The organism is Thioclava sp. JE_KL1 (genome assembly GCF_009296265.1).
Classification (GTDB): Bacteria; Pseudomonadota; Alphaproteobacteria; order Rhodobacterales; family Rhodobacteraceae; genus Thioclava.
This window is the reverse complement of record NZ_WBJS01000006.1, coordinates 1-55,728: the sequence shown is the minus strand read 5'-3', so window position 1 is coordinate 55,728 and position 55,728 is coordinate 1. Positions and strand designations below refer to the sequence as shown.

Genomic DNA, 55,728 nt, shown 5'->3' with positions numbered 1-55,728 from the left:
GAAGGCGAGAAACTCCGACGTCATCACCGCGCAGACCGTATGCGAGCCGCTATCCTCCCAGCAGGTATTGCAGCTGCCATCGCGGAAGAACCCGGTGCGGGGCTTGAGCGAACAGGGCTGCAAGGTGCCGCCCAGCACATTGATCGCCTCATACATCTGCATCGCGCGGCCCTCCCTTTCAGGAAACCTCTGCGATGCGGCGCAGCATGGCAAGGTTTTCCTCCTCGACGCCCTCCTCCTTGAAACGCCAGTCGGCGGCGTTGAGCGCGATCACCGTGTCGGTCGCGGGGCTGACATAGATGTGCTGGCCGTAGATGCCGCGTGCGAAATAGTCGCCGCCGTGCTCCGCCGTGTCGACGGGCACCCACCACTGATAGCCGTAGCCCTCGCCCTTCGGCGCCTGCAGTGCGGTCGATTTCGCAACCCAGTCCTCGGGCACGATCTGGCGCCCGTTCCAGAAGCCCTTTTGAAGGAACATCTGGCCGAACCGCGCATAGTCCCGCGTCCGCAGGTTCAGTCCGCCAAGGACGAAGCTGACGCCCAGCCCGTCGGTCAGCATCACCGGCGCGGCCTCCAGACCCATCGGCGCGATCAGCAATTCGCGCATCACCTCTGCCGGATCGGCCCCGGTCGCCCCCGCGATCACCATGCCCAGCACATGCGTGTCGATCGAGACATAGAGCATCCGCGCGCCCGGCTCCGCCTCGCGGATCTTCAGCGAGGCGGCGAAGGCGTCCATGGACCGCCCCATCGCGAGAACACGGCCCATCTTGTTGATATCCGAATGGAAATCCAGATAGTCCTCGTTGAAGGCCACGCCCGAGGACATCACCAGCGCATCGCGGATCGTCACGCCCTCATAGCCCGAGCCCTTCAGCTGCGGCGCAAAGCGGGTCAGCGGCGCATCGAGATCGGGGATCACGCCCTGATGGTGCAGGATGCCCAGCGTGGCCGAGAGGAAGCTCTTCGCCATCGACCAGGAGATGCGCAGATCTTCCGGCGCGGTCCCGCGGAAATAGCGTTCATGGGTGATCTGACCATGGCGCAGCTTCACCAGCGCGGTGACCCAGCGCCGCTCGATCCAATCCTCGACTCCCTCGGGCAGCGGATCCTCCGCACCGCGGGCCAAGTCCGATACCGGCCCGTCGCCACGCGCGATCTCGCGCGAATGAAACAGCGCGGGCATGTTGGAGAAATTGCCGACGATCCGGTCGGGCTCGAACAGCCGGTTCACCGCGCGCAGCCGCGCGATCTCGTCACGCTTCCACCATGCAAGCCCCGCGATTGGCAGCGCCGCTGCCATTCCGACCCGGATCGCCCCCCGCATCGCCTTTTGTCCAAGCTGTTTCATCGCGCGTCCCTCGCCGCATATCGTCACGGCAAGGAAGCACGCCCCACGCCGTTGCGGCAAGGAGAACCGGGCGTCATCGCGCAAACGCGACCTGCGCAAGGGTCAGTAGATATAGCGGATCTGGTCGGTCCAGTAGCGCTCCATCCGGCGCAGCGTGTGGTTCATCTCCTCCATCGCGTCGAAGGTGATGACGCCGCGCGTCTCCATCCCGCAGGCGTGCCGCTCGAACAGGGTCGCCACGTTCTCGCGCAGCTCGCGCCCCTTCGCGGTCAGGCGCACCCGCACCGAGCGGCGGTCGATCTCGCAGCGCTGATGGTGCATGTAGCCTGCCTCCACGAGCTTCTTGAGATTATAGGAGACGTTCGAGCCCTGATAATAGCCGCGGGTTTTCAGCTCCCCCGCGGTCACCTCGTTCTCGCCCACGTTGAACAGCAAAAGCGCCTGCACCGGGTTGATCTCGAGGATGCCCAGCCGCTCGAACTCGTCCTTGATGACGTCGAGCAGCAAGCGATGCAACCGCTCCAGCAGCGAGAGGCTGTCCAAGTATCCCGCCACCAGCCCCGGCGTCGCCGGGACGGGCGTCATGTCGCTTGCAGATTTCTGCACGGTCATAGCATTCTCCGCCAGTTTCGCTGCCCCTGACGCAAGACAGTGGCGGGAAATGGCAAAGATACCGTTAAGCGGCCCGAATTCTCCGAAAATTCGCGCAAAACCCTATGAAATCCGGGGCTTCCGCGCCGTTTTCAGGTTTTCGTAATGTGCCGTTCCCGGGCGAACTGGCCGATTACGGAGAGCAATTCGAGGTATTTCGGCGGGCAAGGCTGTGCGCCAGACACCCACGGATACAGGTCCTGATCGTTCTCTTCGAGAAGCTGGTCATAGAGATCGAGAGTGGCGGCATCCAGTTCCGGCAGGCACGCATCGGCGTAAGGCCCGAGGATCAGGTCCATTTCCTTGATCCCGCGCCGCCAGCTGCGCATCTTCATCCGTTTCAGCCGCGCCTCTCGCGTCTCTGTCATCAACTCTCTCCTGCCACCAAGCGCTTCTCCAGCCGTGCCAGCCGCACGTCGAGATCTTCGAGCCCGGACCGCACTTCCCGGATTTCGCGCACCAGGGCGCGTTCCGCCTTTGCGTCTTCTCCCTGTTCGGGCGGGCCGTCAAGCCCCTCGCCCGATCCGGTCAGCAGCCACATCAGCGTCACGTTGAGCATTCCCGACAGCATCTGCAGCCGGTTCGCGCGCGGCTCCAGTACGTCCTCTTCCCAGGCCTGCAGCGTCTCGAGCCGAACGCCCAGCTGCGTTGCCAGATCCTCCTGGCTCAACCCTGCCGCTTCGCGCGCGCCCGCAAGCCGGTCGCCGAACGTTGCGCTCGCCTCGCCATACCAATCGTCGACCATGTCTCTCTCCCGCTTTCGCTTGAACGCTTCTGGTGCCGAGCCTAGAAGTTTGCCGAACGAGTTACAAATCAAGGGCGACGCGATGGCATTCCTTTCCGACACGCTTGCACGGGTGAAACCTTCGCCGACGGTCGCAATGACCGGGAAGGTGGCCGAATTGCGCGCCGAAGGCCGCGATGTGATCGGCCTTTCGGCGGGCGAGCCCGATTTCGACACGCCCGAGTCGATCAAGGACGCCGCCAAAGCCGCGATCGACGCAGGCAAGACCAAATACACCGCCGTCGACGGCATCGCCGAGCTGAAACAGGCGATCTGTGCCAAGTTCGCCCGCGAGAACGGCCTCAACTACACACCCGAGCAGGTCTCCGTCTCTTCGGGCGGCAAGCAGGTGCTGTTCAACGCGCTGATGGCGACGCTCAATCCCGGCGACGAGGTGGTGATCCCGACCCCCTACTGGGTCAGCTATCCGGATATGGTGCTGATCGGGGGCGGCACGCCTGTCTTCGTTCAGGGCGATCCCGCGATGGGCTACAAGATCAGCCCCGAGGCGTTGGAGGCAGCGATTACGCCGAACACCAAGTGGTTCCTCTTCAACTCGCCCTCGAACCCCTCGGGGGCTGCCTATTCGCGCGAAGAGCTGACGGCGCTGACCGACGTGCTGATGCGCCATCCGCATGTCTGGGTGATGACCGACGACATGTACGAACACCTCACCTTCGACGGGTTCGAATTCACCACGCCCGCGCAGGTCGAACCCGCGCTCTATGACCGCACTCTGACGGTCAACGGCGTCTCCAAGGCCTATGCGATGACCGGCTGGCGGATCGGCTATGCGGCGGGCCCGAAAGAGCTGATCGCGGCGATGCGCAAGGTGCAGAGCCAGTCCACCTCGAACCCCTGCTCGATCTCGCAATGGGCTGCCGTCGAGGCACTCAACGGGCCGCAGGATTTCATCGACACCTTCCGCACCGCCTTCAAGCGGCGGCGCGATCTGGTGGTCGCGGGGCTCAACGCCTGCCCCGGCATCTCCTGCCCGACGCCCGAGGGCGCGTTCTACGTCTACCCCTCGATCAAGGACTGCATCGGCAAGACCTCCGCAGGTGGGCGCAAGATCGAGAGCGACGAGGATTTCGCCAATGCGCTGCTGGAGGAAAACAACGTCGCGGTGGTCTTCGGCGCGGCCTTCGGGCTTTCACCGAATTTCCGCATCAGCTACGCTACATCGGACGCGGCCCTGACCGAGGCCTGCACCCGGATCAAGGCCTTCTGCGAAGGGCTGTCATAAGGCGGAACGGCCGAGGGAGACTGGCGAATGACTGACTTGCCCGAGTATTACTTCCGGGTGAAGGAAAACGGCGCGACGGTGTTTCGCGTCGACACCGAGAACCGTCAGCGCCGGATCGAGATGGACCCGATCGCCAATATCAACATCCGCAACGGCGAGATCAAACCGCAGGGCGACCGGGTTCTGACCGAGGAAGACCGCGCCGAGATCGAGGCGTGGATGGCGCATCGCCGCGAGGTGCTCGCCCAGCGCGATGTCGACGACATCCTGCGCGCGGTCGATCACCTCAATCTCGTCGCGCAATGGGCGCAGTCGAAGGCGACCGACGCGCAGCTCGAAGAGATCACGGATACGCTGTTGCTGACGATGCACGACCTGCGCAGCGTTCTGGTGCGCAAGAAGGCCGAACGGCTGACCAGCGAGGGCTGAGCCCTCGTTTCAGCCCCCTTCGGCCTCAGCCTTTCGAGATGAACCCGGTGATCGGATAGACACGGCCCAGCGCGCCGGGATTGCTCATGACGCGCACGCGGCTCCAGTCGTTCTTCTCGGAGACATCCACCACGACCATGTCGAGCGACACCTTGTTACGCTCCCAATTCGCGTGATCGACGCGAATCTGACGCGGCGAGTCGACGCCCGACACCACCGCAATATGACCCAGCGGATTACGACCGGTCGCCGAGAACGCCATCACCGCACCGACCTTCGGCTGATGACCGCGCGCATAGAGCCCCTTGGCCTGCGACCACCACGTCTTGGCATTGCCGCGAATGTCGATCCCCGAGGCATTGCGCGCAAACGGCACGCACCAGACGCGCTGGCGCTTGGCGCGCATCTGCTTGGCGACTTCGACCGCATAGGCGCGGCGTTCGAGGTTGACGGCACCCGCCTGATCCCGCGCGCTGGCAAAGCCCATCCGGTCGCCGCTGGTCGGGGTGCATGCCGAGACGGTCAGCGCCGCGATCAAAACAAGCGAGAGGGGGGCCGCGCGGCCCGCAAGGTCAGAGATAGAGAGCATGGGCGATCACTGTCGATGTCGAATTGTTGCGTCTTCGTTACCACCTCCATAGCCTCGAATACCCCCTTCGCCGAAGGAGAATTTCGCCGCGCATCAGCGGGTTGGCAACAATCCGCTTACAGGAATGTAATCTTGGGAACCTTTTGCGATCTCGCGATGCGTGCCCTACGGGTGACGGTCCGAGGGACAGCGCGCATGCAGGTAAATCTCGACCCATTCAAAGCCCGGATCGATTCCCCGCTCGGCCAGCCACGCCTCCTGCAGACGGTAGGCCTCTGGCTCGGCCGCCGCCGGACAGGGCCAGTCGCGCGCATGAAACTGAGCGCGGTGGATCAACTCATGCAGGAGCGAGGAAAGCTGCATCGGATCGTCTTCGGACCAAGGCCCGACAAGGAAGATTCGATCCTCCACCAGATCATAGGCTGCGCGCAGATCGGAATCGACCAGAAGATCGTGTCCCTCATAGGTGATGACCTCCCCGCTCTGGCACATGAAGATCGCAGGCGCGCCCTGCGGCACCGTGTAGTCGCTATGCGCCTCGATCCATTCGGCGAGCGCTTCCGTCACCGCATCGGGCACGGACATAGGCAGCGGCGCGGGACAGGCCCCGGCCGCTGCCGGACATAACAGTGCAAGCCCTATGACGATGGCTCGGATCATCACGCCTCCTCTCCTGACAGGATAGCAGCTGCGTGCGGATCTCGGAATTGATGCCGATCATTCGGGCCGATGGCGCAAACCGCGCCGCCCTAGTTCGGCATCATCGGCGGCGCCATCACGATATAGGGCGTCGTAGGAGCCTCCCCCGGCGGCAAGACCTCGGGCATCGGCTCCCCCGGTTCCCCGAGCGATTTGATGTACTGGTAGAGCGAGCGCAGATCGCTCTCGGGCATCGCATGCACGTTGTAGAACGGCATCGGCGGCTTAGCGTCGAAGGTCTTCGCGTATTCCACGAAACCGTCCTCGTCCATGTCCTTGATCTCAAGGCGCAAATTGACCGCGTAGGTCGTGCCCCACGGCCCCTGCCAGCCAAGCGGCACGCCTTTGAGCGCCGCCTCCGGGTCGATCTTGCCGCCGGACTCGTTGTAACCGGCCGTGTGGCAGTCGTGGCAACCTGAGGTGATCGAGACCAGTTTGCCCCGCTCCACCGAGACCTCCTGAGCCACAACAGCCGAAGAGCTGGCCAGCGCGCCAAGCGCGGCCAGAATAAGAACGCGTTTCATGGGTTTCTCCCTCCCTAACAGACGCGCCCCTCCCGGCGCGCCTCTCCCTGAGGTCCGGCCTTACGTCCAAACAGACCTGACCTTGCGGAAAGGATGCGCCCAAAGGGGCGAGTCGGGCAATTAGATAAAAGATAGGCTCTCGCAGCCGCGCTCAGGCAACGGACAGCGATGAGGCACAAACCTCGCGAAGGCGCGAAGCGGGCTGCGCCGTCTGCCTCAGACGCTGACCACCTCGCGCAATGCCTCGCGCGTCAGGGTCTCTTTCGTCCCCTCCATCGCGACCGCGCCGCGCTTGAGCACGTAGAAGCTATCGCCCAGATCATGCGCGAAGTCGAAATACTGCTCGACCAGCACAATCGCCATATCGCCCTTCTCGCGCAGATAGGAAATCACCCGCCCGATCTGCTGGATGATATTGGGCTGGATGCCCTCGGTGGGCTCGTCCAACAGCAGCAGCTTCGGCTTCATCAGCATCGCGCGGGCAATGGCGAGCTGCTGTTGCTGCCCGCCCGAGAGGTCCCCACCCCGGCGATTGAGAAAGTCCTTCAGGATCGGGAAGAGCTCGTAAATCTCATCCGGAATGACGTGCTCGGATTTCGGCAGGCAGGCGAAGGCCGTCTCCATATTCTCGCGCACGGTCAGCAGCGGGAAGATCATCCGGCCCTGCGGCACATAGCCCAGCCCCGCCTTCGCCATTGCCTGCGGCGGCACCCGGCCCATCTCGGCGCCATCGAGCGTGACAGACCCGCCCGAGCGCAGATGCGTCCCCGAGATCGCCTTCAGCAACGAGGTCTTGCCCACGCCGTTCGTGCCCATGATGCAGGTCACCTCGCCCGCGCGGGCCACCATGTCGATCCCGTGCAGGATCTGGCTGCCGCCGTAATGGAGCGTCAGCCCCTCGGTCTTCAGCATCGCGGGTTTTGTCAGATCAGCGGCCAAGATACACCTCGATCACGCGTTTGTCGGCGGTCACATGGTCGAGCGAGCCTTCCGCCAGAACCGACCCCTCATGCAGCACCGTCACCTTGCAGTTCAGACGGCGCACGAATTCCATGTCATGCTCGACCACGACCACGGCATGATCGCGCGCCAGATCGACCAGCAGCGCAGTCGTCTGCTCGCGCTCGGCCAAGGTCATCCCCGCCGCGGGTTCATCGACCAGCAGCAGCTTCGGCTCCTGCGCCAAGAGCATCCCGATCTCCAGCCATTGCTTCTGCCCGTGGCTCAGCTCGCCCGATTTGCGCGGCAGTTGATCGGCGAGGCCCACCTGCGCCGCGATCTCTTCGACGCGCGCACGATCGGCATCGCCGGCCTTCCAGCCCAGCACCGCGAAGGGGCTGCGATTGGCCTTGAGCGCCATCATCAGGTTCTCGGTGACGGTCTGATCCTCGAACACGGTGGGCTTCTGGAATTTCCGCCCGATCCCGATCCGCGCGATCTTCGCCTCGTTCAAACGCAGCAGGTTGGTCGAGCTTTCCCCCCACAACACCGAGCCCTCGTCGGGCCGGGTCTTGCCGGTGACGATATCCATGAAGGTCGTCTTGCCCGCCCCGTTCGGCCCAATCACCGCGCGCAGCTCGGTCGGGCCGATATTGAAGCTGAGATTGTTGATCGCCTTGAACCCGTCGAAGCTGACGGAGATGCCCGAGACCTCCAACAGGGTCTGCGATCCTGCCCCCGGTTTGATCGCAACATTCATTCCTGCGCCTCCTCTTCCCGGAAGGAGCCCTTATCCGGCCCGAGCGGCGCGCCATGGCGGTTCGGGCGGCGGATGCCCTCGAACAGATCGATCAGCCCCGACAGCCCTTTCGGGGCGAACAAGGTCACCAGCACGAAGGCGAGCCCCAGCAGCACCTGCCACCAGTCGACCCAGTCGATAGTGTAGAAACCCAGCGGCAGATCGGGCACGCGCCCCCCGGTGAACCAGCTCGAGACGATGAAAACGAAGGCCGCCCCCATCACCGCACCATAGAGCCTCCCGCGCCCGCCAATCGCGACCCAGACCGCGAGGTAGATCGACGCGATGGGCGCCATCTCGCCCGGGTTGATGATCCCCGCCTGCGGGTAATAGAGCGCCCCCGCAATGGCCGCGATCACCGCTGTCAGGGTGAAGACGAACAGCTTGTAGCCCTCGACCGAATAACCGAGGAAGCGCACCCGCGCCTCGTCATCGCGGATGCCGCGAATGACCGAGCCGAACTTGCCCGACACGATCAGCGACGCCGCGATATAGCCCAGCCCCAGCGCCAGAGCCGAGGCCCAGAGGAACCAGATCGACAGATGGTCCTGCCCCGCGCTTACGCCCGGAATGTTCTGCAGCCCCGAAAGACCATTATTGCCGCGCAGCCCGCTCTCGTTCTGGAAGAGGTAGAGCGACAGCGCGAGCGTCATCGCCTGCGTCAGGATCGACAGATACACGCCCGTGACGCGTGACCGAAACGCGAGCCAGCCGAAAATCAGCGCCAAGAGCCCCGGCACCAGCACCACGAACAAAAGCTGCATCGGCAGGTTGCCCGCGAAGGTCCAGATCGCGGGCAAGTCCGATCCACCCACCACGCCGAATATCTGCGTGCCGATTGCGTCATTGACCTCCTGCGGGGTCATCGGGAACTCACCCGCGGATTTCAGCACGATGTCGCGGGTGCGCTCATACATCAGCCACATGCCGATCATGTAGCCGCCCAGACCGAAGAAGGCGAAATGGCCGAGCGAGAGAATGCCCGTATAGCCCCAGACCAGATCCATCGCGATGGCGATCAGGCACAGGCACAGCGTCTTGCCCAGCGTCTTGACCATCGAGGTCGAGATCGCCCCCGGCCCGTAGGCGTGAGAGAGGAACGTGACGCCCAGCGTGAAGACCGCAAGGAGCAGCAGGAACCACAAGACGGAGGGGTTCTTGGCGAGAAATCCGGATTTCATGCGCGGACCTCCGAGGTTGCGGCGGGGGTTTCGCACCCCCGCACCCCCGCGGGATATTTGGACCAAGAGGAAGGGAAAAGGGTGTGTGCCATGCTCAATCCCCCGCGGCCCGGCCCTTGAGCGCGATGATGCCGCGCGGGCGGAACTGGATGAAGATGATGATGAAGAGGATCATGTAGGTCTGCGCCGCGAGCGTGTTCGACGGGTTCAGCCATTCGATCCCCTTTTGCAGCACGCCGATCAGGGTCGCGCCCGCCAGCGTGCCGAAGATCGAGCCGACGCCGCCGACCACGACCGTCATGAAGCTCTGCACGATATAGTCCTGCCCCATCTCGGAGGTGACTTTCGCGAAAAGCCCGATGGCGACGCCCGCGATCCCGGCGATGCCTGATCCAAACCCGAAGGCGAGCATGTTGATGCGATCCGGGTTGATGCCCATAGACGCCGCCATCGACGGGTTCTGCGTGACCGCGCGGACCTCGAGCCCGAGGCGGGTCTTGCGCATCACCCAGAGATAGAGGGCAAGGAACACCAGCGCCAAGACGAAGATCGCGATCCGGATATAGCTGATCGACACCACGTCGTTGAGCGTCCACGCCCCTTCCAGCCACGGCGGCGAGGTCAGCGGACGCGCCTGCGTGCCGAAGATATTCTTGAACAGCTGCTGCAGCGCGATCGAAATGCCGAAGGTCGCCAGCAGCGTCTCCAGCGGGCGTTTGTAGAGGTACCGGATAACCAGCCGCTCCATCGCGACGCCCGCGCCGAAAGTGATCGCGAATGCCAGCGGCAGGGCGATCAGGATCGACAGCGTGTAGTCGGGCACGAAAAGCTGCACGACATAGCCGGTATAGGCGCCCATCGTGATGAACTCGCCATGGGCCATGTTGATCACGCCCATCACCCCGAAGGTGATCGCAAGCCCGATAGCCGCGAGGAAATAGATCGAGGCGAGCGAGAGCGCATCGAGGCCGAGATCGACCGTCTGCATCCCGGCCACCGTGCGGCTCACCCGGGTCAGCGCAGCCTCGGCGGCGGTGGTCACTTCCGGGTCGGGCTCGGCATAGATATCGGCGAATTGGTGATCTGCGACGAGTTTCTCAGCCTCTGCATCGGTCAGACGTGTTGGCACCTCGCCGGCAGCAGCCAGCGTCGCATAGGCCTCCTCGCGCTTGACCGGATCGGCCATTGCAGCCAGCGGCAGCCCGCCCACCTGACCGTTCTCGACATGCGCCGCCAATGCCTGCTGCATCTCGGAGGCCGAAATCCGCGCGGGCGCCATATTGGCCGACACCAGCATCGCATAGGCCTCATCTTCGGGGATATCGCGACCCGGCTTGAGCGTCTCCGCGACATTGCCCTCGGGCGCGCCCTCGAACAACTTGCGGGTCGTCGCCACCAGCGGGTTCAGCGTCGCCCGGAAATCCAGCCCCAGATCGGCCCCGAAACTGTCGATCGCCGCGACGCGCTCTGCGGCACCCTTGCCGAAGCGGATCGTCAGCAGGCGTTCCAGCCGCTGTTTCTGCGCCTTGATCGCGGGATCGGGCTCGTCGGGGATCGACGCGCGCAGCGGCTCCAGATGCGAGGCCTCGCCATTGCGGTCGATCGCGGTCAGCGCCTCGCGGCGTTTCTTCGGATCGGGGTCGCTGAGCAGAAACCGCACCAGCGCCACACCGATCTCGGCCCGCACGCCGGAATTCGGCTTCACTTCCTTGATGTCGGATTTCGGCGCGGTGCCGGCAGGCTTCCCGGTGACCGGATCGCTCAGCTCGTATTCGCTGCCGGATTTCTTCACGATGAAGAAGGCGCCGTCGCTTTCGCGCAGCCCCACGCGCTTGTCGGACCAGGCCTGCAGGAAGCGCGAGGCCCCCTCGCCCGAACCGGCGACCGCCTCGATGACCGGGCCGATCGTGCGGCGCGACGGCTTGGCGATCTGCTTGGCATAGTCCTGAAGGACGGCGCGCAGCCCCGTGGCTTCGCTTTGCGTGGCCTCCGCCTGCGGCGCGTCGCCCGCATCCTGCGCCAGCCCCGGCAGAGCCAATGCCAGAACAATCCCGAGCGCGATCAAAAACTTGCGCATCCCGTCCCCTTAGGATGAAACGGCCGGGAGAGGCGCACCCCTCCCGGCCAAGACACGATCAGTAGTTCGATTTCTTCTGAACGCAGGTTTCGGTCTCGGTGTTGTACATGCCGCAATCGAGACCCGGCCAATCCGACTTGAGCACCGCCGATTCCGGCAGGAAGTCGGTCCAGGCGTCGCCCGGCACGGGATCGGTCTGCGAGATGATGTCGAACTGACCGTCTTCCATGATCTCGCCGATGAGGACCGGCTTGGTCAGGTGGTGGTTCGGCAGCATCTTCGCGGTGGAGCCGGTGAGGTTCGGGAATTCCTGCCCCGGCATCGCGGCGATGACTTCGTCGACATTGGTGGAGCCGACCTGCTCGACCGCCTGCACCCACATGTTGAAGCCGATATAGGTGGCTTCCATCGGGTCGTTGGTCACGCGGCTGTCGTCGCCGGTGAAGGCGTGCCACTGCTTGATGAAGGCCGCGTTCTCGGGCGTGTCGGCGCTCTCGAAGTAGTTCCACGCGGCCAGCTGACCGACGAGGTTCTTGAGATCCGCTTCACCCAGACCGGACAGTTCCTCTTCGCCGACCGAGAAGGCCACGACGGGGATGTCCTCGGCGGTGATGCCGGAAGCTGCGAGTTCCTTGTAGAAGCCGATATTCGCGTCGCCGTTGATCGTCGAGATCACGCCGACCTTCTTGCCGTCCGCGCCCAGCGCCTTCACGTCGGAGACGATCTTCGACCAGTCCGACTGACCGAAGGGGGTGTAGTTCACGAAGATATCTTCCTTCGCGATGCCCTTGTCCTGCAGATAGGCTTCAAGAATGTTGTTCGTGGTGCGCGGATAGACATAGTCGGTGCCCAGAAGCGCGAATTTCTCGACGCCAAGCTCTTCGAGGAAATAATCCACCGCCGGGATCGCCTGCTGGTTCGGGGCCGCACCGGTGTAGAACACGTTGCGCGAGCTTTCCTCGCCCTCATATTGCACCGGGTAGAACAGCAGACCGTTGAGTTCCTCGAGGACCGGCAGAACCGATTTACGCGACACCGAGGTCCAGCACCCGAAGATCACGTCGACCTTGTCCACGGTGATCAGCTCGCGCGCCTTTTCGGCGAACAACGGCCAGTCGGAGGCCGGGTCGACCACGACCGCCTCGAGCATCTTACCGTTGATGCCGCCTTTCTTGTTTTGCTCCTCGACCAGCATCAGGACCGTGTCCTTCAGCGTGGTCTCAGAGATCGCCATCGTGCCCGACAGCGAGTGCAGAACGCCAACTTTGATCTTGTCGTCCTCCTGCGCGAAGGCGAAGCCCCCACTCATCGACATGGCCCCGGCCAGAGCCGCAGACATCATAAGTTTACGCCGATTGATCATTTCATTTCCCTCGTTAGCGTCGACCCTGCGCGGCCCTTCATGGGCTCATTCTGCAGGTGTCGAACCTCCACTATTGGTAACGGTCGAGGCCATCCCTCCGACCAAGGGCGCACAGCCGAGCGCCTCCGACATCCAATCCCTCGCGCTGCGATGCGGCAAAAAATTCCGGCACCACGCAGCAAAAAACCCGCCGGTTGGGCGGGTCTGCCGAAGTTTTCGCACAATTCGTAAGTTTTCGCCCAATTAATGAGCAACTATTTCGTCATCAGGCCGGAATCGGTTTCAGCGCCAAACCACCCTCGCGCTCGAGAAATGCAACGATCTCCTCGATGCCCGCACCTTGGCGCAGCCGCGCCATGACATAGGGTTTGCTGCCGCGCGCGGTTTGTGTATCCGCCTCGAGTTGAGCCAGATCGACCCCCACATGCGGTGCGAGGTCTACCTTGTTCACCACCAGAAGATCCGACTTCGTCAGCCCCGGCCCCCGCTTACGCGGGATGTCCTGCCCCGCCGCCGTGTCGATCACATAGATCGTCAGATCGGCCAGTTCCGGCGAGAAGGTCGCCGCCAAATTGTCGCCACCGCTCTCGATCAGCACCAGTTCCAGATCGGGGATTTGCGTCGTCAGTTCCGCAATGGCCGCAAGGTTGATCGACGCATCCTCGCGGATCGCCGTATGCGGGCAGCCCCCCGTCTCGACCCCGCGAATACGCTCGCCCGGCAGCACCTGCGCGCGCATCAGCGCCTCGGCATCCTCGCGCGTATAGATGTCGTTCGTCACCACCGCCATCGACACGCGCGACGCCAGCGCCCGCGCCAGCTGCTCGGTCAGCGTGGTCTTGCCCACGCCCACCGGTCCGCCGATTCCCACGCGCAAAGGTCCGTTGCCCATATCCTCACCTCAAGTCTTGAAGAGACGCACATCGAGCGTCTCGTGTTTCATGGCCGAGACCTCGGCGCGAAAGGCGCTGAAGCTCAGGTCCGTCAGTTCCGCCTGCGCCGCGCGTGCCGCGATCTCGGCGATTTTTCCGTGCAGGTCGCTCAGGACCGTTTGTCCGGCGATTTGTCCCAAAGGAACAAGCCGAATCGCCGCAGAGACGAGGTTCGACGCAAACGAATGCTGGAAAAGTGAAATAACCTGCGCGGCCGGCAGGTCCAGGTCGCGCGCCGCCTCGGCCAGTGCGACCGGCAATATCCGCGGCGGCAGCTCGACGCCCCGCAACCCCGCCTGCGCCAGCGTGAAGGCCGCCCCCTGCTCCGCCGTCTCACGCAGCCGCTCGGCCGAACCCGCCATCGCGCGCCCCAACGCATCCAGCTCGCCCAGATCGCCACCGCGCAGCCCGCAGGCCAGCAGCACCGCATCCGACCAGCCCGCGCCATGCTCCAGCACATCCCCCAACCATATCGCGAACCCCGCCGCATCCGCGATCTCGCCCGCCGCCACCGCCTGCTCCAGCCCATGCGAATAGGCGAACGCCCCGGTCGGAAAGGCCGGAGAGAGCCATTGCATCAGGGACAGAGGCGCGGTCGGATCAGGCATGGTCGTGATGATGGTCGTGGCTGTGCGAATGGTCGTGGTCATGCGAATGGGAATGCCCATGGTGATGCGAATGCCCGTGCTCGTGCCCCATCGTGCGCCCCATCCCGTAGGCGCCGCCCTCGGGTTGGAAGGTCTCGACCGCGGGCGAAACCACCGCCCCCAGCTGCTTCAGCATCGCCTCGAGCACATGATCGGCGCGGATCACCAGCCGCTCCGCCTCGATCTGGCACGGCGTATGACGGTTGCCGATATGCCATGCCAGCCGCGTCAGATTGCCCTTTACAACCAGCACCGGCTCCAGCGCCGGACGCACCTCGATGGACCGCCCGTCTTCCAGCACGAAGGCCTCGCCGCCCGTGAGGTTCGTCACCTCCGGCAGATCCACGAGAAATCCCGCGCCCGAGCCCGCAACCAGCCGCTTGCGGCGCAGGAAACGCCCCTCGTAATCCAGCGCCACGTAATCGACCGCCGCCTGCCAGGCACCTTTCGGCGCGACTTTCTCGGCCTTGGGATAATCGCTCATTCTCTCGGCTCCCCTTAACGCTTTCTCAAACCTCCGACCGCAGACTGCTCTGCAGCAAAGGAGTCTTTCAATGTTCCACCATTGCTTCGAACCGCGCACTCCCGCGGACGAGCTGGCCCAGATCCGCGCGCAGATCGCACAACTCAAACGCCGCGAGGCAGAGCTGCGCGAAGCCTATCTTACCCAGCCCGACATGCCCTGTCTCGGCCGCTGGACGAAGGTGGAGATCGTCACCAGCCGCCGCCAGGTGCTGGAGCCGCGCCTGCTGCCGCCCGAAATCCGCTCCGACCCGGCCTTTCAGCGCGAGAAAGTGACCCGCACGCTGCAGACCCGACCGCATGACCCGACCAGACATAGCCTGCCCGAACTCGTCAGGGACACGGATCGCGGGCTGCGCCTCGTATCCGGCGGCTGACGCCATCCTCAGAAGAGGAAGTAACGCTGTGCCAGCGGCAGAACCTCCGCAGGCGCGCAGGTCAGCAATTCGCCATCCGCGCGCACCTCGTAGGTCTCGGGATGCACGTCGATCTCGGGCGTCGCCGCATTGTGGATCATCTGCGCCTTGCCTATGCCGCGTGTGCCCTCGACGGCAAGCGTCTGCTTCTGCAGACCAAGGCTCGCCGCCAGCCCGTTGGCCTGCGCCGCCTGACTGATGAAGGTGACGGAACTCGCATGCCGCGCGCCACCCAGCGCCCCGAACATGTTGCGCGTATAGAAAGGCTGTGCCGGGATCGAGCCGTTCGGATCGCCCATCTGCGCCGAGACGATCGAGCCCCCGATCAGCACCATTTCGGGCTTCGCGCCGAAGAAGGCCGGATTCCACAGCACCAGATCGGCACGCTTCCCCACTTCGATCGAGCCGATATGCTGGCTCATCCCGTGGGTGATCGCCGGGTTGATCGTGTATTTCGCGATGAACCGCTTCACCCGCACATTGTCATTATCGCCCTGCTCTTCCGGCAACCGCCCGCGCTGTTTGCGCATCTTGTCCGCGGTCTGCCAGCAGCGAATGATCACCTCGCCCACGCGCCCCATCGCCTGACTGTCCGAACTGATGATCGACATCGCGCCCATGTCATGCAGGATATCCTCGGCCGCGATCGTCTCTTTGCGGATACGGCTTTCGGCGAAGGCCACATCCTCGGGCACCTTGTTGTCGAGGTGGTGACACACCATCAGCATATCGAGATGCTCTTCGATCGTGTTGCCGGTATAGGGCCGCGTCGGGTTGGTCGAAGACGGGATCACGTTCGGCGCGCTCACCACCCTCAGGATATCCGGCGCATGGCCGCCCCCCGCGCCTTCGGTGTGGAAAGCGTGGATCGTGCGCCCCTTGATCGCGGCCAGCGTATTCTCGACGAAACCGCTCTCGTTGAGCGTGTCGGTATGGATCATCACCTGCACATCCATGTCGTCGGCCACCGACAGGCAGCAATCGATCGCGCCCGGCGTCGTGCCCCAATCCTCGTGCAGTTTCAGCGCGCAGGCACCGCCCTCGACCATCTCGACCAGCGCCTCGGGCCGCGAGGCATTGCCCTTGCCCGACAGCGCGAGGTTGACCGGCAGCGCATCGAAGCTCTGCAGCATCCGCGCGATGTGCCACGGCCCCGGCGTGCAGGTCGTGGCCAGCGTGCCATGCGCGGGGCCCGTGCCGCCGCCCAGCATCGTCGTCATCCCCGACGCCAGCGCATCCTCGATCTGCTGCGGGCAGATGAAATGGATATGCGCGTCGAACCCGCCAGCGGTCAGGATTTTCCCTTCCGCGGCAATGACTTCCGTCCCCGGCCCGATGATGATGTCGACATTCGGCTGCGTGTCCGGATTGCCCGCCTTGCCAATCGCCACGATCTGCCCACTCTTCAGGCCGACATCCGCCTTGTAGATCCCCGAATGGTCCACGATCAGCGCATTGGTGATGACCGTATCGACCGCGCCGCCCGCGCGGGAAATCTGGCTTTGCCCCATGCCGTCGCGGATCACTTTGCCGCCGCCAAACTTGACCTCCTCGCCATAGGTGGTCAGGTCGCGCTCGACCTCGATGATCAGATCGGTATCGGCGAGCCGCACCCGGTCGCCGGTGGTGGGGCCGAACATATCGGCATAGGTGCTACGCGAGATCGTGGCCGGCATTCAGACCTCCAAAGTCGGTTTTGTTTTTCTGTGGATAGAGCGGTGGGCAACTTGTGGATCAATTTGCTTGCCATCAATTCCGACGGAAGGGATGACACCATATATTGCGCCGCCATCAGCTCGGCGACACCATATCGACTGCAAACTAGGTACATAATCGTGGATTTTCCCGCGACTTATCCAGATTGCCTTTTCAAAGCTCTGTTCCCTAGTCTTACTCAACGAGTCTTCATTGGAGAACACCTTGTCACTTACCGAGCTATCCATATCACTTCTCATCGCGGCCCTAACCGCGGGACTAGCTATCGCCAAATTCAAGGGCTGGTTATAGGCACACTCCATCAGAGCGCCCCCATAACTTTCTGGTTGAATCCATAGACTTCGCGCGAGCCGCGATAGGGCACCAGCCGCACTTCGCGGCTCTGGCCCGGCTCGAACCGCACCGCCGTTCCGGCCGCGATGTCCAGACGGTAGCCGCGTGCGGCGTCCCGGTCGAACTCCAACCCCGGATTGGTCTCCGCGAAATGGTAATGCGAGCCGACCTGCACCGGGCGGTCGCCGGTATTGGCGACCATCAGCGTGATCGCCTCGCAGCCCTCATTCAGCGTGATCTCGCCCGCCGCGGGCAGGATTTCTCCGGGGATCATCGGCTCACTCCTTGTTGCGACGCAGCGCACGCGCCAGTTCCGGTCCGACATAGGCAACCGCTGCGAGCGCGAGCAGCCCGATCAGCGGACCGTCGTGGAAGAACCATGTGCTCCCCGCGCTGTGGCCGGGATGGGCCAGCGCGGCAGTGGGCGCGAGGACGGCGAGAGCAGCTACAAGTTTCATCGGACGGCCTTTCATTAGAAAAACTTATTTCGGGTCGGTCTGTATAAGCTGAACTTATCTCAGCGGATCGGATGGTGGACGGTGACGAGCTTGGTGCCGTCCGGGAAGGTCGCTTCGACCTGAATGGAATGGATCATCTCGGGGATGCCCTCCATGCATTGATCAGCCGAGATCACCCCTGCCCCCGCCTCCATCAGATCGGCGACGGAGCGCCCTTCGCGGGCCCCCTCGACGACGAAATCCGAAATGATTGCAATGGCTTCCGGGTGATTGAGCTTCACGCCGCGTTCCAGCCGACTGCGCGCGACCATCGCGGCAACGCTGATCAGCAGCTTGTCCTTTTCCCTCGGTGTCAGGTTCATCGTATTCCCTCAGATCTGCCACACGCGCGGCGCCGCTTCACCGCGTCGCAACGTATTGAAAAGTCGTAGAATTTGTCGTCGCATCGGCCAACCGTCCCGCGCAAGCAAGCGAATGACGCATTTCCCGTCGAACCCCGAAGCCGTCCCTTCGACGCCCGGCTCGTCGAGCACCGCGCGGAGGGGCTCCACCGCTTCTTCGGCGCCTTGCTGGCAGAGAACGAGCGTCGCGAAAGCGCGCGCCTCGCCCAGAACCGCACTGCGCGCGCCCTTGGCCAAAATGTTGGAATTCAGCAAGAAGGGCTCGAAAAACACAGGCTTTCCGGCGCGATCGATCCGGCGCATGTCGAAAAACTGCAAGTCCTGCACCCGCTCGCCCATCGCGATCCGGCCCAGAACCACCGCCTCGAGCATCAGGCAAGACGCATCGGCGGCCAGCGAAATCGTCGTGTCGCGGGCCAGTTTCGCGCGATCGAACAGGATCGTCTCCTGCGGCAACCAATCGAGATGGCACCCGGCGCCTACAGTGTGATGCACCTCGACCTGCGCCTGATCACCGTCGGCGCGATAGGCGCGCTCGGCGGCTTGGGTCGTCGCCACGAGCTTCGCGCCATCTTCCAGATCGGTCTTGTAGGAAAGCCGGTCTCCAGAGGCCAAGCCACCGGAAGTATTCAGGAAAACCACTTCTGCCGCGCCCGGAACGCGCGGCAGAATGGCTTTCGCGGACCCGCTTTGATGGAGGCCGGTCAGCCGCGCACCGGAGAAAGCGGCCCGCGCCACGCCGCGCGAACGCTGCATCTCGACTGCAGCCGTAGTCTGTATTTTCGCGTCGAACATGGGTCCCTCCCTCCCGATCCAAAACCGCACCAACGGGGCGGTCCATGCCTTGCACGCGCAGATTTGGCTTTGACCAAAGCACAACGGCAGCCGCGCCCATTTCACGCGCAGTTTGCCCAATTTTTCAACTGTAATGAATCAACCCAGAGGACCGGGGCGGCGTTCTTCGTTGAGCAGTACATTCGCCTCGACCTGCCCGACGCCGGGCAAGGTCATGATCCGACGCCGCAAAACCCGTTCGAAATCGGGCAGATCGCGCGCAGTGACGCGCAGCCGGTAATCGAAGAGCCCGAGGACGTGCTGCACGAGCTGCACCTCCGGGATCGCGGTCACTGCGCGTTCGAAATCCTCAAGGCTGACGCGACCTTTCGCGGCGAGCTTCACGCCCAGAAACACCGTCACGCCGAAGCCCAGCGCCTCGGGATCGACGATCACACGGCGCCCCGCGATCACGCCCGCCTCCTGCATCCGGCGGATTCGGCGCCATGTCGCGGGCTGGGAGAGCCCGAGCTTGCGCCCCAACGCGCCCGCGCTCTGCGTGGAATCGCGGCTCAGCGCCCGCAGCAGCTGGCGGTCGAAATCGTCGAGATCAAGGCTCATATCGGTAGCTCCGCGCTGGATTTGATCGTCGAGATCAGCATCAGGGCATCGAGTTCGGCGATATGCGGCAGGGTCAGAATGCGGTTGCGGTAGATCTCCTGATAATGCGCCATGTCGCGGGCGATGACCTGCAGGCGCATATCGGTGGAGCCGAGGAAGCTTTGGATTTCAATGACTTCCGGAACCTCTCGCGCGGCGGCGGTGAATTCGTCGAAAGCGCGCGGATTGGTCTTATCCAAGGTGAAGCGCAGGGACACCTCGACCGCCCAGCCGAGCGCGTGCCAGTCGATCAGCGCCTCTTCGCCACGGATCACCCCTCCTTCGCGCAGCTTCTCGATCCGGCGCCAACAGGTCGCGGGCGTGACGCCCGCGCGCTCGGCCAGTTCGGCCGAGGGAAGACCCGGCTCCGCCATCATCTGACGCAATATCCGTCGGTCCGTATCGTCGATCTGCATGATTTTTCCGATTTAATCTGAAAGTGCGAATTATTTTTATCCTCTTTAGCGGTTACGCTCAACTTCTGAACGCATATTTCCGCAGAACCTCCTATTCTCACCCTCAGACAAAAAGGAGGAACGCCATGCGCGTCTATTACGATCGCGATTGCGATGTGAACCTGATCAAGGACAAGAAAGTCGCCATTCTGGGCTACGGCTCGCAGGGCCACGCCCACGCGCTGAACCTGCGCGACTCGGGCGCGAAGAACGTGGCCGTGGCGCTGCGCGACGGATCGCCCTCGAAAGCGAAAGCCGAAGCCGAAGGCCTGCAGGTGATGGGTATCGCCGAAGCGGCTGCCTGGTGCGACGTGATCATGTTCACCATGCCCGACGAACTTCAGGCCGAGACCTACAAGAAGTACGTCCATGACAACCTGAAAGACGGCTCGGCGATCGCATTCGCCCACGGCCTGAACGTGCATTTCGGCCTGATCGAGCCGAAGCCCGGCATCGACGTGATCATGATGGCGCCGAAAGGCCCGGGTCACACCGTGCGCGGCGAATACACCAAGGGCGGCGGCGTGCCGTGCCTCTTCGCGGTCGAGAACGACGCGACCGGCAAGGCGCAGGACATCGCGCTGAGCTACTGCTCGGCCATCGGTGGCGGCCGCTCGGGCATCATCGAGACCAACTTCCGTCAGGAATGCGAAACCGACCTCTTCGGCGAGCAAGCGGTTCTCTGCGGCGGCCTCGTCGAGCTGATCCGCATGGGCTTCGAGACCCTCGTGGAAGCCGGTTACGAGCCGGAAATGGCCTATTTCGAGTGCCTCCACGAAGTGAAGCTGATCGTCGACCTGATCTATGAAGGCGGCATCGCGAACATGAACTACTCGATCTCGAACACCGCCGAATATGGCGAGTATGTCTCGGGTCCGCGCATCCTCCCCTACGAGGAAACCAAGAAGCGCATGAAGGACGTCCTCACCGACATCCAGACCGGCAAATTCGTGCGTGACTTCATGCAGGAAAACGCGGTCGGCCAGCCCTTCTTCAAGGCGACCCGTCGCATCAACGACGAGCACGAAATCGAGCAGGTCGGCGAGAAGCTGCGCGCCATGATGCCCTGGATCTCCAAGGGCAAGATGGTCGACAAGTCGCGCAACTGATCTGCACGACAGCGACGAGATCAGACCCCCGGCCTATGCGCCGGGGGTTCTTTTATATGTGGGGTTACACCCAGTAGCTCGCGCCGTTGGCCATGTTCATCGTCACGCCCCAGGCGAGGTAGAAGAGCCACACGCCGGTCAGCAGCTGGAACACGCCGCCCGCTTTTTCCGCCGTCTCGCTATTGGTCCAGCGCGCGCCGAATTCGGCGAGGTAGATCAGCATCAGGCCGATGAAGAGGATCGCGGCGGGGATGTCGCCATTGCCCCAGAACGAGATCGTGCCCATCGCGCTCAGACCGAACAGCGGGATCGCCATCCACGCCTCGGGCCCGGGATCGGAATGGGTGTAGCGACGCAACCCGATGACGAACCAGTGGATGCCGTAGAGCGAAAAGGCGACAGCCGCCATGTAGAGCGGCGCGGCATTGGCGAAGACCGGAAACCATGTCAGGCCGATCATCAGGTAGATGCCGGTCAGAAGTTGGCCGAACCCGCCGAGGAAGATGCCCCAGAGCCCCAAGGTGCGCTCCTGCGCCAGCGGGTCGCCGGACCAGCTCGGGCCGTTGGCGACGGCCGCGCCGCCCTGGACAAAATAGTTGATCGAGAGCGATAGGAAGCCGATCGCGAGCGGCCAGAAATCTGATGTGGGAAAAATGGATGATTGGTCCATGACGCACCTCCGGTAAATATCGCCCCTCCATTGCTCCAAAGCCGCGGAAGGCCTTGAAGTTCAGTCACGTTTTGGTCACTCCAGACGCTGACCGCGGCAGCGCGCCGCCTTGCGGGGCTACGGGTTTCTTGTCACAGTTCCGCGAATTGAAAGGGAAGCAGATGGCCGAACCCGACCACGAGGAACTCGAAGCGATCTTCGAGGAGCGCGCAAAATTCTTCACCCCGAGATGGTTCGGCGATCTCTTCGCCGGGCGGCTCGCGCCGGGAGATACGTTCTGGGCGGGCAATTACGGACCCGCGCTGGTGGTGGTGCCGTTGATCGTGATCCTCGCGCTGTTCACCGCGCTGATCTCGCCAGGCCATCTTGGCGGCTTCTTTGGAAGCTTCGCCGTGGCCGCCGGGATCTACCGGATCGCTGTGTTGATCGGTTTGACCCGCTCGGTCTGGCGCGCGGAGGCCGGCCCGACTTTCTGGCGCTGGGTCGGCGTGCTTTGGACCGTGTTCGAAGCGGTCGCCCTGATCTGGCTGGGGCTGGGCCTCTTCGGCGGGTAAGAAAAAAGGGGGCGTGCCGCCCCCTCTACTTCGCTCTTTCAAAATATCCCGGGGACGGCCGTAGGCCGGGGGCAGAGCCCCCTTACGCGGTTTCGGCCTCGACGGCGGCGACGATGCTGTCGACGGTCGCTTCCAGCAGGCCCTCGTCCTCGCATTCCGCCATCACGCGGATCAGCGGCTCAGTGCCGGATTTGCGGATCAGAAGACGGCCCTGACCGTTCAGACGGGTCTCCGCGTCCAATATCGCTTTTGCAACATTATCGGCGCTCAGAGGCTCCTGCCCCGCCTGATACCTTACGTTTTTCAACATTTGCGGCACGGTCTCGAATTGCCGCACGAGGTCGGAGGCGCGCAAGCCGGTCTCGACCATCGCGGCGAGGAATTGCAGCCCCGCCATCAGGCCGTCGCCGGTCGTGGCGTAGTCGGTCATGACGATATGACCCGATTGCTCGCCGCCCAGATTGAAGCCGCCTTCACGCATCCGCTCGACCACGTAGCGGTCGCCGACCTTGGTGCGCTCGAGCCGCAGCCCCTCGGCCTCGAGGAAACGCTCCAGCCCCAGATTGGACATCACGGTCGCCACCAGCGCGCCGCCAGACAGCTGACCGGATTCAGCCCAGCGTTTCGCAAACAGCGCCATGATCTGATCGCCATCGGCCACATGGCCGGTCTCGTCGATGATCATCACCCGGTCCGCATCACCGTCGAGTGAGATCCCGAGATCGGCGCCATGGGCCACCACGGCCTCGGCGCAGGTGCTGACATGGGTCGAGCCGCAGCCGTCGTTGATATTGCGCCCGTCGGGCGAGACGCCGACCGGGATCACCTCACAGCCGAGCTCCCACAGAACCGCCGGCGCCGCACGATAGGCCGCCCCATTGGCGCAATCGACGACCACTTTCAGGTCGGGCTTGCGCAGCTTCGGGAAGGTGGTCTTGGCATATTCGACATAGCGCCCCAGACCGTCGTCGATCCGCTTGGCGCGGCCGATATTCTCGGGGCGCGCGAGGCGGATATCGGTGTCCAGCATCGCCTCGATTTCGGTCTCGGCCTCGTCGCTGAGCTTGAACCCGTCGGGACCGAAGAACTTGATCCCGTTATCCTTGGCCGGGTTGTGACTGGCGGAGATCATGATCCCCATATCCGCGCGCATCGAACGGGTCAGGTAGCCAACGGCGGGCGTCGGCACCGGGCCGAGCAGCAGCACGTTCATCCCCGTCGAGGTCAGACCCGCCGTCAGCGCGTTCTCGAACATGTAGCCCGAGAGCCGCGTGTCCTTGCCGATCACGACCCGGTGGCCGCGTGAGTCGTCCTGCCGGAAATAGCGGCCCGCCGCAGCGCCCAGTTTCAGCGCCATCTCGGCGGTCATGTTGCCGGAATTGGCCTCGCCGCGGACACCATCGGTGCCAAAAAGCTTCCTGCTCATTCCTCAAAACCTCTTTTAATCGCGTCCCAGAGCCGGATGCCTTGGGCGATCTCGGCCACATCGTGGACGCGGTGAATTTGAATGCCCTGATCGAGCCCGGCGAGCGTCACGGCCAAAGTACCGGGGGCGCGGCTATCGGCCTCCTCGGCGCCGCCCACGGCCCCGATGAAGCGTTTGCGCGACACGCCGAGCAGCACCGGGCAGCCCAGCCCGTGAAACAGGCTGAGACCGCGGATCAGGGCGAGATTGTGCTGCGCGGTCTTGCCGAAGCCGATACCGGGGTCGGCGATGATCGCCTCGCGCGCGATGCCGTAATCCTCGGCCAGCGCGATGCGGTCTTCGAGATAGTCATAGACGTCGAGCAGCACATCGGTGTAGCGCGGATCGTCCTGCATCGTCTCGGGCAGGCCCTGCGCATGCATCAGGCAGATCGGCGCGCCGGAGACCTGCGCGACCTCGACCATCGCCGGATCGAATTCCATCGCGGAGACATCGTTGAACATCGCAGCCCCCGCCTCCAGCGCCTGATCAGCGACTAGCGACTTGCGGGTGTCGATGGAGATCGGCGCGTCGAAATCGGCATCGCGCAGCGCGGCAATCACGGGCGCGGTGCGGGCGATCTCTTCGTCTTCCTCGACTTCCGTGGCGCCGGGACGGGTCGACTCGCCGCCGATGTCGAGAATGTCGGCGCCCATCTTGCGCAGCGCAACGGCGCGCTCGATCGCGGCGTCCTCGACGTCGAAGCGTCCGCCATCGGAGAAGCTGTCAGGCGTGACGTTCAGAATGCCCATGATCCGCGGCGCATCGAGCGTGATCCCGGCGACCGGGGTGCGCGGGGTGCACAGCCGCTCCATCACCTCTTCGGGCAGATGGGCTGCGGGGATGATCTCGGGCTCGCCATCGCGGCGCAGAATCTCCACCTCATCGAACCAGCACCAGCCCCCGGCGAGGGTCAGGGCCGTGTCGGGACGGGCGGAGTCGGTTCGGGCGACGGGTCGATAATAGAGCTTCTCCATGCGCACCATTCACCCGATTGCGCCCGAGAGTTCAAGCCGTTCAGAGCGGGCGCGTCTCGACCGGCACGCGGCTTCCTGCCGGGGCTGAAACAGTCCCGTGAACTTCCAGCCGGGTCGCGGCCATCTGCTCGGCCAGCCACAGCGCCAGCGCCATCGCGTCGCGCGCGGGGCTTTTCGGGCCGTCAGTCGCGTCCAGCACGATCTTGGAGGGCGCCCAGACGACCATCTGGCCGTGGCGCATCGCCCAGTCGATCTCGGTGCGGGTCGCCACCACAACGCAGCGCGGATCGCGGGCCGCGAGCCGCCATGCGTTCTGCTCGATCGCGAGAAGGTCGATGCGGCGCTGCGTGGGCCCCTGCCCGCTTTCGGGCACGGCGCCGTCGGGCAGCCCCACGGCAAGGATCACGGGATGGCCCGTCTCCTGCAGCACGTCGAGCCGCGCCGCCAGGTCCGGCGCGTCGATAGCGGCGTTGGAGAGATAGGCCACGACCGGGTGCAAGCTTTCCTCCACCCCGCTCTCATCGACGCTTTTCACCGGCACGGAGGCGCGGGAGCGCACGATCTCGACGCCGAGCGCGCCGGGGCCGCGGTCGAGCTTTTCGATCCGCACGAAAACGCGCATCGCCTGCGGGCTGGCGAGGATACGCTCTGCTACACCGGCCGCGAGCGTCTCCAGCAGGTTCACCCGTTCCTCGGCCAATTCCGCCGCGATCGCCTCGGTAATCCGGTCATAGGAGAGGATGCGATCCACGTCGTCTTCGAGCGGCTCCGGCGTGGGACGCACCTCGACGACGACATTGAACTGCAGGCGCTGTGTGTGGCCACGCTCCTGCTGGAAGGCACCGATATCGGCCTCCACCACATGGTCGCGCAGCGAGATGCGATCCCGGGGGTCGGTCGGCGCAGAGGCCGCCGCCCGCGCTTCGGGATGCGAGAAGGCGAGGGAAATATCGGAACTCATGCGCGCCTCGGGAATTTTTCAGTCATGTCGAGCATAGAAAAAGGGCGGACCGAAGCCCACCCTCAACCGTCATTTCATCGCCCGCCCGCGACGCGGGCCCCTGAAAGCGCGGCCTCAGTTCGAGGCGGTGCGCACCGGGTTGGCGTAGAAGATGTGATGGCCGATCGACGCGGTTTTCGCGAAGCGGCGCGACCAGCTCGGGCGCACGGCGCGCGTGTGGAAGTAGGTCGCCCCATCGGTCAGCGAGCGCGGCGCGCCATCGATCATCGCCCGGGCGACTTTCGCGACTTCGGCGTAGGCCCCCTTGTTGCGGACGGTGTCGGAGCGACCGTCGCAATACCAGCTGAACTGGCAGGCGCGCGAATTGCCCTGATGGACAACGCCGCAGATCGAACTGGGGAAGCGCGGATCGTCGACACGGTTCAGGATGACCTCGGCGACGGCCTGCTGGCCCTTCACGCCTTCGCCACGCGCTTCGAAGTAAAGCGCCTGCGAGAGACATTGGAACTGCTCGCCACCCTTGGCAGCGGGTTGCGCGGCCAGCCACTTGGCCGAAAGGACTTCCGGCAGAGTCGCATGTTTTTTCGAGCGTTCCGGCGCCATGGTGAGCGCGGTGACGCGTCGCTTGTCGATCGCGCTCATTGCGGAGCGCTCCGTCCACAGGACCGACATCAGTCCTTGTTCGGCGACCTCAGTGGGGTCGTTCGACTGGCTTACCGTGACTTCGGCACGCAAGCCTCCGGCGAGGGCGAGGAGGATGGCAGCACCCCCCGTCCAGCTTTTCAGCAGTGACATGGTTTTCTTCCGATAAGGTCAATCGCCGCGCACCCCCCATTGAGCCGCGACGGCGCATCGCTTACCCGAGCGAGCTATCCATGTCTAGGTTTTCACGAAAAAATGCGCGACCCCCTACGGAGTCACGGCGGAATCTTGCCAAAATGCACGGTGATTTGCGTGCTATGTCCCTGTCGAATCGCATATCGCGACGCGCGAAGATTTGCCAATGGTATTTGAGAAAAACGGCCAAATTTTCGCTTCTGTGACCTTACCTCTAGGGAAAAGATCGACCGCGCGGCGCAAGGAGTGCGAAATGGGCAGCGGCGAGACGAGCGACCGGCACCCGGAAAGGCGAACAGGAGACATAATCGAATCCCGCAGCCCGGCAGAAGGCGATTGATTCGGGGTTTCCGCCATGTTCGCCGCAGACGGAGATCGTGACATCGGGCCGGGCGGAGCGTCCGCGCGCAGCCCCGATAAGCAGCAACTCCCCTACCCCCTCTACATCGAGGATATGGAACGGGTCTTCGCTATAGACCTGCTGGTTCACATAGGTCGACATGAAGCGGCCCGCATCGTCGCGGGAGAGCCCGTAGGTCATCTGCGTGAGGTCGTTGGTCCCGAAGGACAGGAAGGCCGCGTGTTCGGCGATCTCACCGGCGCGCAGGGCCGCACGGGGCGTCTCCACCATTACGCCGAGGCGGTAGGTGAAATCTTCCTTGGTCTCGGTGCGCACGGCGGCGGCGACCGCATCGACCCGAGTTTTCACGATCTCCACCTCGCGCGAGGCGGAGACGAGCGGGATCATGATCTCCGGCACCACCTCGGCGCCCCGGCGAAGCGCCTCCACGGTGGCCTCGAAGATCGCGCGGGCCTGCATGTCGTAGATCTCGGGCACGGTCACGCCCAAGCGCACGCCGCGCATCCCCAGCATCGGGTTGAACTCGGACAGGGCCTCCACCCGGCGCGTGACCTCGGACAGCGGACGGTCCAGCGCCTCGGCCAGTTCGCGCATCCCCTCGCGGTCATGCGGCAGGAATTCGTGCAGCGGCGGGTCGAAGAGACGGATGCAGACCGGCTCCCCCTTCATCAGTTCGAACAGCGCCCCGAAATCGTCCCGCTGCATCGGCAGCAATCGGTCGAGAGCGGCACGGCGATCTTCCGGCCCGTCGGCGAAGATCATCTCGCGCATCACCGTCAGGCGGTCTTCGTCGAAGAACATATGCTCAGTCCGGCACAGCCCGATCCCGTCCGCCTCGAACATCAGCGCAGTGCGCGCATCCTCCGGCGTGTCGGCATTGGCGCGGATACCGATATCGCGCACCAGATCGGCCCAGCTCAGAAGCGTGCGGAACCCGTCATCCAGCGCGGGCGCGAGCATCTCTGCCGTCCCCACCAGCACCTCGCCATTGGTCCCGTCGAGCGTGATCGTGTCGCCCTCGCGGAACAGCCGCCCCTTGGGACCGCGGAACTGACGCTCGCGGCTGTTGATCTCGATCTCGGCGCCGACGATGCAGGGCAGGCCCAGACCGCGCGCGATCACCGCCGCGTGGGAAGTCATCCCGCCGCGTTCGGTCAGCACGGCGACGGCCGCATGCATCCCGCGGATATCTTCGGGAGAGGTTTCGCGACGCACGAGGATGCAGGGCTCGTCGCGTGCCGCAGAGGCCTGCGCGGCCGCCGCAGAGAACACGACCTTGCCGGTCGCCGCCCCCGGAGAGGCCGCGATCCCGCGCGCCAGCACATCGCGCGGCGCACGCGGATCGACCTGATAGTGCAGAAGCTCGGTGATGGCGCGCGGCTCGACCCGCAGCAGCGCATCCTCGCGCGAGATCACATCGTCATTGGCCAGCGCCACCGCGATGCGGACGGCAGCCCGCGACGAGCGCGGCACCCGCACCGCGTCGATCACATGGACCTTGCCGCTCTCGATGGTGAACTCGATCTGCATCTCTTCGCGCAGCTTCACCCGGCAGCGCGCGCCGTAATCCTTCAGCGTGTCGAAGACGCGGCCATCCGCCTCTTCGAGCGAGGCCCCGCGCGGGTCGCGCGTGAGATAGAGCGTCTCGACCGCGCTCGTGCGGCCCTGGCTCTGGCCGCGGAACCGCCCGGTGATCTGCGGCGCCCCGGTCACGCTATCGACGAATTGCATCGTGCCCGAGCCCGACAGGCCCGGCCCGATCCCCAGCGCCATCTCCTGCACCAGAAGCCCCAGCACCGCATCAGGCGGCGCGCCCTTGGCCTGCCGCAGGAGCCGCGCCGTCGTGCCCTCCCAAGCCCGCGCCATAGAGCGCAGCACCTCGGCCAGCTGCTGGGCGCCCGATTGCGGGAAACGCTCGTCGGTTTCCTCTTCATAGGCGTCGAGCGCCGCTTCCAGCGCACCCGGCCCGGGCTCCTGCTGGAACATGTCCGGATCGAGCCGCGCGACATGGATCGAGTAGAGCTGCACGAAGCGCAGATAGAGCGCGTCGGCGGCCTCACTCCCATGGGTATTCGACAGCACCGCATGCATGTCGTCATTCATGCCGACATTGAGCACCGTGCCCGGCCCGCCCCATTCGGGATTTTCCGGGCTCGGCCGCACCGAGACCAGCATCTGCGGCCCGAAGCAATCCGCGATCGCGGCCATGTCGAAAACCTGTCCCGAGGCAATCGCGCGCACCGTTTCGGCGGGCAGAGCGACGGTTTTCGGGACGGGAAGGTCGAGCCGGATCAGCCGTTGAAGGCATTTCGCGCGCCAGCCGTGACGCGCCTTATCGACCGACGCCGTGGGCGTAAGGGTCACAAAATCAGCGTTTTCAACGGGTTTCTGCATTGCAGCGCGCCTTCTCTCTCGACGCAGGATAGGCTGATTCCCCGCCCTCGCAAGTGTGACATTCGGACAGAAGACGTGGCGTCACTGGCCCGCCCTGTTTCGGCCTTGCGACAGGAGGCGCCGTGGGGGCGCCTCCGGCGGGGATATTTACACCAAGAGGAAGGATCAGCCTTCGATCTTGGTGAGGTCGGCCACATCGAGACAGATCTGCCGGATGCGCGAAAGCAGGTTCAGGCGGTTGCGCCGCAGGATCGGGTTTTCGGCGTTGATCTGCACCGCCTCGAAGAAGGCGTCGATCGGCGCGCGCAGGTCGGCCATCGCGGACATCGCAGCGGCGAAATCTTCGTCTGCCATCGCCGGAGCGATCTTGGCTTCGGCGGCGTCGAGCGCGGCGAAGAGGGCCTTTTCCTCGTCGGTTTCCGCGAATTTCGGATCGGCGCCGAAGCTGTATTCCACCCCGTCCTTTTCCTCGGCCTGCGTGAGAATGTTATTCGCGCGCTTGAAGCCCTGGATCAGGTTCTCGCCATCGTCGGTCTTGAAGAAGTCCGACAGCGCCTCGGCCCGTTTGACGACGAGGGTGAGATCGTCGCTGCCCGGCATGGCGAGCACGGCGTCGATCACGTCGTGGCGGATGCCTGCGTCGCGCAGGTGGACCTTGAGGCGGTCGTGGAAGAAGGACATGAGGTCGGCGGTATCGGCCTCCGGATTGCCCTGGGCAAATACCGACTGAAGGCTCAGGCGCAGATCATTCGCCAGCACCAACCGGATCACGCCCAGCGCCGCGCGACGCAGCGCGAAGGGGTCCTTGCTCCCCGTGGGCTTCTCGTCGATCGCCCAGAAGCCGGTCAGCGTGTCGATCTTGTCGGCGAGCGCGACGGCGACCGAGACAGGCTCGGACGGCACAGCATCGGACGGGCCCAGCGGCGCGTAGTGGTCGCGGCAGGCATCGGCGACGGCATCGGACAGCCCGGCCTTCTGCGCGTAGTAGCGCCCCATCACGCCCTGCAGCTCGGGGAATTCGTAGACCATTTCCGAGCGCAGATCGGATTTGGCGACGCGGGCGGCCTCGGCGGCGAGATCGGGCTTCGCGCCAACCAGCGGCGCGATTTCGCGCGCGAGGTTTTCGATGCGGCGGATGCGGTCGCCTTGCGAGCCCAGCTTGTTATGGAAGGTCACGGCATCGAGCCCCGCGCCCATCCCTTCGAGCCCGTGGGCCTGAACGGTGCGCAGGTCGTTTTCCCAGAAGAACTTGGCATCCGACAGACGCGCCGAGAGCACCTTCTGGTTGCCCGCGAGGATCGTCGCGCCGTGATCGGCGGTCTCGCGGTTCGCAACGGTCACGAAACCCTCGATCCGGGCGGTCTTGGGGTTCTTCACCGAGAAGAATTTCTGGTGCTCTTTCATCGAGGTTTGCAGCACTTCGGGCGGCAGGTCGAGGAATTCGCCGTCGATCTCGCCCATCAGAGTGACGGGCCATTCGACGAGGCCCGAGACCTCGGCCAGCAGACCCTTGTCCGGCACCACTTCCCAGCCCTTGGCGAAGGCCATCTGCGCGGCATCGTGGTCGATCGCCTCGGCGCGCTCGTTCGGGTCGAGCATGACCTTGGCGGATTTCAGCTGCTTGGCGTAGCTCTCAAAGCCCGAGACCTGAAGCACATCGGGCGCCATGAAGCGGTGGCCGCGCGTGGTGTCGCCGGCCTTGATGCCGTCCACCTCGAGCGGCACGACGGTCGCGCCGGCCTCGTCGGTCAGGATCGCGAGGATCGAATGCAGCGGGCGGACCCAGCGCAGCGAACCTTCGCCCCAGCGCATCGATTTCGGCCAGGGGAAGTTGCGGATCGTCTTCTCCAGCACCTCGGCCACGATCTCGGTCGCGGGGCGGCCCGGCTTTTCGATCACGGCGAAATAGACCTGCCCCTTCTTGTCGTCGCGCGCCTCGAGCTGATCCATGCTCAGCCCGGTCGAGCGAAGGAAGCCCTCGATCGCCTTTTCGGGCGCGTCGGTGCGCGGGCCCTTGCGCTCTTCGCGGAGCGTCGGCGAATTCGCGGTCAGCCCCTCGACGGTCAGCGTCAGGCGGCGCGGGGTCGAGAAAGCACCGGCGGAGGCATAGGTCAGACCCGCCTCGACCACGCCATCGGTGATCAGTTTCTTCAGATCCTCGCGGGCCTTGGGCTGCATCCGCGCGGGGATTTCTTCGGAGAACAGTTCAATCAGAAGATCGGGCATGTCATTTCTCCGCTTCGTCGTTCAGTTGGTGCCAGACATAGGCCCGGCCATCGGGATAAAGAGCCACGACGCGGTCAACGCCGGGGTGGATGTTGTGTTGCGACAGGAAGGCCACCGCACGGCCTGCCTCGAGGTCCGCACCGATGGTTTTCGCATCATAGCAGTCGAACCATTTCGGGCCGATCAGCGGGGTCGGTCGGTCGTAGACCTCATAGGTCTCGGTCGCCGTTGCAATCGACAGATCGGTGTCGAAGCAGGCCCGGTAGCGCAGGGGCGAGCTGTCCGCGTCGATCCCTTTGTAGCCCTCGGCCTGCAACGGGTCCTGCGTCGTGCCGTCCAGCTCCATCAGCGAGACTTTCGCCGCGTCGGAGCCCGGCGCGATCTCGTCGTAATAGCCGTATTCCTGCGAATAATAGACCACCGCGCCGAAGACGAGCGCGATTACCACGATGCCGCCTCCGATGAGCTTACCATTCACGCGACAGCCTCGTTGGCTTCATTCGTGGCCGCCCCGCCCGCTTCGGTCTGCACGAAAGCGTCGGCGCAGGCCTTCGCCAGCGCGCGAACGCGGCCGATATAGGCCTGACGCTCGGTGACCGAGATCACGCCGCGCGCATCGAGCAGGTTAAAGAGGTGGCTGGCCTTGATGCACTGGTCGTAAGCAGGATGCGCCATGATGATCTTGCGGCCCGCATCGTCAGCTTCGGGCGAGGCGAGGATACGTTCGCATTCGGCCTCGGCATCCTCGAAATGGCGCAGCAGCGTCTCGGTATCGGCCACGTCGAAATTCCAGCGCGAGTATTCCTGCTCGGTCTGGCGGAACACGTCGCCGTATTTCAGCGCGATCGGCGCGGAGGGGTCGTTATAGGGCATGTCCATGACGTGATCGATGCCCAGCACATACATCGCCAGACGCTCGAGCCCGTAGGTCAGCTCGCCCGAGACCGGCTTGCAGTCATGGCCGCCGACTTGCTGGAAATAGGTGAACTGGCTGACTTCCATACCGTCGCACCAGACCTCCCAGCCAAGCCCCCACGCACCGAGCGTCGGGCTTTCCCAGTCATCTTCCACGAAGCGGATATCGTGCAGTTCGGTGTCGATCCCGATCGCGCGGAGCGAGCCGAGATACAGTTCCTGCAGATCCGGCGGGCTCGGTTTGATGAGCACCTGATACTGATAATAGTGCTGCAGGCGGTTCGGGTTCTCGCCGTAGCGGCCATCGGTCGGACGGCGCGAGGGCTGGACATAGGCTGCCGCCCACGGCTTGGAGCCGAGCGCGCGCAGCGTCGTCGCCGGGTGGAAGGTGCCTGCCCCCACTTCCATGTCATAAGGCTGCATCACCGCGCAGCCTTTCGAGGCCCAATAGCTCATCAGGCGCAGGATGATTTCCTGAAAGGATTTCGGGGCGTCCGGGTTTGCCATATTTCGCACCTTCCGTTGAAGCGCCTTCTCTCTAGGCAAGGGGCGCGGGGGCGTCAACGCCCTGCAAGGATTAGGGCGGACGATCTGCGCAACTCGACATGCAATGCTGCGGCCCCCGCCCCACAACGACGGATTTCATGACTCAAAAGAGGGCGTTTGGGGGGTGACCTCCGCCCGCGTTTCGCTAAGGTCGGGGGAAAAGCATATTTTACGGGGGCAGCAATGCGGGCAATTACACGGACAGTTTCGATCGTCGTCGGAGCCAGCCTCACCGGCATGCTCTGGACCGGCACGGCCTGGGCCGAAGCCTGGGTGCAGATCGAGGCGAAAAGCTCGCTTGCCCAAGCCGAAGCGCGCGCCCGCGACTGGGCAGGCATGTTCCCCGACACGACGGGTTTTCGGCTCGATTCCGGCTGGTATGCGATCGCGCTTGGCCCCTTTGCCGACGATGCGGAGGCGAATGCACGCCGCCGGGTTCTGCGCCGCGAAGGGCTGATCCCGCGCGACAGTTTCGTGGCCGATGGTAACAACTTCCGCCAGCAGTTCTGGCCGGTCGGCGCGACCTTGAACGCCCCCGCGCAGGTGCCCGAACAACCCGCCCCGCAAGCCGACACCCAAAGCGACGTGCGCGGCGCGCCGATGCCCGCCCCGATCGACGTGGAGCCGCTGGACGGGCCGGATGCGACCGCGCAATCGGGCGATCAGACCACGCCCCCGGACACGTCCGCACAAGACACCGCCACCGCGCCTGAGCCGGTGAGCCCCGACACCACAACCACAGCCGCCGCCCCGCAGGAGGTCACCCCCGCGCCCGAACCGGTCGAGACGCTGCGGGACTCACGTCGGCTGGAGGCTGCGCTCGATCCGCAAACCAAGCGCGACATCCAGACCGCGCTGGAATGGGAAGGCAGCTATCAGGGTGCGATCGACGGGATTTTCGGCCGCGGCACGCGCAGTTCGATCGCCGACTGGCAGATGAAGAACGATTACGAGCCGACCGGCGTGCTGTCCTCGACCCAGCAGGCGGCGCTTCTGGACAAGGTCGCATCCGAGCGTGCGGCGCTGGGGCTGCAGACCGTGACCGAAGATCAGGCCGGCATCCGGATCGACCTGCCGATGGGGCTGGTGAAATTCGACCGCTACAACGCGCCTTTCGTGAATTACGCGCCCAAGGATGGCAGCGGCGTGCAGGTTCTGCTGATCTCGCAACCCGGCGATGCGGCGCGGCTGCGTGGTCTTTATGACGCGATGCAGACGCTCGAAATCGTGCCGACGGGAGGCGAGCGCAACATTCGCGGCAACAGCTTCACCATTGAGGGCCAGAACAGCGCGGTGCAGTCCTACACCCATGCGGAACTCTCGCGCGGGCAGATCAAGGGCTTCACGCTGGTTTGGCCTGCCGGGGACGACAAGCGCCGGGCCCGCGTGCTCGACGCGATGAAAAAGAGCTTCACGCCCATCGGCACCTCGTCGCTCGACGCGACGCTCGGCCAGCCGATGTCGGTGACGCGGGCCGCCCTGATGGCGGGGATCGAGAAGCGCGCGCCGATCTTCTCGCGCTCGGGCTTCTTTATCGATGCCGATGGCCATGTGCTGACCGCCGCCGAGGGGCTCGACCAATGCGGACGGATCACCATCGAGGATCACCCCGCCTCGCTCAGCTTCGACGGCGGCGCGAAGGGCTATGCGGTCCTGACCCCGAAAGACACGCTGGTGCCGAAGGAAGTTGCGAAGTTCAACCCCGATGCGCCGATGGCCGGGAGCAAGGTGGCGGTGGCGGGCTTCTCCTATCCCGAAGCGCTCTCCGCGCCGGTGCTGAATTTCGGCACGCTCTCCGCCCTCAAGGGGCTGGAGGGACAAGACAATCAGGCCCGGATCGAGGCGCAGACCCGCGCGGGCGACGTGGGCGGGCCGGTGCTCGACGGCACGGGCGCGGTCGTGGGGATGTTGCTGCCCTCGGGCGGCGACGCGAACCGCGTGCTGCCCGACAACCTGACTGTTGCGCTGCAGGCGAAGGCGATGGCGCCGGGCCTGTCGGACAATGGCTTCACCCCGAAAGCCGCAGGCATCTCGGCCAATCGAGACCCGGAAGACCTGCAGCAGATCGCGGACGGGATGGTGGTGCAGATTTCCTGCTGGAAGTGATCAGCCCCGCCAGAAGCGCGGCAGCAGCAGCACGAGCACGCTCATCAGTTCGAGCCGCCCGAGGCACATTGCCGCGCTCATCAGCCATTTCGCGCTGTCAGGGAAATCCGCGACCGAGCCGTTCGCGGTGATCTCCGGTCCCCATGCGGGGCCGATATTGGCGATCGAGGTCCAGGCGGCGGTCATCGCCGTCTCGGTCCCGAGCCCGGTGAAGGTCAGCGCAATGATCAGCATCCCGAAAATCAGGATGAACAACGAGAAGAAGGCCATCACCGAGTTGACCACGCTATCCTCGACCGGGCGGCCGTCATATTGCACTTTCAGCAGACGGTGCGGCGAGTAGAGCCGCTGGATCTGCGCCTTGATCGCTTCGAGAAGGATCAGGTAGCGGAACACCTTGACCGAACAGGCGGTGGAGGCCGTGCAGCCCCCGATCAGCCCGGAAATCAGCAGGATCGTGAAGGCCAGATGCCCCCATTGGGTCACGTCCTCCGAGGCATAGCCCGTGCCGGTGAAGGTCGAAACCACGTTGAACGTCACCTCGCGCAGCGTCGGCCAGAAGGACGCCTCGTGGCGGATCATGCGGTAAAGAACGATGATCGCGATCGCATAGCCCATCCAGCGCAGGAAGGCGCGCACCTGCGGGTCGCGCCAGAGCGGCATCGTGTCGCCGCGCATCACCTGAACGAAGCGGATGAACGGCATCGCGGCCAGCGCCATGAAGACCGAGGCGGCGTATTCCGGCGCGCCCTTATAGGTGGCGAAGCTGGCGTCGTAATTGGAAAATCCGCCCGTGCTCATCGTGGTGAGCGCATGCATGATCGCGTCGAACCCCTTCATCCCGAGGCCGAGATAGGTCAGCGCGCAGGCGATGGTCAGCCCGACATAGATGCGGATCAACGCGGTCGAGATATCCATCGCGCGCGGCAGGATTTTCCCAAGCGTATCAAACCCTTCCGAGCGGAAGAACTGCATCCCGCCGACCTTCATCACCGGCAGGAAGATCATCGCGACGATGATGATCCCCAGACCGCCCAGCCATTGCAGCAGCCCGCGCCAGAGGTTCACCCCCGGCGGCAACCCGTCGAGATGCGGGATCGCGGTGGTGCCGGTCGTGGTCAGGCCCGACATCGCCTCGAAATAGGCATCGACCAGCGACAGATGCGGCACGCCCAGCATGAAGGGCAGCGCCCCGAAGAAGGGCAGCGTCAGCCAGACGAGCGAGGTTAGCAGGAAGCTCTGATGGATCGACAGCGTCCGGGCCAGACCGTCACGCGAGGCCAGCGCCAGAAGCGCCCCCGCCGTCGTCGTCAGCACCGCGCTTTCGACGAAGACCAGCCAATGCGCTGCACCATAACCCAAATCCACCGCTGCCGGGATAAGCATCGTCAGCCCCAGCACGGATGTCAGCATTCCGATGATATATCCAACCGGGCGCAGATCGATCATGCGCCCCACCTTGCCCAGAGCGCCGGTCTAGTCAATCCCAGACGGGCCGGGACAGGCCTGCGGTCGCGTAGCGTGACTTTGCAAACCCGAGCGGTTTGGTCAGTAAATTTGCCCAACTTTGCAGGTAGGCCCTTGCGCTGCGGCGCGGCAACTGTACCGTAGCGGCCACTTTCGACAACAGGGAGAACGCTATGTTCAACAAGATCCTCGTGGCCAACCGTGGCGAGATCGCCATCCGAGTGATGCGCGCCGCCAACGAGCTCGGCAAAAAGACGGTCGCCGTCTATGCCGAAGAGGACAAGTTGGGCCTGCACCGTTTCAAGGCCGATGAAGCGTACCGGATTGGCGAAGGCCTCTCCCCCGTCGGCGCCTATCTCTCCATCGAAGAGATCATCCGCGTCGCCAAGGAAAGCGGTGCCGATGCGATCCACCCGGGCTATGGCCTTCTGTCGGAGAACCCCGATTTCGTCGAAGCCTGCGACGCCGCCGGCATCACCTTTATCGGCCCGAAGGCCGAAACGATGCGCGCGCTCGGCGACAAGGCCTCGGCCCGTCGCGTGGCGATCAAGGCCGGTGTGCCGGTAATCCCCGCGACCGAAGTGCTGGGCGAGGATTTCGACGCGATCAAGAAAGAAGCCGCCGAGATCGGCTACCCGCTGATGCTGAAAGCCAGCTGGGGCGGCGGCGGGCGCGGCATGCGCCCGATCCTTGGCGAGGAGGAACTGGTCGAGAAGGTCCGCGAGGGCCGTCGCGAAGCCGAGGCCGCCTTCGGCAATGGCGAGGGCTATCTCGAGAAGATGATCACCCGCGCGCGCCACGTCGAAGTGCAGCTGCTGGGCGATACGCATGGCAATCTGTATCACCTCTATGAGCGCGACTGCACCGTGCAGCGCCGCAACCAGAAGGTCGTCGAACGCGCCCCTGCCCCCTACCTCTCGGACGAGCAGCGCGAAGAAGTCTGCCAGCTCGCGCTGAAGATCGGTCAGGCCGTCGGCTATGAATGTGCCGGCACGGTCGAATTCCTGATGGATATGGACTCGGACAATTTCTACTTCATCGAGGTGAACCCGCGCGTTCAGGTCGAGCATACCGTGACCGAAGAGGTCACCGGCATCGACATCGTGCAGGCCCAGATCAAGATCGCCGAGGGCGCGACGCTGGCAGAGGCCACCCGCGCCAAGTCGCAAGACGAGATCGAGCTTTCGGGCCACGCGCTGCAATGCCGCGTGACCACCGAGGATCCGCAGAACAACTTCATCCCCGATTACGGTCGCCTGACCGCCTATCGCTCGGCCACCGGCAACGGCATTCGCCTCGATGGCGGCACGGCCTATGCGGGCGGCGTCATCACGCGCTATTACGACTCGCTTCTGGTGAAGGTCACCGCCTGGGCGCAGGATCCCGATCAGGCGATCCGCCGGATGGACCGCGCCCTGCGCGAATTCCGTATCCGCGGCGTGAGCACGAATATCGACTTCGTCATCAACCTGCTCAAACACCCGACCTTCCTCGACATGAGCTACACGACGAAGTTCATCGACACGACGCCGGAGCTGTTCGACTTCAAGCAGCGCCGCGACCGGGGCACCAAGATCCTGACCTATATCGCGGATATCACCGTGAACGGTCACCCCGAGACCGCGGGCCGCAACAAGCCCCATGCGGAGGCGAAACCGCCGCGCCTGCCCGCCTACAAGGATGAGGCAAAACCGGGCAGCCGGAACCTGCTGGAGAAGGAAGGCGCGAAGGCCGTCGCCGACTGGATGAAGGCGCAGAAGAAGCTGCTGCTGACAGACACCACGATGCGCGACGGCCACCAGTCGCTGCTTGCGACCCGGATGCGCTCGATCGACATGATCAAGGCCGCGCCCGCCTATGCCTCGAACCTCAGCGACCTGTTCTCGGTCGAATGCTGGGGCGGCGCGACCTTCGACGTGGCCTATCGCTTCTTGCAGGAATGCCCGTGGCAGCGCCTGCGCGACATCCGCGAGGAAATGCCCAATATCCTGACGCAGATGCTGCTGCGCGCCTCGAACGGCGTGGGCTACACGAACTACCCCGACAACGTGGTGCAATTCTTCGTTAAGCAGGCGGCGGAAAGTGGCGTCGACGTGTTCCGCGTCTTCGACTCGCTGAACTGGGTCGAGAATATGCGGGTCGCGATGGATGCGGTGATCGAGAGCGGCAAGATCTGTGAAGGCACGATCTGCTACACCGGCGATATCCTCGATCCGGACCGCGCCAAGTATGACCTGAAATACTATATCGGGATGGCAAAAGAGCTGGAGGCCGCGGGCGCGCATGTGCTGGGTCTCAAGGACATGGCGGGCCTGCTGAAACCCGCCGCCGCCCGCAAGCTGATCGCGGCGCTGAAGGAAGAGGTCGATATCCCGATCCACTTCCACACCCATGACACGAGCGGAATCGCGGGCGCGACCATTCTCGCGGCGGCAGATGCGGGCGTCGATGCGGTGGATGCGGCGATGGACGCCTTCTCGGGCGGCACTTCGCAGCCCTGCCTCGGCTCGATCGTGGAGGCGCTGGCCCATACCGAGCGCGATACCGGCCTCGACATCCACGCGATCCGCATGATGTCGAACTACTGGGAGGCCGTGCGCCACCAATATGCGGCCTTCGAGAGCGGCCTCGAAGCCCCGGCCTCCGAGGTCTATCTACACGAAATGCCCGGCGGCCAGTTCACCAACCTCAAGGCGCAGGCGCGCTCGCTGGGGCTGGAGGAGCGCTGGCATGAGGTGGCCCAGGCCTACGCCGACGCCAACCAGATCTTCGGCGATATCGTGAAGGTCACGCCGTCCTCGAAAGTCGTGGGCGACATGGCGCTGATGATGGTCGCGCAGGGCCTGTCGAAGGAAGACGTGCTCGACCCGGCCAAGGATGTTTCCTTCCCGGATTCGGTGATCGACATGATGCGCGGCAATCTCGGCCAACCGCCCGGCGGCTGGCCCGAGGGGGTTGTGAAGAAGGTGCTCAAGGGCGAGCATCCCTCGACCGAGCGCCCCGGCAAGAACCTGCCCCCGGTCGATCTGGAAGCCGCCCGCAAGGAGGTCTCCGATCAGCTCGACGGGCGCGAAATCGACAATGAGGATCTCGCGGGCTACCTGATGTATCCCAAGGTCTTCACCGATTACGCGAGCCGCCACGAAGCCTATGGCCCGGTGCGCACCCTGCCGACCCCGGTCTTCTTCTACGGGATGGAGCCGCAAGACGAGATCTCCGCCGAGATCGACCCCGGCAAGACGCTGGAAATCCGCTATCTCACCACCGGCGAGACCGACGAGCTGGGCGAGGTGAAGGTCTATTTCGAACTCAACGGCCAGCCCCGCGCCGTGCGCGTCCCCAACCGCGCGGTGAAGGCGACGACGGCGGCGAAGCCGAAGGCCGAAGCGGGCAATGCGAACCATATCGGCGCGCCGATGCCGGGCTCGATCGCCTCGATCGCGGTCAATGTCGGCCAGAAGGTGAAACCGGGCGACATGCTCCTGACCATCGAAGCGATGAAGATGGAGACGGGCATCCATTCCGACCGCGAAGCCACGGTGAAGGCGATCCATGTCTCGCCGGGCGCCCAGATCGACGCGAAGGATCTGCTGGTCGAACTGGAGTAATCTTTCCTGCATTGAACAGAACGCGCGCCGAGGCCCCGCCCCGGCGCGCGTTTGTGTCTATTGGCAAGATTAGGGCCTGAACGTCGTTGGCGACACGGAGGCCCCTGTTTCTTGTCGACCGCCCTACCGGCAGCGTTGACAAGAACGTCCGGGTTCATAGTATCGCAGAGAGTTTTATCAGTATCTAAATCTATTCATAATTTTCAGAAAGATTTGTGAATGACGACGATTAGAGCGGAGTCCGACTGCGCGAAAGCAAGCATCAATTTCGAGAAAATTTCGCGCTGGCAATATCTCCTGACACAACGTGAGATTTCGGACACGATCCTGAAGCGATACAGTTTCGGCGGCTGGCACCTTCATGTCGGCGACGGAGTATGCGTTTCGAAGCTGGAAGATGCCAAAGGCCGTGCGATTGGCCTTTTCATCGGTATCGGAGTTGATAACTCGAGCTTGGTGAAAAGCACCCACAAAATCCCGTCACTCGATTTGGATCGCGATAGCTTCTTCGAGGATTTCGAAGACTGGCTCTTTTATGTTTCCGGTCGGTATAATGTATTTATTGCCAAAGGCGCTTCAAAGCAATTTTACAGTGACGCGGTCGGCATGAATGGCATGGTCTATGACCGTGAAGAACGACAGGTCGCGTCGAGCCTTGCCCTTTGCATCGAGCGCGATGCGATACCTCATCCGCTATACGACCATTCTCTCATCGAGCGCGGCGAAGGCAATTACAGCCTGTTCCACACTTACGATAAGGATGTCCGTCGCGGTAATCCGAATTTCTATCTCAATCTCAATGACTTCTCCGAAACTCGCTTTTGGCCCCGCGACGAGGATTTCACGACGGATCGATCACATGACGATATTTACGGAGAAATAATTCAACGAACCTCTAAGGTTATCGGAGAGATTAACGCCAATTTCAAAACCGCGCTCCCGTTATCGGGAGGGCAGGATAGCCGCTTGCTCGCTTCGATATCGCGCACGAACCTCGCGGGCTTCGACCAATTTTTCACCCATATCCATAATTACGCGAGCAGGATCGACGCAACGATCGCTGGAACACTCGCGAAGGTCCTGCAGGTCGAGCATGAAATCCACGACAAGCGGAATATCAAGGTCTCTGAAGAGGATGTTTCGCGGTTCGAAGCCGAATTCCATGCCGCGCTCGGGTTCAAGAAAAAGCTGACCCGAGAAGTCGCTCACGGGCTGCATGAATGCCTCGAGGATAGGATGGTAATCCTGCGCGGCCACCAAACCGACTTGTTGCGTGCCGTGTTCATCGACAAACTGGGCGAGGACGGAAGAAATAACCTACGCTGGCAAGTCAAACGCCTGCTGATCGTTCCGGGCAAAGCGTTCGACCGCAAGACATACAGGACGTTTCTACCCGAGTATCGGAACTGGGTCGAAACGCTTCCGGAAAACGCTGCGAAACGCCAAGTCGACCTTATGTTCCTCGAAATTTACTACAGCTCGACAATCGGGCTCATTTTCCCGGCACTTACGCGAAATTTCTTCATGTCGCCCTTCAACAGTCGACATTTGATATCCCTGTCTCTTTCAATCGAAGAGGGTTATCGCAAAAACAGCTTTGCGGTTAACGATATTATTTTCCAGGTTGATCCTGAGCTTCACGACGTCCCGTTCGATTATGAATTCGGCGGTGCCGATCTCGGGCGCATCGACGACCAACAGGCGATGGCGGAGCTGACAGCCGCGCGCCGCAAAGCCAGCGAAACGCGCGTCGCACTCAGGACGCAGCACCCAGATTTGGCGGCGTCCGAGGACGTCCTTGTGCCCTGAGCGACGAGCTCGCGCATGAAGCTCGAGGGACGAGGGTCACCGTAGAGGGCTGAACTTCCGTCTCGCGACGTCGCAAAACGTGTCTGCGCGCCTCCAGAGGTCGGCAATGGTTAGACATGCGGCCAAACTCTGCACGTTCGACAGATGACAAACGCTCAGGAGCGCCCGCCTTTGATTACGATGTCTTATCGTAATTCTACGACGAAGAGGCCGCGCCCCCTGCCCCGGCTCGGATCGCATGGATCGGGTCGCAGGAGCCCCAAGCCGTCTCAGACCGATAGCCTCGCGGGCGCACCGCGATCGAGGCCTTACCGCTGGCCTTCAAACGGGTCACGCGAAACTCGACGCGCGGGGTGTAGTAGTTGCGCTTGGTCTTGAGCCTGTCGACCTTCCAGCCAAACGTCGTGCGCTTTGGATTGTCGACAAGCACCTGCACCGGCTGCAACGGCAAGTCGAAATGATGGAGGAACGTGTCGTAGACCTTCCATTCCCCGCCCGGGATTTTCAGCAAATCGACCTCGCCGGGTGTCGAATTCGACAGATGGCCGGTCTCGAAGGTGCAACGCATCACCTGCGTTCCACGCGGCAGCTTCGGCTGCTCGGGATTGGCCAGAACCGGGCCAGCGGAAAAGACGACGAAAGCTGCAAAAAGAAATGGACGGAACATATGGCCTCGACAAATTAATCGGGCACGAAGCGGCCCGATTAATGCAAGACCAACGCCCGGATGTTAAAAGAGATCGCTGCCCTCACGGGCGGAAACTTCAAGCAGTCCCATAACATAGCCGGCAACAGAGCGGAAAGATATGAGTGAGATTTCACTTTCCCCGGAGCGCCAGAACGCGGCCGCGACCTGCGCCGTGCGGGAGCGGCGGATCTCGCCTTCGGGCAGGGTCGCGATATCGGCGGGCGAGAGCTTCATCACCACCTGATCCGCCTTGTCCCCACGAATGGTAAACATTGCGCGGGCATCCGAGACGTTGACGACCAGCGCGTGATCCCCGGCAAGCGCTTTGGCCAGCCGATCGGTCAGCGCGGGCGCCTCGTCATGAGCGCAGATCAGCAACAGCTCATCCGGGCTCATCCAGGCGATCGAGCGCCCATTTGCGGTCTCGATCCGGCGCGGGCCGGGGACGGGTAGCCTCTCGGCCTTGAGCGCCTTGGCGAGCCCCTTGGCCTCCAGATCGGAGCGGATCGAGATCATGCCCACCAGCCCGGCCTCGGACACGGTGACGAAACCTTCGTGGGTCTGCCCGGAAAGGGCGCTGACAGCCTCAGACATTCTGCTTCTCCCCGTCCTTGTCGTAGAAGACCGGATCGACGATCCGCGCCTTGACCATTTCCTCGCCTTCGCCGGTGAACTCGATCACCTCGCCCATACGGTCGGGCCCGTTCAGCACCAGCCCCATCGCGATCCCCTTGCCGATCGTCGGCGAGTAATAGGTCGAGGTGACGCGGCCTTGCGTGTTGCGCTGACCGTTGGCGTTGAACCCGTCGGCGGGCGCGTGGCTGCCATCGGGGATCACCGATCCGTCGAGCGTCTCGAGGCCGACCAGCTTCCAGCGGTTCGGGTCGGTCATGTGGGACCGCTCCTGCGCGCGCTTGCCCAGATAGTCGGTCTTCTTCTTCGAGAGCGCCCAGTTCAGCCCCAGATCCTGCGGGATCACCGTGCCGTCGGTCTCGTCGCCGATCATGATGAAGCCCTTCTCGGCGCGCATCACGTGCAGCGCCTCGGTGCCGTAGGGCATCACGCCAAGCGCCTCGCCCTCGACCATGAGCGCCTGCCACAGCGCGAGGCCTTGGCTAGCGGGCACCGCGATCTCGTAGCTCAACTCGCCCGAGAAGGAGATGCGGAAGATGCGCGCGTCGAAAGCGCCCAGCTTGCCCTCGGTCCACTTCATGAAGGGCAGCGTCTCCTTGCTGACATCCATGCCGCCCAAGCGCTCCAGCAGTTCGCGCGATTTCGGGCCGACGACGGCGATCTGGGCGTATTGCTCGGTCAGGTTCGCGGTATAGACCTTCCAGTCCCACCACTCGCATTGCAGCCAGTCTTCCATCCAGCCGTGGATGTGATCGGCCCCTCCCGAGGTCGTGTGGCACAGCCACGTATCCTCGTCGAGCCGCGCCACGACCCCGTCATCCATCAGGAAGCCGTTCTCGTTGCACATCAGCCCGTAGCGGCATTTGCCCACCGGCAGGGTCGACATCATGTTGGTGTAGAGCATGTCGAGGAATTTCCCCGCATCGGGCCCTTTCACCACGATCTTGCCCAGCGTCGAGGCGTCGAGCATGCCCACATTCTTGCGGGTATTGGTAATCTCGCGATTGACCGCGTCGCGATGACTCTCGCCCGATTTCGGGTAGCAATAGGGGCGACGCCAATGGCCAACCGGTTCCCAATGCGCGCCCTTGGCCTCATGCCAGGACTGGATCGGGGTGCGGCGCAGCGGCTGGAACAGCTCGCCCTTGGCCTCCGCCGTCACAGCGCCGAGCGAAATCGGCGTGTAGGGCGGGCGGAAGGTGGTCGTGCCGGTGGCCGGGATCGGTTGGCCAAGCGCATCCGAGAGGATCGCGAGCCCGTTGATATTGCTAAGTTTCCCCTGATCGGTCGCCATGCCGAGCGTGGTGTAGCGCTTGGTATGCTCGACCGACTCGTAGCCCTCGCGGGCGGCGAGCTGCACGTCGGAGACCTTCACGTCGTTCTGGTAGTCGAGGAAGCTCTTGAAGCGCAGCGCGTCGGGCGCGCCTGCGGGCATCATCCAGACCGGGGCGAGCGGCGCTTCTTCCCCGGAAGCTGCGCCGATACCCAGACCGCCCATCGCTTCGGAGAGCGTCAGATCGCCATTGGCGGCCCCCACGACCGTCGCCATGCCGGTCCCATCCGCGCCGGTCGGCGGACGGTTGGGATCGGGACGGAACATCGCGCGCGCATCGTCCCAGGTCAGCTTACCGCCGCAATGGGACCAAAGGTGCACGACCGGCGACCAGCCGCCCGACATCGCGACGCAATCGCAGTCGATCATCTCGACCGCACCGCCCTCGCCTGCCTGTGCGCAGATCTCGACGCCGGAGACGCCCTTGCGGCCCAGCACTTTCGCGATGCCGCGCCCTTCGAGGACACGCACGCCGCGCGCTTTCACGGCTTCGGGCAGCGCCCCGTGGGTTTCCTCGCGAGCATCGACCACGGCCGAGACCGTCAGCCCCGCATCGAGGATCGCGAGCGCTGTGCGGTAAGCGTCGTCATTGTTGGTCACGAGCACCGTGCGATCGCCGGGCGAAACGGCCCAGTTCACGATGTAATCGCGCACCGCCGAGGCCAGCATCACGCCGGGCACGTCATTGCCCGCGAAGGCGAGCGGGCGTTCGATCGCGCCCGTCGCGGTGATCGTGTGACCCGCACGGATGCGCCAGAGACGGTGACGCGGACGGCCATCGCCGGGGGTGGTGTCGGCGAGGTTCTCGTAGCCGATGACATAGCCATGATCGTGCAGGCCCGCCGCCATCAGGCGGGTGCGCATCGTGACGTTCTCCATCGAGGACAGTTCGACCAGCGCGCTGTCGATCCAGTTCTGTGCGTCGTGACCGTCGATCTGACCGCCATCGACGGGCGTGCGCCCGCCCCAGTTCGGGGTCTGCTCGATCAGCCAGACGCGCTTGCCCGCGCGACCCTCTTTCAGCGCCGCGGCAAGACCCGCCACACCGCCACCCACGACGAGCACGTCGCAATGGGCATAGACCTGTTCGTAGCGATCGGGATCGGCCTCTTTCGGCACGCCGCCAAGACCTGCGGATTTGCGGATGATGGGTTCGAACAGGTGCTTCCACGCAGCCCGCGGCGCCATGAAGGTCTTGTAGTAGAAACCTGCGGGCAGGAATTTGTAGAAGGTGTTGTTGATCTCGCCGATATCGAAATCGAGCGACGGCCAGTGGTTCTGGCTGGTGGTCTCGGCGCCTTCGAACAGCTCGGTCGTGGTCGTGCGCTGATCGGGCTCGAACCGCGCGTTACGGCCCAGACCGACGAGCGCGTTCGGCTCTTCCGCGCCCGACGCCACGATGCCGCGCGGGCGGTGATATTTGAACGACCGGCCCACCATGACCTGACCGCCGCCCAGCAGAGCCGAGGCCAGCGTATCGCCCGCAAAGCCGCGCATCGGCTTGCCGTTGAAGGTGAAGGCGAGCGGTTTCGCGCGGTCGATCAGACGACCACCCTTGGAAAGACGCGTGCTCATTTATAGCCCTCCCAGTCGGGGCGTTTCGCTTTGATCTTCGCGATCACATCGGCGGGGGGCTCGGTGGTCTGCGCCTTGTAGGTGGCGAAAACCTCGAGCGTGTTGGTGTCGCGCGCCGCCAGGAACCACTTGCCGCAGCCATAGGCATGCCGCCAGCGTTCGAAATGGACGCCTTTCGGGTTCTTGCGGGCGAACAGGTAGCCCTCGAACTCGTCATCCGACGAGCCCGGCCCGAAGCGCTTGAGATGCGCCTCGCCGCCCGGGGCGAATTCGGTTTCCTCGGCGATGACGCCGCAGCAGGGACAGGTGAGGGTCAGCATTTGGGATGCACCTCGCAGTTGGAGAGCGCCGGGAGGGATTTGAAGCAGATCGAAAGGGAGGTCGTCTTCATCAGTGCGCCACCCCTGCCGCGACGCTTTCGTCGATGAAGCGGCCTTCCTTGAAACGGTCGAGCCCGAATTGGTCGGTCAGCGGCGAGTGGCCGCGCGCGATCAGCTCGGCCATGCCATAGCCCGAGCCCGGGATCGCCTTGAACCCGCCGGTGCCCCAGCCGCAATTGACGAAGATGCCCTCGACCGGGGTTTTCGACAGGATGGGCGAACGGTCACCGGTCATGTCCACGATGCCGCCCCATTGGCGCAGCATCTTCAGGCGCGAGATGATCGGGAAGGTCTCGACCAGCGCCCGGGTGGTTTCCTCGACATGGTGCCACGAGCCGCGCTGGGTGTAGTTGTTGAACCCGTCCGTGCCGCCGCCGATCACCATCTCGCCCTTGTCGGATTGCGACATGTAGCCGTGCACGGTGTTGGCCATCACGACCACATCCATGCAGGGTTTGATCGGCTCGGACACCCAGGCCTGCAGCGCCACGCTCTCGATCGGCAGACGGAAGCCCGCCATTTCGGCCATGACCGAGGAGTGCCCCGCGACGACGATGGCGAGCTGTTCGCAGTCGATCTCGCCCTTGCTGGTCGAGATGCCCTGCACCTTGCCACCTTCGGTGCGCACGCCGGTCACTTCGCATTTCTGGATGATGTCCATGCCCATATCGGAACAGGCCCGCGCATAGCCCCAGGCCACCGCGTCGTGCCGTGCCGTGCCGCCGCGCTTTTGCAGCAGCGCGCCCAGCACCGGATAGCGCGGCCCGTCGATATTGATGATCGGCACGAGATCCTTGACCTGCTGCGGCCCGATCCATTCGGTGTCGATGCCCTGCAGGCGGTTCGCGTGCACCGTGCGCTTGTAGCCGCGCACCTCGTGCTCGGTCTGGCCCAGCATCAGAAGGCCGCGCGGCGAGAACATCACGTTGTAGTTCAGATCCTGGCTCAGATCTTCGTAAAGCGCGCGGGCTTTCTCGTAGATCGCCGCCGAGGGGTCCTGCAGGTAGTTCGAGCGGATGATCGTGGTGTTCCGGCCCGTATTGCCGCCGCCCAGCCAGCCTTTCTCGATCACCGCGACATCGGTGATGCCATGCACCTTGCCGAGGTAATAGGCGGTGGCGAGGCCATGCCCGCCCGCCCCAACGACGATGACCTTGTAGCGTTTCTTCGGCTCGGGGGAGCGCCATGCTCGTTCCCAGCCGCGATGGAAGCGCATCGCCTCACGTGCAACGGCAAACATCGAATAGCGTTTCATGAGCGCGCCTCCGAGCAGTCTCGACTCTTTCGCCTTTGTGATGGACCGGGGCGGCGGACGAAAGCCCCCCTGTTGCGGCATCGCAGGGAAAAAAGCGACATGGGCCTGCGACATCGAGTTCCATTCACGCGCTAGACCCTTTCGGCGCGGCGTCATCTCGCCTAAATGGGGAACGAAGGATGAGGAGACGCCATGCTGTTCTGGATTATCGCCGCCGCGCTCGTTGCGGTCATCGCGCTTTTGTTCGCCCTTGCGCTGCTGCGTGGGCGCGGCGAGGACGAGATGGCCCCTGCGGCCTCGTATGACGTGCAGGTCTATCGCGACCAGCTGCGCGATCTGGAGCGCGACCTCGAACGCGGTGTCACCTCTCGCGAGGAGGCCGACCGCGCCAAGCTGGAAATTTCGCGCCGGATGCTCGAGGCCGACCGCAAGGCACAGGCAGGCTCCGATCTGGGCCGCGCGCCGAAAGGGGCGACCATCGCAGTCGTGCTTGGCGTCGTCGTGATTTTCGGCGGGGCATTCGCGCTCTACGATTACGTGGGGCAGGACGGGTACGAGGACCAGCCTATCGGTGTGCGTCTTGCGGATGCCGACAAGCTCTATGACAGCCGCCCCTCGCAGGCCGAAGCCGAGAAAATGGCCAAGGCCCGCGCGACCGCCCCTCAATCCAACCTGGATCCGCAATTCCTCGCACTGATGAAGAAGCTGCGCGAAGCCGTGGCGAAAAAGCCCAACGATCCGAAAGGTCTCGAACTGCTGGCACGCAACGAGGCGACCCTGGGCAACTTCGATGCCGCATGGAAGGCGCAGCAGCGTCTCGTTGCGACCAAGGGAGATTCTGCAACGGCGCAGGATTACGCCGAACTGGGCGACATGATGGCCGTGGCCGCAGGCGGAATGATCACGCCCGAGGCGGAGAAAGTCTTCGCGACCGCACTGACGATGGATCCGAAGAACGGGCTGTCGCTCTATTATGTCGGCCTGATGATGCTGCAGAACGGGCGTGCCGACCGCGCGTTCCGCTTCTGGGACAGCGCATTGCGCAACTCGGAGAATAGCGACCCCTGGGTGCCGATGATGCGGCAGAACATTAACGACCTGGCATGGCTCGCGGGCGAGAAGGACTACACCCCGCCCAGACCGCGCGGCGCGCCCGGCCCGTCGCAGGCCGACGTCGCGGCTGCGGCGGATATGTCGCCCGAGGCCCGTCAGGACATGATCCGCTCGATGGTGGCGCGGCTGAACGACCGGCTCGCGCAGGAAGGCGGCAGCGCGGATGATTGGGCACGTCTCATCTCCTCGCTGCGCATGATCGGCGAGGTCGACCGCGCCGATGCGATCTATGTCGAAGCGAAGGGCAAATTCGGCTCGCGCCCGGAAGACATGGCGAAGATCGACGCGGCCCATCAGGCGCCCGCCGGTCAGGCGCTCAAGGATATGGGTGGCGCCTCGGCGGGGCAAAGCGCACCGCAAGCGGCACCGGCCCTCCCCGGCCCGAGCGCCCAGCAGATGAAGGACGCGCAGTCGATGACGCCCGAGGAGCGCCAGCAGATGATCCAGGGCATGGTCGACGGTCTCTTTGACCGGCTGACCACCGACGGCGGCACGCCGCAGGAATGGGCGCGCGTGATCTCGTCGCTCGCGACGCTGGGCGAGAATGCACGCGCCAAGGAAGCCTGGGGCGAGGCGCAAAAGGCGCTGGCCGACAATCCGGACGCGCTGGCTCAGGTCGAGGCGGCGGCGAAATCGGCAGGTGTGGCGGAATGATCTGCGAGACGATCGAAGAGTTCGCCGAAGCGATCCCGCGCATGGGCGGGGTCGCGGGGCTCGATCTGGGCACCAAGACCATCGGCGTCGCGGTGTCCGACGGGCTGCGCTCGGTCGCGACACCGCTCTCGACGATCAAACGCAAGAAATTCGGCGTCGATGCCGAGGCGCTCCTGAAGATCGTGGCGGAGCGCGAGCTGAAGGGTCTGATCCTCGGCCTGCCTAAGAACATGGACGGGACCGAGGGCGCGCGGTGCCAATCGACCCGCGCCTTCGCTCGCAACCTCAGCCGCCTCACTGATCTGCCGATCAGCTACTGGGACGAGCGGCTGAGCACGGTCGCCGCCGAACGCGCGATGCTGGAGGCCGACATGTCGCGCGCCAAACGCGCCGAGGCGATCGACCACGTCGCGGCCAGCTTCATCCTGCAAGGCGCGCTGGATCGGCTGCACTATCTGGGGGCGGCATGAACGATCCGCAAAACACCGACGACATCTGGAAACGCGCCGAGATCGAGAGCCCCTGCGTCAAGCTCTGCCAGATCCACCCCGAGGCGCGGATCTGCATCGGCTGCTACCGCACGATGGAAGAAATCGGCGCATGGTCGCGGATGACACCCGAGGCGCGCCGCGAAGTGATGGCGGAGCTGCCCGAGCGCGCGCCGCAACTGCGCAAACGCCGGGGCGGACGCGCCGGCCGGCAAGAGCGCTGAGCGCTTAAGCGCCGGCCTCTTTCGCCGGGAAGACGAAGCAGCGATCGCGGCGGATCATCAACCACATCGGCGTGCCGGGCTTCGGCAGGAAGACGTTGGGGACGCTGGCGCGCAGGATCGTGCCGTCGAAATCCATCCGAAACTCGACAAGGCTTTCGCGGCCCAAGAAGCGCGCGCGTTCGACGACGCCACGCGCGGGCGTGCCGTCCTGCGGCGTCGGAGCGGGGCCGCGCCCTGCCCGGTCGAAATCGATCTTCAAATGCTGCGGGCGGATCACGATGTCGATCTCGGTCCCGTCCGCATGGCCCGGCGTCAGGAAATCGCCGAAGGGCGTCACGGTCAGCGCGTCCTGCACCTGCCCCTTGAGCACGTTCACATCCGAGAAGAACGCCGCCGCCGCCCGGTCCACCGGCGCGTTATAAAGGTTATAGGGCGCACCGCGCTGCACGATCTTCCCGCCGCGCATCAGCAGAATCTCATCGGCCATCCGCATCGCCTCATGCGGCTCATGCGTGACCAGAAGAACAGCCGTGTTTTCCTCTTTCAGAAGCGCCAGCGTCTCGTCGCGGATATCGTCGCGCAGGCGCTCGTCCAGTCCCGAGAAAGGCTCGTCCATCAAGAGGATACGCGGCCGGGGCGCAAGCGCCCGGGCCAGCGCCACGCGCTGCTGCTCGCCGCCCGAAAGCCCGTGCGGATAGCTGTCGCGATGCCGCGTGAGCCGCACCTTCTCGAGCAATTCGGTCACGCGGGCGCGCTTCGCCGCCGCATCGCCCTTGAGGCCGAAGGCGATATTCTCGGCCACGGTCAGATGCGGAAACAGCGCGAAGTCCTGAAACATCAACCCGATCGCGCGCTGCTCGGGCGGGATACGGAACACCGTGTCGCAGATCAGCTTACCATCGACGTAGATTTCTCCCGTATCCTGCATGTCGACGCCCGCGATCAGCCGCAGCGTCGTCGACTTGCCGCAGCCCGAGGGGCCCAGCAGACAGGTCACCTGCCCCGCGGGGATCGCGAAGGACACGTCATCGACGACGGCCCGCCCGTCGAACACGCGGCCAAGCGCGCGAACTTCGAGGCGCGGAGGGGGTAATTGTGCGCTCATGCAGCGAAATCTCGACCGAAAGTGTCAGGCAATGCAGGGCGGGAGATAACAGCCCCCCGCCCCCCAAGCAAGCCCGGCAGACCGGCAGACCGGTTTAGATCGAGATGTTGTTCAGCCCGCCGTCGAGCATCACGTTCTGCCCGACCATGAACCCCGCATGGACAGAGCACATGAAGGCACAGGTCGCGCCGAATTCCTCGGGCGTGCCGTAGCGGCGCACCGGGATCGTCGCTTCGCGCTGCGCTTTCGCTTCCTCGACCGAGATACCCTTCGTCTTCGCCGCCGCCGTATCGAGCGACACCGCACGGTCCGTCGCATGAAGGCCCGGCAGCAGGTTGTTGATGTTCACGCCATATTCGGCGACCTGCCGCGAGGTGCCCGCAACGAAGCCCGTCAGGCCCGAGCGCGCAGAGTTCGACAGGCCGAGCTGCGCGATCGGCGCGCGCACGGATTGCGAGGTGATATTGACCACCCGTCCCCAGCGCTGCTCGATCATGGCAGGCAGAACCGCCTGCATCATCGCGATCGGGGCGAGCATGTTCGCGTCGAGCGCCGCGATGAAATCGTCACGCGACCAATCGCGCCAGTTGCCCGGGGGCGGGCCGCCCGCATTGGTCACCAGAATGTCGACCTCGCCCGCCGCGCTCAGCACCGCCGCGCGCCCCTCGGGCGTGGTGATGTCGGCAGCCACGGGCGTCACCGTCACGCCGGTCGCGGCCATGATCTCGTTCGCGGTCGCGGCCAGCGCATCGGCGCCGCGCGCGTTCAGCACGATCTCGACACCCGCCTGCGCAAGCGCCATCGCGCAGCCCCGCCCAAGCCCTTTCGACCCCGCACATACGATCGCCTTGCGGCCCTTGATCCCAAGATCCATCGCGCCCTCTCCTTTGCTGTCATTCTCCGGTGTGCTCCGGCAGGGCCCCGCGCGCGAAACGCCGCGCGCCGCCCTGCCAGCTTCGCATCGGACAGTAGCTTGCGCACGGGGGAGGACAAGCGCGCTGTCGCCGCTTGACCATCGGGAGCAGCCCGCGGTAAGCCGATGCGATCCATCAGTTTCAGACGGCCCGGCAGGGCGAGGGAGAGCGCGTGTCAAACCCGAGCCAGATCGTTCACGTCTTCGAGGCCGAGGATATCTGGGTGACCTCCGGGGCCAATCATGGCGACGCGCTCGGTCTTGCCGAAGACTGCGAACCCGGCGACATCTATCAGCTTCATCGCGCCGCCAAACCGCGCCGCCTCGTGCTGGCCCAGCAAGGCGCCGCGCCCATCGTGGCGACAGGCTCCGAGATCGGCGCGCCGGGCGATGCGCTCGCGCTGATCGCGCGGCACCTGCTGATCACGCCCGAGGGCGACACGGTCGACATTCTGATGATCCGCCACGACGCCACCGGCGCGCTCTATGCGCTGCCGCTTTCGCCGATGGCGGCGCGCTTCGACTACACGCTTCTGGAAGCCAGCGAAGACCCCGGCGAGGCGCTGCTGTCGGACCTCGTCTGCGTGGCCTTCACCACCGGGACGATGATCACGCTGGCAGGTGGCGCGCAGATGCCGATCGAGCAGCTGACGCCGGGCGCACGAGTTCTGACCCGCGACAACGGCCCGCAACCGGTGAAGCTGGTGGCGAAAGCGACGATGCGCGCGCTGGGGTCTTTCGCGCCGGTCGTGATTTCGGCGGGCGTGCTGGGCAATGAAGGCGATCTGGTGATCTCGCCCCATCACCGCGTGTTCCTCTATCGCCGCGGCGTACACAAGCTGGGCGACACGTCGGAGATCCTCGTGCAGGCCAAGCACCTCGTCGATGGCGAGAATGTCTGGCAGCGCGAGGGCGGTTTCGTCGATTACTACGCGCTGGTCTTCGACCGGCACGAAATCATCTATGCCGAGGGCATCCCGGTCGAGAGCCTCATGGTCTCGGAGGCGACGCTTTCGCTGCTTCCAGAGGAACTGGGTCGCGAGATCTCGAACCGCCTGCCCGACCTCGCCCATCGCCAGCATTTCGGCACGGAAGCCACGCGCGAACTGCTGGACCGGATCGGGCGCGAGAAGCTGTTCCGCAAGCGCAAGGACTGAGGGGAGAGGGGGCGCTGCCCGACTGATAGTTGTCAGCTGAATGGCTCCGCTGTCCACAATTGGGTGGGTTAACTTGCGCTCTGCGGGCGTTGCCTCTGCTTCGCCAAGACGCTGCCACTGACAAAGAGAAAGGGCGCGGAATACACCGCGCCCTTTTCCTGCCCGTTTTGCGTGATCTAAGTCTCGTCAGCCTTCGCCGGCGTGGTCCGTTTTCCCGAGCGCAGCGCGTGCAACGCCTTCGTTGCCACGGATGGCGCCAGCCGTCTCGATCCGCTGCGTGATCTCGTCGCGCACGACGTCTGGGCAGTCGGGATGATTTGCAATCCTCTTGGCGTTTGCCTGCGTGGCGGTTTCGCTGAACAGGCGGAAGAACTCGATTGCCTTGGGGGTGCCCGCAAGCTGGGTCAAAACGCTCTCGAGGCTTGCGAAAAGCGCTTTGTTCGCGCGGTCATGTTCGCGGTGCTGATCAAGAGCGATCTGCGCCGTGAGGTTTTCCGCGCGGGCTTTCATTTGCCGTTGGCGGTCGGTCATGCGGTTCCAGTCGATGACGGGATGGCGGTTTTTCTGTGCCATGTAGTCGAGTCCTTTCGTAGCGGTCTTTGCAGCGCCTGCCTCGCGCCTGTCGCGAGGCTTCTTGGTTGCTGATGATGAGGTGGGTTCATCGCGCTTCGCGCGGAAATCGAATTCGCGTACTTTTTCACGCTTACTCATCAGAGCCCCGATCGACGTCGTCGGACTGGGCGCGCGACAAGCGGCGGCGAAGCGCATTCAGCGGCAACGAAAGTGATCTGCGCGCTCGTGCGAGACGCTCCCGGGCTTTGTCGGGCAGCGTTTTCGCGATCTCAAGAAGCGCAGCGTCCGCCGCCTTGATCTGGGTGAACTCATCATCGAGTTCGGCGCGTGCTTCTTTGCGTGCTCGTTGTCGTAGGACCTCGAGCGCACGCCCGAATAGGTGCAGCACCGGCGTTAGTGTTTCGGCTTGAGCGGCCTGTGGCGCCGTCTCGTCCGCGTCGGAGACAATATCCACGCGGCCTTCAGCCACGGCAGCCGCGACATCGAGCACGGACTGTGCGTCATGTTGCTGCTGGGTGACGGTACGCACTTGATCTGCAAGCGCCGATTTTTCGGCAGCGAGGGTTTCCTCAGTCTGCTTCACCGCCTTGTCGCGGCTGGCCAGCTCAATCTCCTGACGCTCGCGCCATTTTCTTGGACTGACGTGATCGCGATGTTCTGGCAACGCGACCTCGGCTCCAGGATCGACCGTCCCATTCGCGCGCGCTTCGCGGACTTTCCTGTTGTGCTGAAGGGCCTCCCGCAGGGCTTGCTTGCGACGCTCGCCGCGCCGGAGCCCAATCGCCGCGAACCATTCACCAACGCTATCTTGCGCTTTTTCGTAACTGCGGATCAGCGGATGAACCGCTGGCTGCAGCATACGCCGACCATCGGTTGTCACTGCGCGGGGAATGATCACAGCGTGGATATGATAGGCTGTTTCGTCGAGGTCGGCGCGTGCATGAACGCAGTCATCGCCGAAGTTCGTCACGAGCCACTCCTTGGCCCGCGTCTCGAATTGCATTTCTCGCGTAGGTCCGCTCTCCCCGAAAAATTCGGTGAGGTCTTTGTCGAACCATTCTTTGTTTACTGTCAGAATGATTTCGCGCAGCGGACCGTGCCGGGTTGCGCGCCAGGGATCGCGCGCCCCCCGGAAAAGCGCATTTTTCAGCTCCGTTTTCCGGCGTCGACGGCGCAACTGCTCGAGTTCGAGGAGATGGTTCGCATGGCGCATGTCTTGGATCTCGTCCCAAGCATCTTGCGCCCAACTCTCGGAGCTGATGAGGCGCCGGTTGTGTGCCATGAGAGTGCGTTCGCAATGGCCGTGGTCGCCCCCACGGCGCATGCGGTGCTTCTCGTAACCCGCAAGATTGCGGGGGTGCATGCCTTGCATGCGCATGACAATTGGGTAGTAGGTTTTCGTTGCTGATGACATAGTCGATCTCCGTGCTTGTGAGATCGAGGTGGGTTCATGTCATTCAGCGCGGAAATCGCTGTGAATTTCCCCCGGTATCTACGCTTGTGTTGGTGGGATCGTTGGAAACGTAGCAAACGATTGGTAAGCGGTGTCTGAGCGGCACGTTGTCTGCGCCGGCGCGGACTGCGAGGTGATACCCATCTCAAGATGGGAGTGCGTTTCGCAATGGATGCTCAGACTGCGTTTCTCAGATCGCTGGGAGTTGAGATCTTCGAGAGCGGGCACCGCCG

General features: G+C 64.0%; 55 protein-coding genes (1 of these 55 only partly in view). 12 read left to right on the top strand and 43 right to left on the bottom strand.

What is annotated here, in order from left to right; genetic code table 11:
- The 5 genes from F8R15_RS12485 to F8R15_RS12465 all read right to left on the bottom strand — a co-directional run.
- Nucleotides 1-162: the 5' portion of a DUF2237 family protein gene (locus F8R15_RS12485; protein WP_152844797.1), read on the bottom strand. 228 nt of this gene lie to the left of the window's left edge; the window shows 162 of its 390 coding nt (coding positions 1-162); it begins with the start codon at nt 160-162; its stop codon lies beyond the left edge, outside the window.
- A gap of 16 nt (nt 163-178) precedes the next feature.
- Nucleotides 179-1,351 (bottom strand): serine hydrolase, encoded by a 1,173-nt coding sequence (locus F8R15_RS12480; protein WP_152844796.1) that lies wholly within the window; start codon nt 1,349-1,351, stop codon nt 179-181.
- A gap of 102 nt (nt 1,352-1,453) precedes the next feature.
- Nucleotides 1,454-1,936, bottom strand: a complete 483-nt coding sequence (locus tag F8R15_RS12475; RefSeq protein ID WP_152844981.1) for a MarR family winged helix-turn-helix transcriptional regulator — start codon at nt 1,934-1,936, stop codon at nt 1,454-1,456.
- Between the two features lie 158 nt (nt 1,937-2,094).
- Nucleotides 2,095-2,370: a succinate dehydrogenase assembly factor 2 gene (locus tag F8R15_RS12470; protein ID WP_078541835.1), complete on the bottom strand. Its 276-nt coding sequence runs from the start codon at nt 2,368-2,370 to the stop codon at nt 2,095-2,097.
- Complete coding sequence (locus F8R15_RS12465; RefSeq protein ID WP_078541836.1) at nt 2,370-2,747, bottom strand: helix-turn-helix transcriptional regulator; 378 nt, start codon at nt 2,745-2,747, stop codon at nt 2,370-2,372. The genes F8R15_RS12470 and F8R15_RS12465 overlap by 1 nt, the downstream gene beginning before the upstream one ends.
- Nucleotides 2,748-2,829: 82 nt before the next feature.
- On the opposite strand from F8R15_RS12465, the gene F8R15_RS12460 reads away from it, so the two are divergent.
- Together F8R15_RS12460 and F8R15_RS12455 are read left to right on the top strand one after the other, a co-directional pair.
- Nucleotides 2,830-4,032, top strand: coding sequence for a pyridoxal phosphate-dependent aminotransferase (locus tag F8R15_RS12460; protein WP_152844795.1), 1,203 nt, complete (start codon nt 2,830-2,832; stop codon nt 4,030-4,032).
- 27 nt (nt 4,033-4,059) lie between these two features.
- Nucleotides 4,060-4,461, top strand: a complete 402-nt coding sequence (locus F8R15_RS12455; RefSeq protein ID WP_152844794.1) for a hypothetical protein — start codon at nt 4,060-4,062, stop codon at nt 4,459-4,461.
- A gap of 25 nt (nt 4,462-4,486) precedes the next feature.
- On the opposite strand, the gene F8R15_RS12450 is transcribed toward F8R15_RS12455, so the two are convergent.
- The 11 genes from F8R15_RS12450 to ureE form a co-directional block, all read right to left on the bottom strand.
- Nucleotides 4,487-5,050, bottom strand: coding sequence for a CHAP domain-containing protein (locus tag F8R15_RS12450; protein ID WP_078570122.1), 564 nt, complete (start codon nt 5,048-5,050; stop codon nt 4,487-4,489).
- Nucleotides 5,051-5,215: 165 nt separating this feature from the next.
- Complete coding sequence (locus F8R15_RS12445) at nt 5,216-5,710, bottom strand: DUF6647 family protein (protein WP_078604534.1); 495 nt, start codon at nt 5,708-5,710, stop codon at nt 5,216-5,218.
- Nucleotides 5,711-5,799: 89 nt separating this feature from the next.
- Nucleotides 5,800-6,273 (bottom strand): c-type cytochrome, encoded by a 474-nt coding sequence (locus F8R15_RS12440; RefSeq protein WP_078601646.1) that lies wholly within the window; start codon nt 6,271-6,273, stop codon nt 5,800-5,802.
- 216 nt (nt 6,274-6,489) lie between these two features.
- Nucleotides 6,490-7,185, bottom strand: a complete 696-nt coding sequence (urtE, locus tag F8R15_RS12435) for an urea ABC transporter ATP-binding subunit UrtE (RefSeq protein WP_075776995.1) — start codon at nt 7,183-7,185, stop codon at nt 6,490-6,492.
- 16 nt (nt 7,186-7,201) lie between these two features.
- Nucleotides 7,202-7,972 (bottom strand): urea ABC transporter ATP-binding protein UrtD, encoded by a 771-nt coding sequence (gene urtD, locus F8R15_RS12430; protein WP_078548007.1) that lies wholly within the window; start codon nt 7,970-7,972, stop codon nt 7,202-7,204.
- The gene (gene urtC / locus F8R15_RS12425) at nt 7,969-9,192 is read right to left on the bottom strand and encodes an urea ABC transporter permease subunit UrtC (RefSeq protein WP_152844793.1); all 1,224 of its coding nucleotides are present in this window, start codon (nt 9,190-9,192) and stop codon (nt 7,969-7,971) included. The genes urtD and urtC overlap by 4 nt, the downstream gene beginning before the upstream one ends.
- Before the next feature lie 94 nt (nt 9,193-9,286).
- Complete coding sequence (gene urtB, locus F8R15_RS12420; protein ID WP_152844792.1) at nt 9,287-11,269, bottom strand: urea ABC transporter permease subunit UrtB; 1,983 nt, start codon at nt 11,267-11,269, stop codon at nt 9,287-9,289.
- Nucleotides 11,270-11,327: 58 nt separating this feature from the next.
- Entirely contained in the window at nt 11,328-12,608 is a 1,281-nt protein-coding gene (gene urtA, locus F8R15_RS12415) for an urea ABC transporter substrate-binding protein (protein WP_078605092.1), read from the bottom strand.
- Between the two features lie 289 nt (nt 12,609-12,897).
- Nucleotides 12,898-13,524, bottom strand: coding sequence for an urease accessory protein UreG (ureG, locus tag F8R15_RS12410; protein ID WP_152844791.1), 627 nt, complete (start codon nt 13,522-13,524; stop codon nt 12,898-12,900).
- A gap of 9 nt (nt 13,525-13,533) precedes the next feature.
- Nucleotides 13,534-14,172 carry an urease accessory protein UreF gene (locus F8R15_RS12405; protein ID WP_152844980.1) on the bottom strand — a complete coding sequence of 213 codons (639 nt, stop codon included), beginning with the start codon at nt 14,170-14,172 and terminating at the stop codon, nt 13,534-13,536.
- Nucleotides 14,165-14,695 (bottom strand): urease accessory protein UreE, encoded by a 531-nt coding sequence (gene ureE, locus F8R15_RS12400; RefSeq protein WP_152844790.1) that lies wholly within the window; start codon nt 14,693-14,695, stop codon nt 14,165-14,167. The genes F8R15_RS12405 and ureE overlap by 8 nt, the downstream gene beginning before the upstream one ends.
- A gap of 70 nt (nt 14,696-14,765) precedes the next feature.
- On the opposite strand from ureE, the gene F8R15_RS12395 reads away from it, so the two are divergent.
- The gene (locus F8R15_RS12395; RefSeq protein WP_152844789.1) at nt 14,766-15,110 is read left to right on the top strand and encodes a hypothetical protein; all 345 of its coding nucleotides are present in this window, start codon (nt 14,766-14,768) and stop codon (nt 15,108-15,110) included.
- Between the two features lie 8 nt (nt 15,111-15,118).
- Here F8R15_RS12395 and ureC read toward each other — a convergent pair whose 3' ends face one another.
- The 8 genes from ureC to F8R15_RS12355 form a co-directional block, all read right to left on the bottom strand.
- The gene (gene ureC, locus F8R15_RS12390; RefSeq protein WP_152844788.1) at nt 15,119-16,825 is read right to left on the bottom strand and encodes an urease subunit alpha; all 1,707 of its coding nucleotides are present in this window, start codon (nt 16,823-16,825) and stop codon (nt 15,119-15,121) included.
- Nucleotides 16,826-17,092, bottom strand: coding sequence for a hypothetical protein (locus F8R15_RS12385; protein WP_152844787.1), 267 nt, complete (start codon nt 17,090-17,092; stop codon nt 16,826-16,828).
- Nucleotides 17,093-17,166: 74 nt separating this feature from the next.
- The gene (locus F8R15_RS12380; protein ID WP_078520264.1) at nt 17,167-17,472 is read right to left on the bottom strand and encodes an urease subunit beta; all 306 of its coding nucleotides are present in this window, start codon (nt 17,470-17,472) and stop codon (nt 17,167-17,169) included.
- A 4-nt stretch (nt 17,473-17,476) separates the two neighbouring features.
- Nucleotides 17,477-17,656: a hypothetical protein gene (locus F8R15_RS12375; RefSeq protein ID WP_152844786.1), complete on the bottom strand. Its 180-nt coding sequence runs from the start codon at nt 17,654-17,656 to the stop codon at nt 17,477-17,479.
- Between the two features lie 59 nt (nt 17,657-17,715).
- Nucleotides 17,716-18,018 carry an urease subunit gamma gene (locus F8R15_RS12370; protein ID WP_152844785.1) on the bottom strand — a complete coding sequence of 101 codons (303 nt, stop codon included), beginning with the start codon at nt 18,016-18,018 and terminating at the stop codon, nt 17,716-17,718.
- 9 nt (nt 18,019-18,027) lie between these two features.
- On the bottom strand, nt 18,028-18,813 hold the full coding sequence (locus F8R15_RS12365; protein ID WP_253732607.1) for an urease accessory protein UreD: 786 nt from the start codon (nt 18,811-18,813) through the stop codon (nt 18,028-18,030).
- 177 nt (nt 18,814-18,990) lie between these two features.
- Nucleotides 18,991-19,452 (bottom strand): Lrp/AsnC family transcriptional regulator, encoded by a 462-nt coding sequence (locus tag F8R15_RS12360; RefSeq protein WP_078520267.1) that lies wholly within the window; start codon nt 19,450-19,452, stop codon nt 18,991-18,993.
- On the bottom strand, nt 19,449-19,907 hold the full coding sequence (locus F8R15_RS12355; protein WP_078520268.1) for an Lrp/AsnC family transcriptional regulator: 459 nt from the start codon (nt 19,905-19,907) through the stop codon (nt 19,449-19,451). Before F8R15_RS12355 ends, F8R15_RS12360 begins: the two co-directional genes overlap by 4 nt.
- Before the next feature lie 65 nt (nt 19,908-19,972).
- On the opposite strand from F8R15_RS12355, the gene ilvC reads away from it, so the two are divergent.
- Complete coding sequence (gene ilvC / locus F8R15_RS12350) at nt 19,973-21,055, top strand: ketol-acid reductoisomerase (protein WP_078520579.1); 1,083 nt, start codon at nt 19,973-19,975, stop codon at nt 21,053-21,055.
- 64 nt (nt 21,056-21,119) lie between these two features.
- Here ilvC and F8R15_RS12345 read toward each other — a convergent pair whose 3' ends face one another.
- A complete protein-coding gene (locus F8R15_RS12345; RefSeq protein ID WP_078604543.1) occupies nt 21,120-21,725 on the bottom strand; it encodes a hypothetical protein in 606 nt (201 codons plus the stop codon).
- A 161-nt stretch (nt 21,726-21,886) separates the two neighbouring features.
- Between F8R15_RS12345 and F8R15_RS12340 the strand changes: the two genes are divergently transcribed.
- The gene (locus tag F8R15_RS12340; protein ID WP_152844783.1) at nt 21,887-22,279 is read left to right on the top strand and encodes a hypothetical protein; all 393 of its coding nucleotides are present in this window, start codon (nt 21,887-21,889) and stop codon (nt 22,277-22,279) included.
- An 82-nt stretch (nt 22,280-22,361) separates the two neighbouring features.
- On the opposite strand, the gene glmM is transcribed toward F8R15_RS12340, so the two are convergent.
- The 8 genes from glmM to F8R15_RS12300 form a co-directional block, all read right to left on the bottom strand.
- Nucleotides 22,362-23,705, bottom strand: coding sequence for a phosphoglucosamine mutase (glmM, locus tag F8R15_RS12335; RefSeq protein WP_078548038.1), 1,344 nt, complete (start codon nt 23,703-23,705; stop codon nt 22,362-22,364).
- Nucleotides 23,702-24,721 carry a dihydropteroate synthase gene (folP, locus tag F8R15_RS12330; protein ID WP_152844782.1) on the bottom strand — a complete coding sequence of 340 codons (1,020 nt, stop codon included), beginning with the start codon at nt 24,719-24,721 and terminating at the stop codon, nt 23,702-23,704. Before folP ends, glmM begins: the two co-directional genes overlap by 4 nt.
- 40 nt (nt 24,722-24,761) lie before the next feature.
- Entirely contained in the window at nt 24,762-25,682 is a 921-nt protein-coding gene (locus F8R15_RS12325) for a dihydroneopterin aldolase (protein ID WP_083079029.1), read from the bottom strand.
- Between the two features lie 114 nt (nt 25,683-25,796).
- Nucleotides 25,797-26,477 carry a cell wall hydrolase gene (locus F8R15_RS12320; RefSeq protein WP_152844781.1) on the bottom strand — a complete coding sequence of 227 codons (681 nt, stop codon included), beginning with the start codon at nt 26,475-26,477 and terminating at the stop codon, nt 25,797-25,799.
- Nucleotides 26,478-26,733: 256 nt separating this feature from the next.
- Nucleotides 26,734-29,274 (bottom strand): putative PEP-binding protein, encoded by a 2,541-nt coding sequence (locus tag F8R15_RS12315; RefSeq protein WP_152844780.1) that lies wholly within the window; start codon nt 29,272-29,274, stop codon nt 26,734-26,736.
- Between the two features lie 165 nt (nt 29,275-29,439).
- Entirely contained in the window at nt 29,440-31,500 is a 2,061-nt protein-coding gene (glyS, locus tag F8R15_RS12310; protein WP_152844779.1) for a glycine--tRNA ligase subunit beta, read from the bottom strand.
- A gap of 1 nt (nt 31,501) precedes the next feature.
- A complete protein-coding gene (locus F8R15_RS12305) occupies nt 31,502-31,978 on the bottom strand; it encodes a DUF6446 family protein (RefSeq protein ID WP_078541861.1) in 477 nt (158 codons plus the stop codon).
- Complete coding sequence (locus F8R15_RS12300; protein ID WP_078520277.1) at nt 31,975-32,922, bottom strand: glycine--tRNA ligase subunit alpha; 948 nt, start codon at nt 32,920-32,922, stop codon at nt 31,975-31,977. The genes F8R15_RS12305 and F8R15_RS12300 overlap by 4 nt, the downstream gene beginning before the upstream one ends.
- A gap of 222 nt (nt 32,923-33,144) precedes the next feature.
- On the opposite strand from F8R15_RS12300, the gene F8R15_RS12295 reads away from it, so the two are divergent.
- On the top strand, nt 33,145-35,067 hold the full coding sequence (locus F8R15_RS12295; RefSeq protein WP_152844778.1) for a trypsin-like peptidase domain-containing protein: 1,923 nt from the start codon (nt 33,145-33,147) through the stop codon (nt 35,065-35,067).
- Here the strand turns inward: F8R15_RS12295 and F8R15_RS12290 are convergent, their stop codons facing one another.
- Nucleotides 35,068-36,516 carry a TrkH family potassium uptake protein gene (locus F8R15_RS12290; RefSeq protein ID WP_078520279.1) on the bottom strand — a complete coding sequence of 483 codons (1,449 nt, stop codon included), beginning with the start codon at nt 36,514-36,516 and terminating at the stop codon, nt 35,068-35,070.
- A gap of 191 nt (nt 36,517-36,707) precedes the next feature.
- Here F8R15_RS12290 and F8R15_RS12285 point away from each other — a divergent pair, with 191 nt between their 5' ends.
- Nucleotides 36,708-40,142 carry a pyruvate carboxylase gene (locus tag F8R15_RS12285; RefSeq protein ID WP_152844777.1) on the top strand — a complete coding sequence of 1,145 codons (3,435 nt, stop codon included), beginning with the start codon at nt 36,708-36,710 and terminating at the stop codon, nt 40,140-40,142.
- Nucleotides 40,143-40,361: 219 nt separating this feature from the next.
- Entirely contained in the window at nt 40,362-41,951 is a 1,590-nt protein-coding gene (locus tag F8R15_RS12280; protein WP_152844776.1) for a hypothetical protein, read from the top strand.
- Nucleotides 41,952-42,147: 196 nt separating this feature from the next.
- Here F8R15_RS12280 and F8R15_RS12275 read toward each other — a convergent pair whose 3' ends face one another.
- The 5 genes from F8R15_RS12275 to F8R15_RS12255 form a co-directional block, all read right to left on the bottom strand.
- Entirely contained in the window at nt 42,148-42,618 is a 471-nt protein-coding gene (locus F8R15_RS12275) for a hypothetical protein (RefSeq protein ID WP_078548057.1), read from the bottom strand.
- Nucleotides 42,619-42,681: 63 nt separating this feature from the next.
- Complete coding sequence (locus tag F8R15_RS12270) at nt 42,682-43,233, bottom strand: sarcosine oxidase subunit gamma (protein ID WP_152844775.1); 552 nt, start codon at nt 43,231-43,233, stop codon at nt 42,682-42,684.
- Nucleotides 43,226-46,180, bottom strand: a complete 2,955-nt coding sequence (locus F8R15_RS12265; protein WP_152844774.1) for a sarcosine oxidase subunit alpha family protein — start codon at nt 46,178-46,180, stop codon at nt 43,226-43,228. Before F8R15_RS12265 ends, F8R15_RS12270 begins: the two co-directional genes overlap by 8 nt.
- On the bottom strand, nt 46,177-46,500 hold the full coding sequence (locus tag F8R15_RS12260; protein ID WP_078548063.1) for a sarcosine oxidase subunit delta: 324 nt from the start codon (nt 46,498-46,500) through the stop codon (nt 46,177-46,179). The genes F8R15_RS12265 and F8R15_RS12260 overlap by 4 nt, the downstream gene beginning before the upstream one ends.
- A gap of 70 nt (nt 46,501-46,570) precedes the next feature.
- On the bottom strand, nt 46,571-47,815 hold the full coding sequence (locus F8R15_RS12255) for a sarcosine oxidase subunit beta family protein (RefSeq protein ID WP_078520286.1): 1,245 nt from the start codon (nt 47,813-47,815) through the stop codon (nt 46,571-46,573).
- A 192-nt stretch (nt 47,816-48,007) separates the two neighbouring features.
- Between F8R15_RS12255 and ccmI the strand changes: the two genes are divergently transcribed.
- From ccmI to F8R15_RS12240, 3 genes are read left to right on the top strand one after another with little or no spacing between them, the layout of a single operon-like run.
- Nucleotides 48,008-49,582, top strand: coding sequence for a c-type cytochrome biogenesis protein CcmI (gene ccmI, locus F8R15_RS12250; RefSeq protein WP_152844773.1), 1,575 nt, complete (start codon nt 48,008-48,010; stop codon nt 49,580-49,582).
- Nucleotides 49,579-50,052 (top strand): Holliday junction resolvase RuvX, encoded by a 474-nt coding sequence (ruvX, locus tag F8R15_RS12245; protein WP_152844772.1) that lies wholly within the window; start codon nt 49,579-49,581, stop codon nt 50,050-50,052. The genes ccmI and ruvX overlap by 4 nt, the downstream gene beginning before the upstream one ends.
- Nucleotides 50,049-50,294 carry a DUF1289 domain-containing protein gene (locus tag F8R15_RS12240; protein WP_152844771.1) on the top strand — a complete coding sequence of 82 codons (246 nt, stop codon included), beginning with the start codon at nt 50,049-50,051 and terminating at the stop codon, nt 50,292-50,294. Before ruvX ends, F8R15_RS12240 begins: the two co-directional genes overlap by 4 nt.
- 4 nt (nt 50,295-50,298) lie before the next feature.
- Here F8R15_RS12240 and F8R15_RS12235 read toward each other — a convergent pair whose 3' ends face one another.
- Both F8R15_RS12235 and F8R15_RS12230 read right to left on the bottom strand, forming a co-directional pair.
- The gene (locus tag F8R15_RS12235) at nt 50,299-51,399 is read right to left on the bottom strand and encodes an ABC transporter ATP-binding protein (protein ID WP_098411657.1); all 1,101 of its coding nucleotides are present in this window, start codon (nt 51,397-51,399) and stop codon (nt 50,299-50,301) included.
- Between the two features lie 94 nt (nt 51,400-51,493).
- Entirely contained in the window at nt 51,494-52,273 is a 780-nt protein-coding gene (locus F8R15_RS12230) for an SDR family oxidoreductase (RefSeq protein ID WP_152844770.1), read from the bottom strand.
- 212 nt (nt 52,274-52,485) lie between these two features.
- On the opposite strand from F8R15_RS12230, the gene F8R15_RS21790 reads away from it, so the two are divergent.
- On the top strand, nt 52,486-53,469 hold the full coding sequence (locus F8R15_RS21790; protein WP_368731046.1) for a Hint domain-containing protein: 984 nt from the start codon (nt 52,486-52,488) through the stop codon (nt 53,467-53,469).
- 186 nt (nt 53,470-53,655) lie between these two features.
- Here F8R15_RS21790 and F8R15_RS12220 read toward each other — a convergent pair whose 3' ends face one another.
- Both F8R15_RS12220 and F8R15_RS12215 read right to left on the bottom strand, forming a co-directional pair.
- Nucleotides 53,656-54,180: a hypothetical protein gene (locus tag F8R15_RS12220; protein ID WP_152844769.1), complete on the bottom strand. Its 525-nt coding sequence runs from the start codon at nt 54,178-54,180 to the stop codon at nt 53,656-53,658.
- Nucleotides 54,173-55,456 carry a plasmid recombination protein gene (locus F8R15_RS12215; protein WP_152844768.1) on the bottom strand — a complete coding sequence of 428 codons (1,284 nt, stop codon included), beginning with the start codon at nt 55,454-55,456 and terminating at the stop codon, nt 54,173-54,175. The genes F8R15_RS12220 and F8R15_RS12215 overlap by 8 nt, the downstream gene beginning before the upstream one ends.
- Between the last annotated feature and the right edge of the window lie 272 nt (nt 55,457-55,728).

Bases quoted from the DNA above. Each gene is read 5' to 3' on its own strand.
- F8R15_RS12315 (WP_152844780.1), bottom strand. From the start codon at position 29,274: ATGCAGAAACCCGTTGAAAACGCTGATTTTGTGACCCTTACGCCCACG.
- F8R15_RS12465 (WP_078541836.1), bottom strand. From the start codon at position 2,747: ATGGTCGACGATTGGTATGGCGAGGCGAGCGCAACGTTCGGCGACCGG.
- F8R15_RS12300 (WP_078520277.1), bottom strand. From the start codon at position 32,922: ATGGCAAACCCGGACGCCCCGAAATCCTTTCAGGAAATCATCCTGCGC.
- F8R15_RS12265 (WP_152844774.1), bottom strand. From the start codon at position 46,180: ATGAGCACGCGTCTTTCCAAGGGTGGTCGTCTGATCGACCGCGCGAAA.
- F8R15_RS12230 (WP_152844770.1), bottom strand. From the start codon at position 52,273: ATGGATCTTGGGATCAAGGGCCGCAAGGCGATCGTATGTGCGGGGTCG.
- urtE (WP_075776995.1), bottom strand. From the start codon at position 7,185: ATGCTGAAGACCGAGGGGCTGACGCTCCATTACGGCGGCAGCCAGATC.
- F8R15_RS12240 (WP_152844771.1), top strand. From the start codon at position 50,049: ATGAACGATCCGCAAAACACCGACGACATCTGGAAACGCGCCGAGATC.
- F8R15_RS12355 (WP_078520268.1), bottom strand. From the start codon at position 19,907: ATGCAGATCGACGATACGGACCGACGGATATTGCGTCAGATGATGGCG.
- F8R15_RS12460 (WP_152844795.1), top strand. From the start codon at position 2,830: ATGGCATTCCTTTCCGACACGCTTGCACGGGTGAAACCTTCGCCGACG.
- ureC (WP_152844788.1), bottom strand. From the start codon at position 16,825: ATGCCGGCCACGATCTCGCGTAGCACCTATGCCGATATGTTCGGCCCC.
- F8R15_RS12385 (WP_152844787.1), bottom strand. From the start codon at position 17,092: ATGGATAGCTCGGTAAGTGACAAGGTGTTCTCCAATGAAGACTCGTTG.
- F8R15_RS12375 (WP_152844786.1), bottom strand. From the start codon at position 17,656: ATGAAACTTGTAGCTGCTCTCGCCGTCCTCGCGCCCACTGCCGCGCTG.
- ruvX (WP_152844772.1), top strand. From the start codon at position 49,579: ATGATCTGCGAGACGATCGAAGAGTTCGCCGAAGCGATCCCGCGCATG.
- F8R15_RS12365 (WP_253732607.1), bottom strand. From the start codon at position 18,813: ATGCAGCGTTCGCGCGGCGTGGCGCGGGCCGCTTTCTCCGGTGCGCGG.
- F8R15_RS12475 (WP_152844981.1), bottom strand. From the start codon at position 1,936: ATGACGCCCGTCCCGGCGACGCCGGGGCTGGTGGCGGGATACTTGGAC.
- F8R15_RS12255 (WP_078520286.1), bottom strand. From the start codon at position 47,815: ATGAAACGCTATTCGATGTTTGCCGTTGCACGTGAGGCGATGCGCTTC.
- F8R15_RS12270 (WP_152844775.1), bottom strand. From the start codon at position 43,233: ATGTCTGAGGCTGTCAGCGCCCTTTCCGGGCAGACCCACGAAGGTTTC.
- F8R15_RS12320 (WP_152844781.1), bottom strand. From the start codon at position 26,477: ATGTCACTGCTGAAAAGCTGGACGGGGGGTGCTGCCATCCTCCTCGCC.
- F8R15_RS12260 (WP_078548063.1), bottom strand. From the start codon at position 46,500: ATGCTGACCCTCACCTGTCCCTGCTGCGGCGTCATCGCCGAGGAAACC.
- F8R15_RS12295 (WP_152844778.1), top strand. From the start codon at position 33,145: ATGCGGGCAATTACACGGACAGTTTCGATCGTCGTCGGAGCCAGCCTC.
- F8R15_RS12445 (WP_078604534.1), bottom strand. From the start codon at position 5,710: ATGATCCGAGCCATCGTCATAGGGCTTGCACTGTTATGTCCGGCAGCG.
- urtD (WP_078548007.1), bottom strand. From the start codon at position 7,972: ATGAATGTTGCGATCAAACCGGGGGCAGGATCGCAGACCCTGTTGGAG.
- urtA (WP_078605092.1), bottom strand. From the start codon at position 12,608: ATGTCTGCGGCTCTGGCCGGGGCCATGTCGATGAGTGGGGGCTTCGCC.
- F8R15_RS12440 (WP_078601646.1), bottom strand. From the start codon at position 6,273: ATGAAACGCGTTCTTATTCTGGCCGCGCTTGGCGCGCTGGCCAGCTCT.
- F8R15_RS12290 (WP_078520279.1), bottom strand. From the start codon at position 36,516: ATGATCGATCTGCGCCCGGTTGGATATATCATCGGAATGCTGACATCC.
- F8R15_RS12380 (WP_078520264.1), bottom strand. From the start codon at position 17,472: ATGATCCCCGGAGAAATCCTGCCCGCGGCGGGCGAGATCACGCTGAAT.
- urtC (WP_152844793.1), bottom strand. From the start codon at position 9,192: ATGAAATCCGGATTTCTCGCCAAGAACCCCTCCGTCTTGTGGTTCCTG.
- F8R15_RS12340 (WP_152844783.1), top strand. From the start codon at position 21,887: ATGGCCGAACCCGACCACGAGGAACTCGAAGCGATCTTCGAGGAGCGC.
- F8R15_RS12285 (WP_152844777.1), top strand. From the start codon at position 36,708: ATGTTCAACAAGATCCTCGTGGCCAACCGTGGCGAGATCGCCATCCGA.
- F8R15_RS12470 (WP_078541835.1), bottom strand. From the start codon at position 2,370: ATGACAGAGACGCGAGAGGCGCGGCTGAAACGGATGAAGATGCGCAGC.
- F8R15_RS12405 (WP_152844980.1), bottom strand. From the start codon at position 14,172: ATGCCTGATCCGACCGCGCCTCTGTCCCTGATGCAATGGCTCTCTCCG.
- glyS (WP_152844779.1), bottom strand. From the start codon at position 31,500: ATGCCCGATCTTCTGATTGAACTGTTCTCCGAAGAAATCCCCGCGCGG.
- F8R15_RS12450 (WP_078570122.1), bottom strand. From the start codon at position 5,050: ATGCTCTCTATCTCTGACCTTGCGGGCCGCGCGGCCCCCCTCTCGCTT.
- F8R15_RS12455 (WP_152844794.1), top strand. From the start codon at position 4,060: ATGACTGACTTGCCCGAGTATTACTTCCGGGTGAAGGAAAACGGCGCG.
- F8R15_RS12480 (WP_152844796.1), bottom strand. From the start codon at position 1,351: ATGAAACAGCTTGGACAAAAGGCGATGCGGGGGGCGATCCGGGTCGGA.
- F8R15_RS12325 (WP_083079029.1), bottom strand. From the start codon at position 25,682: ATGAGTTCCGATATTTCCCTCGCCTTCTCGCATCCCGAAGCGCGGGCG.
- ccmI (WP_152844773.1), top strand. From the start codon at position 48,008: ATGCTGTTCTGGATTATCGCCGCCGCGCTCGTTGCGGTCATCGCGCTT.
- urtB (WP_152844792.1), bottom strand. From the start codon at position 11,269: ATGCGCAAGTTTTTGATCGCGCTCGGGATTGTTCTGGCATTGGCTCTG.
- F8R15_RS12345 (WP_078604543.1), bottom strand. From the start codon at position 21,725: ATGGACCAATCATCCATTTTTCCCACATCAGATTTCTGGCCGCTCGCG.
- F8R15_RS12280 (WP_152844776.1), top strand. From the start codon at position 40,362: ATGACGACGATTAGAGCGGAGTCCGACTGCGCGAAAGCAAGCATCAAT.
- glmM (WP_078548038.1), bottom strand. From the start codon at position 23,705: ATGAGCAGGAAGCTTTTTGGCACCGATGGTGTCCGCGGCGAGGCCAAT.
- F8R15_RS12220 (WP_152844769.1), bottom strand. From the start codon at position 54,180: ATGAGTAAGCGTGAAAAAGTACGCGAATTCGATTTCCGCGCGAAGCGC.
- F8R15_RS12235 (WP_098411657.1), bottom strand. From the start codon at position 51,399: ATGAGCGCACAATTACCCCCTCCGCGCCTCGAAGTTCGCGCGCTTGGC.
- F8R15_RS12360 (WP_078520267.1), bottom strand. From the start codon at position 19,452: ATGAGCCTTGATCTCGACGATTTCGACCGCCAGCTGCTGCGGGCGCTG.
- F8R15_RS12275 (WP_078548057.1), bottom strand. From the start codon at position 42,618: ATGTTCCGTCCATTTCTTTTTGCAGCTTTCGTCGTCTTTTCCGCTGGC.
- F8R15_RS12215 (WP_152844768.1), bottom strand. From the start codon at position 55,456: ATGTCATCAGCAACGAAAACCTACTACCCAATTGTCATGCGCATGCAA.
- folP (WP_152844782.1), bottom strand. From the start codon at position 24,721: ATGGAGAAGCTCTATTATCGACCCGTCGCCCGAACCGACTCCGCCCGT.
- ureG (WP_152844791.1), bottom strand. From the start codon at position 13,524: ATGGGCAACGGACCTTTGCGCGTGGGAATCGGCGGACCGGTGGGCGTG.
- ureE (WP_152844790.1), bottom strand. From the start codon at position 14,695: ATGAGCGATTATCCCAAGGCCGAGAAAGTCGCGCCGAAAGGTGCCTGG.
- F8R15_RS12395 (WP_152844789.1), top strand. From the start codon at position 14,766: ATGTTCCACCATTGCTTCGAACCGCGCACTCCCGCGGACGAGCTGGCC.
- F8R15_RS12370 (WP_152844785.1), bottom strand. From the start codon at position 18,018: ATGAACCTGACACCGAGGGAAAAGGACAAGCTGCTGATCAGCGTTGCC.